The following is a 53,731-nucleotide window of genomic DNA, read 5'->3' as shown; positions in this document are numbered from 1 at the left end:
CTTGAAGGCCTCAAAGTAGGCCTCCAGGCCCTTGCGCAGCGCTTCGGTGAACACGGCGGCCAGCGGCAACAGCAGGAACAGAAAGATAAAGGCGAGTGCGGTGCCCACCAGGGTCCACTTCACCCAGGTGGGTTCGGTGGTACCGGCTTTGGCGCGGCGCACGGTGCGGGTGTTGCTCATGCGGAGGCTCCCGAGCGTTTGCGCTGCCAGGCTTGCAGCGCGTTGATGATCAGCAGCAGCACGAAGGAAATGACCAGCAGCACAGTGGCCACAGCGGTGGCACCGGCGTAGTCGTATTGCTCCAGCTTGCCGATGATGATCAGCGGCGTGATTTCCGACACCATGGGCATGTTGCCGGCGATGAAGATGACCGAACCGTACTCGCCGATGGCCCGGGCAAACGCCATGGCAAAACCGGTGAGCAGCGCAGGCGCGATGGTGGGGAAGATCACATGCCGAAAGGTCTGCAGGCGCGTGGCGCCCAGGCAGGTGGCGGCTTCTTCCAGTTCCTTCTCGGCGTCTTCCAACACGGGTTGCACCGTGCGCACCACAAAAGGCAGGCCGATGAAGATGAGGGCGATCACCACGCCATTGCGGTTGAACGCGAGCTGAATGCCATGCGGCTCCAGCAGGCTGCCAATCCAGCCATTGCTGGCCAGGAGCGCGGTCAGCGAGATACCCGCAACCGCGGTGGGCAGCGCAAAGGGCAGGTCCACCAGCGCGTCAATGATCTTCTTGCCGGGGAAGGTGTAGCGCACCAGCACCCAGGCCACCAGCAGGCCAAACACCGCGTTGACCAGCGCCGCGAGGAACGCAGCGCCAAAGGTCAGCCGGTACGAGGCCATGACGCGGGGGCTGGCCACCGCGGTGACGAACTGGTCCCAGCTCAGGGTGAAGGTTTTGAATATCAGCGCGGAGAGAGGAATCAACACAATCACGCTGAGGTAAAACAGCGTGAACCCCAGTGTGATGTTGAACCCGGGCAGAACCTTTTTGGCAGCACGCATTTATTTGACGGTGTAAAGCTTGTCGAACTGGCCACCGTCGTTGAAGTGCACTTTCTGCGCTTCGGCAAACGAACCAAAGTAGTCTTCCACGTGGAACAGGCTGATCGGCTTGAACACGTTGCTGTACTTCTTCAGGATGGCCTGGTTGGTGGGGCGGATGGCGTGCTTGGCGGCGATTTCCTGGCCTTCATCGGAGTACAGGAAGTTCAGGTAGGCCTTGGCTTGTTCAGCCGTGCCCTTCTTGGCCACGGTGCGTTCCACCACTGCGACGGGGTTTTCTGCCACCACCGAGCTGCTGGGGTGCACGGCGTCCACCTTGCCGGCGCCGAATTCGTTGTCCACGCTCACCACTTCCGATTCGAACGTGATCAGCACGTCGCCAATATTGCGTTGCAAGAAGATGGTGGTCGCATCACGGCCGCCCTTGGCCAGCACGGGCACGTTTTTGTAGAGTTTGCTCACATAGTCCAGGGCTTGGGCGTCGGTGCCGCCCTTCTTGCGCACCTGGCCCCAGGCGGCCAAGTAGGCCAGACGGCCGTTGCCGCCCGTCTTGGGGTTCACCACCACCACTTGCACGCCGGGCTTGATCAGGTCGTCCCAATCCTTGATGCCCTTGGGGTTGCCGTTGCGCACCAGGAACAGCATGGTGGAGCTGGTGGGGGATGCGTTGTTGGGGAATTTCTTGGTCCAGTCCTTGGCCACTACGCCGGTGCTGGCCAAAAAGTCCACGTCGGTGCTGGTGTTGAAGGTGACCACGTCGGCCTCCAGGCCGTCGTTCACCGCACGCGCCTGGGCGCTGGAGCCGCCGTGGGCTTGGTCAATCTTGATGTCCTTGCCCGTGGTTTTCTTGTAGTTGGCAATGAACGCGGTGTTGATGTCCTTGTAGAACTCACGCGCCACGTCGTAGGAGGCGTTCAGCAGCGTGGTCTGTGCTGCTACCAAATTGCTAGCTGTCAGCGCAATGGTGGCGAGGGCTAGCGTAGCTTTTTGCTTGAAATTCATGGCGGGACCCCAAAAAGGTGGTTTGCAACAAAGTGTGCAGAACCGCGATTCTGGGGATGCGGCGATAAAACCACAACGAATAGTTCGTTGTTTGTATATGCGGCAATCGGTCTAAGCCGGGCTAATTGGCGGCTTTGGTGGCAGAGCGGCTCAGCGTCCAGCGCAGGCCCAGCCCAACCGAGGTGCCGGTGGACTGCTGGTACAGCGGGCTGGCGGCGTTGGCCGAGCCCGCATAGCTCTCGGCCCGCAGGTAGGCGTACACCCGCACATCGGGCCCGAGGTCGCGCGCGGCATTGAGCGTCAGCCGCGTAGCAATCAGCCCGGCCTGGGCGGTGTAGGCGGGGCGCTGGGCCGTGGCCAGGTTGGCGGGCACGCCATAAAAGTACTGGTTGAGTGTGCTGTCGCCCAGCACCAGGCTGGCGCTACCGGACAGGCGCCAGCCTGCGCCCACGTCGCGCACTTCGTAGGTCAGCTCAGGCTCCAGCGCAAAACCCTGGTTGCGCACGCCGCTGTTGATCTCCAGCACCGTGCGCAGCGGCAGCTCGTAGCGCAGCTGGTGGCCTGGGCTGGGGCGTGCCAGCGTGCCTTTGAGCCGCGGGCCAAACTCGATCAGCGTGCCCAAGTCCGGCATGCCCTGACGGGCCGGGATGTCCTGCGAGCTGGCGGGCAGCGAGGCGGCAAAGCCGATGTCCAGCTCGGTGTCCTCGGTGCGCAGCAGGCGCGCCCCCACGCCGCCCCGGTCCGAGCGGAACACCTCGCCGCGGTAAATCAGCGTGGGCAGCACCAGCGCGCGCGTGCTGCGCTCGCTGGACGCGGGATAGGCCGGGGCCGACAGGCTGCCGGCAAACACACCGACCTCCCACAGGGGCAGGCCTTCGTCCTCCGCATATACGGGCAGTGCCAGGCCGCAGCCCAGCAGGGCCAGTGCAGCCCAGGCTGTACGCGCTGCCATCAGCGCAGCAGGCTCACGGCGGCGATGGCAAGCCAGCCCAGACAGAAGTTGGTGATCACCAACGTGTTGATTTGACCCGCTGCCTTGGCCGCCGCGGGCCATTCGCCGGCGGCTACGGCGCGTTGGTATTTCTTGAAGCCGGCGAAGTAGATGTGCCCAAAGATCAGAAACATCAGCACGCCCACGCCGGCCATCACGTCCCAGCCCAGGGGCACCACGCCCGCACCCATGACGGCCTTGGAGGCGCGGAAGGCGCTGGTGTACAGGTGGCCGCCCGTGGCCAGCAGGCCCACGATGGCAATGCACACCGCCAGAAAGAAGCGCCGCATCACCGCCACCATGAGCCGCGCGCGTGGTTGCGCCTCCAGCGTGGCCAGTGCAGCGGGGCGCAGCGCCAGCAGCATGAAGGCCATGCCGCCCATCCAGACGATGGCGCAGACGAGGTGGATGAAAACGAGGGCGTTGTACATGGGGAGTCCTTGGGGAGTGGCAGTCATTGTCAGCCAAACAGCTCGCCACGCGCCGCATTGGTGATGGCCACCACGCAGGGGTGGGTGATGCGCCGCTCTACCGACACCGCAAAAAACTCCTCCACCAGCTCGTCCGTGCGCCCAATGACCTCCACGCCAAACTGCTCGATGATGTCGGCCTCCATGACCGAGGGCGCCATGAAGACGCCGCGGCCCCTGCGGCCAAAGGCGTTCATCAGCGCGCCGTCGTCAAACTCGCCAATCGTGCGCGGATGGATCTGGTGGCGGCTCAGCCAGCCTTCCCACTGCTGGCGCACCGAGGCCTGGGCGCCCTGGATCAGCATGGGGGCGCCGTTCAGGCAGGCGGGGAAGGGGCCGGTGAGCTGGGCCCGCAGCTCGGGCGTGCAGAAAAAGCTCATGGCGGTACTGCCCAGCGGGTGGTTGAAGGCCTTGACGCTGATGCGTTTGGACATGGGCTCGTCGGCAATCACCAGGTCCAGCTGGTTCAGCGCCAGCTTGGCCAGCAGGTCGGGGAACTTGCCTTCGCTGCAGATCAGCCGCACCGGCTCTTCCACCGACAACGCGGGCTCCAGCAGCCGGTAGGCCAGCGACTTGGTCACCGAGTCGGCCACGCCCACCTTGAAGTCCAGCACCTTTTGCGCACCGGTGGACTGGCGCACCGCGTTTTCCAGCTCAGCGCCCAGCGTGAAGATCTGGTCCGCATAGCCCAGTGCCAGGCGGCCGTCCTCGGTCAGCTCCAGGTTGCGCCCGCTTTTCTGGAACAGTTTGCGGCCCAGCCAGTCCTCCAGCAGCTTGATCTGGCCCGACAGCGTTTGCGGCGTGGTGTGCAGCTGCTCACCCGCCCGCATCACCCCGCCGGCCTTGGCGGTAACCCAGAAATAGTGAAGGTGCTTGAAGTTCATGGGGCGCTCCGTCTGAAACAAACTGAAACACTGCGAAATAATCGAAGTAAAAAATTACAAAATACGAATTTACGCGAAGCATACAGCGGCCTACAGTTCAAGTCTTCCCGTCAATTACTCAAAGGAGTAAACCTATGCGACTCAGTACCCGAGGCCGTTTTGCCATTACCGCCATGATCGACCTGGCCCTGCGCGAGAGCGGCCAGCCCGTGCCCCTGCAGGACATCGCGCTGCGCCACCGCATTTCGCTGTCGTACCTGGAGCAGGTGTTTGCCAAGCTGCGCCAGCACGGTCTGGTGGAGAGCACACGTGGCCCCGGCGGCGGCTACACCCTGGGCTTTCGCGGAGACACCATCAGCGTGGCCGACATCATTGGCGCGATTGAAGACAGCGAAGACAACGCCGCACGCCGCGAACAGGGCGAAGACATGACCAAGGAGCTGTGGGCTGCGCTGCAGTCCACCATCGTGGCGCACATGAAGACCATCACGTTGCAAAGCCTGGCGGCCGAACAGCGCGCCAAGGGTTTTCAGGTGCAGGAGCGCAAGACGGCCAAGAAGGGCGTGTTGCAAAAGCTCAAGCCCCTGGCACCCGTGCGTACCAATGCGCCTAACTCGGTGTTTGCGCTGGGCCAGTCGCTGGCGCTGCGCGGCTGAACTTCAAGCCAAATGTGGCGCTAGCCCGCGTAGACGCTGCGCTGGCAGCTACTGAATTGATAGTGCTTCGGTGGTGGCGGGCAGCTGAAACGGCGCGCCTAGCAGTGACTGCAGCAGCGCCAGGCCCAGCGGCCACGGGCCAAAGCCGGCTTCCACGTTGATGTGACCGGCGTTTTGCAGCCGCACGAACTCGCTGCCCCAGGCCCGCGCATAGGCGCCTGCGGTGCGTACGGGGCAAAACGGGTCGTTGCTGCTGGCGACCAGCACGCTGCGGTAGGGCAGGGGCTGGTAGGGCACGGGCGCGAAGTCGGCCAGAATGCCGCGCCGCTCGGGGTCGGCCGGCGCCACCAGCAGCGCGCCCTGAATCTTGGCTGCCACCTCGGGTGGCAGGTGGGTGGTCGCAATGCAGCCCAGGCTGTGGGCGGCAATCACCACCGGGCCAGGCGCATCGAGGATGGTTTGCCCGATGGACGCCACCCAGGCCGTGCGCACCGGGGTAACCCAGTCGTCCTGGTGCACGCGCACCGCGCCGGGAATTTGCTCGGCCCACAGGGTTTGCCAGTGGCCGGGGCCGGAGTCGCGCCAGCCGGGAACGATGACAAGGGTGACCATGGGAGTTGCGCCAGAGCGCCAAATGCTGAACAGAGGGGCATTGTCAGAACCCCTTCTTAAAACCCAAACTACTTATTTCCCATTTGCATATAGCGAATTGAACCTTAGGGACTTTGCCAATGCGGGTCGGTTTGGCGGTCCGTCGCCACAAATGCGTCGTGCACGCTGCGGAACAAGCGGCCCTGCAGTCGCTGCCCCAACGCGGTCGGTTGCAGGCGGTCCATCACCGGGCCTTTGACTTCGGCCAGCTCCAGCCGGATGCCGCGCTGGCTCAGGCTTTGTTCCAGCTCGGTCAACATGCCCAGCGCGGTCGCGTCGATCTGGTTCACCGCGGAGCACACCAGGAGCAGGCGCCGGATGGAGGCATCCGCCTGCACCAGAGTCTCGATGTGTTCCTCCAGCGCAGTGGCGTTGGCAAAAAACAGGCTTTCGTCCACGCGCAGCGCCAGCAGGCCCGGCACGGTTTCTACCGCGTGGCGCTCCATGTTGCGGAAGTGCTCGGTGCCCGGCACGCGGCCCACCACGGCCATGTGCGGGTGGCTGCTGCGCCAGACCAGGGCCGCCAGCGACATCGCCACACCCAGCACAATGCCCGTTTCCACCCCCAGCACGATCACACCCAAGGCCGTGGCCAGTAGCGACAGCGCATCCGCCCGGTCATAGGCCCAGCTGGCCTGGAGGGTGGCCATGTCCACCAAAGAAAACACCGCCACGATGATGCCAGCGGCCAGAACACTCAGGGGGAGGTAATAGAACAGCGGCGTGAAGAAACTGATGATGACCACCATGAACGCGGCCGTGATGAGCGAAGCCAGCGGCGTTTGCGCACCCGCAGCAAAGTTGATGGCAGAACGCGACAGCCCGCCGTGCACCGGGTAGCTGCCGGTCAGGGCGCTGGCAATGTTGGCGGCCCCCATGCCCCACAGTTCGCGGTCCGGCGCAATGCGCTGTTGGCGCTGCGTGGCAAACGACTGCGCGACCGACACACTGCCCACAAACCCGACGAGCGAGATCAGTAGCGCGGGCAGCCACAGCTGGCCCAGCTCCGAGAGGCCGGGTAGCGACAGGTTCCACGCCGGCAACCCGGCGGGCACGCTGCCCACCACGGCCACCTGCCGCGTCACATCCCATTGGCCCCAGGCCACCAGACCGGTGCCCACGATGACGGTGGCAATGGGTGCCATGCGGGCCAGCAAGTCTGCCGCTTGGGCGCCCACGCCCGCGCGCAGCAGGGCGGGCGCCAGGGCGCGGCGGGCCAGCAGCAAAGCCACCATGCTGCCCAGGCCCAACGCGATGGTCGTGGGGTTGCTTTGCGGCAGCGCGCGCCACAGGCCTTGCAGCGTAGCCGCGCTGGAACTGCTGGGTGCCTCCACGCCTAGGATGTGCTTGAGCTGGCCCAAAGCGATCATGACCGCCGAGCCCGACACAAAGCCGCTGATGACCGGGCGGCTTAAAAAGTAGGCCAAAAACCCCAGCCGCAACGCACCAAAGGCCAGAAACATCAGCCCCGAGATGAGCGCCAGGTGCATGGCCAGTTGCACGTAGTCGGTGGTGCCCGCAATCGCCAACGGCTGCAGTGCGCTGGCCGTCATGAGTGCGGCAATGGCCACCGGGCCTACGGCCAGCGTCATGCTGGAGCCCACCAGCGCGTAGGCCACCACGGGCAGGATGCTGGCGTACAGCCCCATCTGCGGCGGCAGGCCGGCCAGCAGGGTGTAGGCCAGGCTTTGCGGAATCACCAGCACCGCGACGATGAGGCCGGCCGACACATCACCGCCCAGCCAGGCGCGCTGGTAGTGGCGCAGCCAGTGTGGCAGCCAGGAGAAGCGGGCGGGCACCATGGCGCGGGGCAGGCGCTTATTCGGCCTGGGTCAGTGCGTAGAGCTGGGCGGACCGCGCGCCCGAGCGACAAAACGCCAGCACGGGTTGCGGCGCGGTTTGCATCGCCTCGCGCATGGCTTGTACCTGCGCGGGGGTGATGGCACCCCCCACTACCGGCAGGTACACATAGTGCAGGCCAGCGGCGCGGGCCGCGGCCTCCACGCTGCTGCTCAGGGGCTGGTCGGGACCGCCTTCGCCATCGGGGCGGTTGTTCACCAGGGTCTTGAAGCCTTGGGCCACGGCGTCGGCCACCATGCTGGCGTCCATCTGGGCGGCCACGGCAAAGTGGGGGGCGAGGGCTTGGGTGCGAAGGGTCATGTCATGCGTCTCCTGTCAAAGTGCGCTCAGCAACTTGGGCGCGGCGTTCTGCCCACTCAAAAATTGCCATGCCGGCCACCATGGCCAGCACAAATACGGCAGCCTTGGATTGTCCCGCGCCCAGCGACACAATCGCCGGCCCCGGGCAAAAACCTGCAAGACCCCAGCCAGCCCCAAACAGCAGGCTGCCGACGATCAGGCGTTTGTCAATATGGCGGCTGGTCGGCAGCTGCATGGCGCCACCCAAAAAGCTGGTGGTGCGCTTTTTGGCCAGTGCAAACGCGCCCAGGCCGACCAGAATGGCGCCGCCCATGACAAAGGCCAGTGACGGGTCCCAGGCCCCGGCCAGGTCCAGAAAACCCAGCACCTTGCTCGGGTCGGTCATGCCCGCCACGATGAGGCCCAGGCCAAACAACAAGCCCACGGCAAATGCGGCAATGCGTTCTTTCATAGAAAGCTCCTTGGGTTCTGGGAATCAGGCCAGCGCGTGGCGCAGGACGAACACGGTGACAAAGCCCGCCGCCATAAAGACCAGCGTGGCCACCAGCGAGCGCGGTGACAGGCGCGAGAGCCCGCACACACCGTGGCCGCTGGTACAGCCCGCGCCATAGCGCGTGCCTACACCCACCAGCAGGCCAGCCAAGACGACCGTGCCCCAGCCCGCGTCAATGGTGGCGGGTACCGCAGCACCGGTCAGCAACAGGTACAGCGCGGGTGCCACCAGCATGCCCAGCACAAAGGCGATGCGCCAGCCGGTGTCACCCCGCGTGGGGCGCAGCAAGCCGCCCACGATGCCGCTGATACCCAGCACGCGGCCATTCAACAAAATAAATAGGGCCGAGGCCAGGCCCAGCACCAGGCCGCCAGCCAGTGCGGTCCAGGGGGTGAAGTGGTTCCAGTCGATTGTCATTCCATGCTCCTTGAGGGTGGTTGCTTGTGCAGCCACGGTCCTACCCGATGTGCGCCCTTCAGTTTGCGCATATGAATATCCGGTTTTCTTCCTTGGCCCGCTGGGGCCGCGCCCTTAGCCTAGCGCCCTATGTCCGCATTTGACTCTCCGGCGGCGCAGGACGCCCTGCGCCACGCCGATCTCTCCGCTTCGGTGGAATCGCTCTACGCCCAGCTGCGGGCTACCGCCATTGTCAGGGACCAGCAGGGGGGCCATGCGGCGGCAGAGCGCCAGGCCATCCGCGACAGCGGGCTGCTGAACCTCAGCATTCCCAAGGAGCACGGTGGCGCCGGGCTGCCGTGGAGCGATATTTACAAGGCCATACGCCGCCTGGCCGAGGCCGACAGCGCGTTGGCCCATGTCTTTGCCTTTCACCATTTGCAGGTGGCCAGCATCCAGCAGTTTGGTACTGCAGAGCAGCAGGCGCACCTGCTGAAGGCCACGGTGGAGCAGCATATTTTCTGGGGCAATGCCCTGAACCCGCTGGACAAGCGCGCCACCATTACCGAACGGAATGGGGAGCGCGACGGTGGTTTTGTGCTGCATGGCCCCAAGAGCTACTGCTCGGGCTCGGTGGGGTCGGACTACCTCTTGGCATCCGGCTGGCATGAGGCCAGCCAGAGCGCGGTTGTCGTCGTCGTGCCCAGTACCCGCCAGGGCGTGGCCATTGCGGCCGACTGGGATGCCTTTGGCCAGCGCCAAACCGACAGCGGCAGTGTGCAGTTTGACCAGGTGCAGATCCACCCCAACGAAGTGCTGCAAGGCCCCGGCGCCCCGCGCACGCCGTGGGCCACCCTGCGCACCCAGGTCTCGCAGCTGATCTTGACCAACTTGTACCTGGGCCTGGCCAAAGGCGCCTTTGATTCCGCCCGCGAGCAGATCCAGCACCACACGCGGCCCTCGTTTTTCTCGACCGCGGCCAGCGCCAGCCAGGACCCCTATATCCAGCACCGCATCGCAGAGCTGTGGTTGCTGATCCGCCCCGCCGTTTTGCTGGCTGATGATGCCGCCCGCCAGCTCGATGCAGCCTGGGCCGTGGGCCCCGCGCTCACCGCGCAGCAGCGGGGCGAAGTGGCCATTGCCGTGAACGAGGCCAAGGCCCTCGCGCACAAGGCCAGCCTGGAGGTGAGTTCGCAGTTCTTCGAACTCACCGGTGCACGTGCCAGTTCGCAAGCGCTGGGGCTGGACCGCTTCTGGCGCAACGCGCGCGTGCACACCCTGCACGACCCGATTGACTACAAGTACCGCGACCTGGGCCGCTACCTGCTGGACGGCCAGTTCCCTGACCCCACACCGTATTCCTGAATCTGCTTTCTGAAACCTGTTGCAAAGACCCCCATGACCCTCTCACGCCGCACCCTGCTACAAGCCGCCTCTGTCTCAAGTGCCAGCCTGGCATTGCCCTCCATTGCGCTGGCAGCCGAGCCCTTGAAAGAGCTGCGACTGGACTACGCGTACTACTCGCCCTCCAGCCTGGTACTGCGCCGCTTTGGCTGGCTGGAAGATGACTTCAAGAAAGACGGCGTGGCCATCAAGTGGGTGTTCAGCGCCGGTAGCAACCGCGCGCTGGAGTACCTCAATGCCAGCAGCCTGGACATTGGTTCGTCGGCCGGTCTAGCGGCCCTGCTGTCCAAGGCCAATGGCAACCCCATCACCGCGCCCTACATCTTCTCGCGCCCCGAGTGGACCGCGCTGGTGGTGACCAAGGATTCGCCCATCCAGTCGCTCAAGGACCTCAAAGGCAAGAAGATCGCGGCCACCAAGGGCACGGATCCCTACCTGTTTTTGCTGCGCGCATTGAAGACCGCGGGCCTCAAGCGCAGCGACATCGAGCATGTGTCGCTGCAGCATGCCGACGGGCGCGTGGCGCTGGAGCAAGGCCGGGTGGATGCCTGGGCCGGCCTGGACCCCATCATGGCCGCCAGCGAGCTGGACTCGGGCGCTCGCCTGATCTACCGCAACGTGGCTTTCAACACCTATGGTTTCCTGAATGTGCGCGAAGAGTTCTTGGCCAACCACCCTGCCGAAGTGGCCCGCGTGATCACCGCCTATGAGCGCGCTCGCAAATGGATTCTGGCCAACACCACTGAGGCCGCCAAGATCGTGGCCGAAGAGGCCAAGGTCAGCCTGCAGGTGGCCTTGCTGCAAGTGAAGCTGCGCACCGACTTCAGCAACCCCCTGCCTTCGCAAGAGCACATCAAGGCCCTGCAGGCCGCGGCGCCCATTCTGGTGGATGAGGCTTTAGTCAAACCCGATGCGGACCTGAACAAGGCGATTGCCAGCTTGGTGAACACCAAGTTCTCTGTACCCCTGATCCAGCGCACTTGAGTCCCTGCACAGATCCCATGTCCGTCAACCCCGAAGTTCTGTTCATCCAGTCGACACCGGCCGCAGAAGCTGCGCCGGTGGGGCGTGCAGAAGTGCGTGAAAGCGCGGCGCCGCTGCGACCCTGGTGGGGGCTGGTGCTGCCAGCGCTCGTGCTGCTGGGCGGGGAGTTGGCGGTGCGCCTGGGCTGGATCAGTGCCCACCTGTTGCCCGCGCCCAGCGATGTGGCGCGCACGCTGGTGGGGCTGGGTGCCGAGGGACTGACGGCCCATGTGCTGGCCAGCACGCTGCGCGTGGCCGCCGGCTTTGCGCTGGGCGCCAGCACTGCGCTGCTCATTGGTGCCTGGGTAGGCCTGTCCCGCAAGGCCGAGGCCGTGCTGGACCCCAGCTTCCAGGCGCTGCGCGCCATCCCCTCGCTGGCCTGGGTGCCACTCTTGCTGCTCTGGCTGGGGATTGATGAGGCGTCCAAGATCGTGCTGATCGCCATCGGCGCGTTCTTCCCGGTCTACATGGGTGTGTCCTCCGGCTTTCGCGATGTGGACCGCAAGCTGGTGGAAGTGGCGCAGATGGTGGGGCTGGGCCCCGTGGCCATGGTGCGGCGCGTGCTGTTTCCGGCGGCGCTGCCGCCCGTGCTGACGGGGCTGCGCAACGGCCTGAGCCTGGCCTGGATGTTCATGGTGGCGGCCGAGCTGATTGCCGCGACCAAGGGCCTTGGCTATTTGCTCACCGATGGCCGCGAAACCAGCCGTGCCGACATCGTGCTGGCCGCTATCGTGCTGCTGGCCATCCTGGGCCAGCTCAGCGACACCGTGATGCAGCAGCTGGAAACCCGTCTGCTGCGCTGGCGCGACACCCACGACAACCGCGCCTGAGGACCCCCATGAGCGCCGTTCTTGAAGCCCGCATCCAGGCCAAGCACTTTGGCAGCAAGCATGTGCTTGCGCCCATCCAGCTGCAGATCGCGGCGGGCGAAGTGGTGAGCCTGGTGGGTGCCAGTGGCTCGGGCAAAAGCACGCTCTTGCGCATCGTCGCGGGGCTGGAGCGCGCCTTCATCGGTGAGGTCAGCCTGGACGGCCAGCGCCTGGCAGGGCGCAGCCCCGACATTGGTTTCATCTTCCAGGAGCCCCGCCTGTTCCCCTGGCTCAGCGTGGCCGACAACGTGGCCTTTGCAGAGCCCTCGCCGACGGCCGCTACGCGCGCCCGGGTGTCCGCGCTGCTGGCCGAAGTGGGGCTGGCCGGCTACGAGACTGCGCTGCCCAAGGAACTGTCCGGTGGCCAGGCGCAGCGCGTGGCCATCGCACGCGGCCTGTTCACCCAACCCCGCGTGCTGTTGCTGGACGAACCCTTCTCCGCTGTGGATGCGTTCACGCGCATGAAGCTGCAGGACCTGCTGACCCGCATTGCGCGCCACCATGGCATCACGCTGCTGGTCACCCACGACATTGACGAAGCCGTGTACCTGAGCGACCGTGTGCTGGTGCTGGAGGCCAACCCCGGCACGGTGCGCGAATCCATTGCGCTGGACCTCCCCCAGCCGCGTGAGCGTACCGACCCCGCGCTGGCCCAGGCCCGCGTGTGGGTGCTGGCGGCCTTGCAGCGCGTGCACGCCATCTAGCTCTTTTTGTTCCCCCTGCCGCCCTCGGTGGCAGTACCTCCCGTTTGCCATGCCATCCCCAAAACACATTCTGCTCAACGCCTTCAACATGAACTGCGTGGGCCATATCAGCCACGGCCTGTGGACGCACCCGCACGATCAGTCCCACCGCTACACCACCATCCCCTACTGGACCGACCTGGCGCGCACGCTGGAGCGTGGGTTGTTCGATGGCCTGTTCCTGGCCGACATCGTGGGCACCTACGACGTGTACCAGCGCAACGTAGACATCACGCTGCGTGAGTCCATCCAGTTGCCGGTGAACGACCCCACGCTGTTGGTCTCGGCCATGGCGGCGGTCACGCAGCACCTGGGCTTTGGCGTGACCGTGAATCTGAGCTACGAGCAGCCCTATCTACTTGCACGTCGCTTCTCTACGCTGGACCACCTGACCCAGGGCCGCATCGGCTGGAACATCGTGACGGGCTACTTGGACAGCGCGGCGCGCGCCATGGGCCTGAGCGAACAGCTGGCGCACGACGCCCGCTACGACAAGGCCGATGAGTTTCTGGACGTGCTCTACCAGCTGTGGGAAGGCAGCTGGGAAGACGGCGCCGTGCTGCGCGACAAGGTGGCGCGCGTGTTTTCCGACCCGCGCAAGGTGCACCGCGTGCAACACCAAGGCACGCACTACCAAGTGGACGGCTACCACCTGTCCGAGCCCTCGCCGCAGCGCACGCCGGTGCTGTTCCAGGCTGGCAGCTCGGGCCGCGGCCAGCGCTTTGCCGCGCGCCATGCGGAGTGCGTGTTCATCTCACCGCCCAGCAAGGAGGCGGCACGCGCCTCCGTTCAAGCACTGCGCGAACAGCTGGTGGCCGCCGGGCGCCGGCCCGACGATGTGAAGGTCTTCATGGGCGCGGCCGTTGTGCCGGGCCGCACGGAAGCTGAGGCGAAAGAAAAATACGCCGACTACAAACAGTACGCCAGCCGCGAGGCAGGCCTGGCCCATTTTTCCGCCAGCACTGGCATCGACTACGGCCAGTACGACCTGGACGAGCCCATTGCCTACGGCAAATCCAACGCCATCGAGTCCGCCACCAAGGCCGCGCAGGAGCGGGGCTGGACGCGGCGTTCCCTGCTGGAGTTGTTTGAACTGGGCGGGCGCTACCCGGCCATCGTGGGCGATGCCAGCCAGGTGGCGGACACGCTACAGGGCTGGATCCGCGACACCGGTATCGACGGCTTCAACCTGAGCCGCACCGTGGTGCCCGAGAGCTACGAAGACTTTGTCGACATCGTCACGCCCGAGCTGCAGAACCGGGGCGTGTTCAAAACCGCCTATGAGGAAGGCAGCCTGCGCCACAAGGTGTTTGGCCAGGGTGGCTCGCTGCCCGCGCGCCACGCCGCCGCCAGCTTCCGCCGGACGCCTGCGCAGGGAGTTTAAGTACGAAGTTGGCCTCTAGCCACCGTGGAATATGCGCAAGCAGCTACGGTATTCATAGCAAGAAAAACTCCCTGGCCCGCAGGCCAGGGAGTCAGCGCCCCGCTTAGTTGGGGGCGTTCTTGATCCAGGACGCCGTGGCCACGGTGCTTTGGCCGAAGGCCGGTAGCTTGGCGCTGAGCTCTTCCACGGTTTTCACGCCGGCGTCGCGCAGCTGCTTTTGGGTCAGCAGGCTGGGCTCCACCACCACGCGGCGGCCGGGGTCCTTGCCGGCAATGGACAGGGCCACAGCGCGCACAGACACGGCGCCGACGACGGCAGGGTTGGTCGCCACGGTGGCGACCCATGGGCTGTCGGCTTCGGTGATTTCCTGGATGTCAGCGGTGGACACGTCGGCGGAGTAGATCTTCAGCTTCTTGGAGATGCCCAGCTCTTGTGCCGCCAGCTTCACGCCGCGGGCAAATTCGTCATAAGGGGCAAACACCACGGTCACATCGGGGTTGGCGCGCAGTGCGGCCTTGGCCTGGTCGGCCACGGAGGCGGCGGTGGTGGCGTTCACCACGCCAAAGCGCACCTTCTCGGTCACGCCTTTGTTGGCGGTCTTGAATTCGGTCCACACCTCGTTGCGGCGATCCAGCGGCGCAAAACCTGCCACATAGACATAGCCAGCCTTGAAGGCCTTGCCGTTCTCCTTGGCGGCCTGCTCCAGCGCATGGCGGGCCAGCGCGTGGTCGCTCTGCTCGATCTGGGGCACCTTGGCGTTGTCCAGGTTCACGTCAAACGCCACGACCTTGATGCCGGCGTCGACTGCCTTTTGCACCACATCCTTCAGGGACTCGGGCAGGCCGTGGTCCACGATGATGCCGTGCACCTTTTGGTTGATGGCCTGTTCGATCTGGTTGCGCTGTTCGGCAGCGTCCTGGCGGCCGGGGTAGACGCGTAGGTCAATGCCCAGGGCCTTGGCCTGTTGCTGGGCACCGGCCTGGTAGGCCTGGTAGAAGTCGCCGGCCGACAGGTAGGCCACCAGGGCCACCTTCACGCCGCCCTTGTCGAACGGAGCCGGTGCGCCGGCAATCTGTGCGCTAACGCCAAAGGCGCTGGCCAGCGCGAGTGCGCTGACGATGGTTTTGAGTGTGTGCTTGACCATGAAAATCCTCCTGAGAGTGTTGAAGAAAACGAAATGGAAAAAGGGAGAGAGGGTTCAGTCGCGCCGGCTCAGGCCGTAGGTCATGGCCAGCGCGCCCACCAGCACGGCGCCCTTGACGAAGTCCTGCGTGTAGTAGGGGGCGTTGAGCATGGTCAGCCCGTTGAGCAGCACGCCCACAAAAATGGCGCCCACCACGGTGCCCGCCACATTGGGGCGGCGCGCGTCCAGCACGGCGTAGCCAATGAGTGACGCGGCCACCGCATCCATCAGCAGCGAAGAACCCGAGGACACATCGCCGCGCCCCACACGCGCCGCTACCAGCGCGCCGCCCAGCGCGGCCAAGCTGGCGCTGATCACATAGGCCAGCACTTTGAGCCGCGCTGTGGGCGCACCGGCCAGCCGCGCGGCCAGCTCGTTGCCGCCGGTGGCGAACAGCAGGCGGCCAATGCGCGTGTGCTCGGTCAGCAGATAAAACACCACGGCCAGCACCGCGAGGATGACTACCGGTAGCGGCACTACGCCGCCCAGCGTTGCGCGGCCCAGTGCCAGAAAGTCGGGGCTGAAGCTGCCCGTGGCCGAGCTGCCGTCGGGCAAGATCATGCCGCTGGAGATGGAGCGGCCCGCGGTGGGAATGAGCTGCAGGCCACCCAGCAGAAACATGATGGCCAATGTGGCCAGCAGGTCGGGCACCTTGAGCTTGACGATGAGCAGCGCGTTGGCCAGGCCCACGGCCACGCCCAACACCAGTACGGCCACCACACTGGCCAGTGCGCCGTTCTGCCAGACCACCATGCTGTAGCCCGCCACCATCACGCTGGAGGCTGCCGTGGCACCAATCGACAAATCAAAACCCGCCACTGCCATGGTGACGGTTACACCCACGCCGAGGATGGCGACGACCGACACCGCTTGCAACACGCTCATGGCGTTACCCACCGACCAGAAGGCGGGCTCGGCCAGGCCGAAGCCGACGAGCATGGCCAGCAGCAAACCGAAGATGGCATAGCGCCGCACCTGGGCAGCGATGGTGGCCAGCGAAAGCGGCGGGGTGGCCGTGGTCAGGCCGGGGGAGGAAGGGGTGGACACAGTGGTGGCAGGCATGGGGACGCGGGGATGGGCGAAAAAGGGTTCCATGGCTCAGACCAGCACCGCAGCGTTGCCGTGCTCGGGCGCAGGCTGCAGGTCGTGGTGCTGGATGACATAGATGCGGTCTGCCACTTCCAGCGCCTCTTCGGGGTCGCTGGTGGCAATGAGGGTGGCGGTCTGCGTGTCGGCGCGCAGGGCGGCAATGATGTCGGCGCGTGCGCCCACGTCCATGCCTTGAAAGGGTTCGTCCAGCAACAGCAGGTGCTGGGGCTCGGACTGCCAGCGCGCCAGCACCACCTTTTGCTGGTTGCCGCCAGACAGCGTTTCCATGGGTGCGTCGGGCCCGCGGGTGCGGATGCCCAGGCGCGTGATGGCGGATTGCGCCACCTTGCGTTCGACCGAGGGGCGCAGCCAGCCGCGTGGGAACCAGCGGTGCAGGTGCGGCAGCGAGATGGTGCCCGCCACCGTGGCGCCAGGCCAGCCGGCGGGCAGCAGCGAGCTGCGGTGCCGGTCTTCGCCAGCCAAGCCCACGCCAGATGCAATGGCTTCTTGCGCGCTGCGGGGGGCATAGGGTTGGCCCTGCAGCTCCACGCTGCCAGCTGCCAGACGCTCCAGGCCAAACAGCGCGCGCAGCAGCCGGCTTTTGCCCGCGCCCAGGTGGCCGGTGATTGCGACCACTTCGCCGCGGCGCACCTGCAGGTCAAAGGCCGGGCTGTGCGCCAGCAGGCGCACGCCACGCAGGTCTAGCACCACGCGCTCGGCCACGGCCCGAGCCGCCACGCGTGCACTCGCCAAAGGGCGGCCAATCATGGCTTCCACCGCGGCATCAAATGGCACGGGGCGTACAAAGTCTGCAGCCACCACACCACCGCGCAGCACCACCACGCGGTCGGCAATGGCCTGCAGGTCCGCCATGCGGTGCGAGATGTAGAGGATGGCAATGCCGCGTGCCTTCAAGTCGCGCAGCACGGCAAACAGGCGCTCGGCTTCCGCCTGCGACAGGCTGGCCGTGGGCTCATCGAGAATCAACACCTTGGCCTGCGCGGCCACTGCGCGCGCAATCGCCACCAGTTGCCGGTCGGCTGCGCCCAGGTCGCCAAAGTCGGCATCCACATCCAGCGCAAAGCCGGTGTGCGCCAAAACTTCCAAGGCCTGCTTGCGGATGCTGCGGCGCGAGACGAAGAGCGGCGTATCGCCCGATGCAAAGTGGTCCAGCAGCAGCACGTCAGCCACGCGCTGGCCAGCGGCGCCCACGCGGTCGGTGGACTGGTGCACGGTGACCACCCCGCGGCGCGCGGCGTCACGTGGTGACGCGGGCGCGTAGGCCTGGCCTGCCAGCTCTAGCGTGCCCGCGTCGGCCTGCAGGGCGCCCGAGAGAATGTTGACGAGGGTGGACTTGCCGGCCCCGTTGGCGCCCATCAGGGCCAGCACTTCGCCGGTTGCAATGTCTAGCGCCAGACCGTCGAGTGCGCGGGTGGCCGCGAAGTGCTTTTTCAAGCCGCGAATGCGAACCAGCGGAGTGACAGAAGAGGACAAAGAAAGGCCAACGAATGTAATAAGAGGGATGGATGCTATCGGCCGCGCTGCACGCCGCCAATGAAGAAAAAACTGCTTAGATATGCGGTTTCTGCGCGGGTGTTGTCAGGTCACGCAGCGTGTGCAGCGCATGCGGCTCCAGCACACCCCGTTCGGTCACAAACGAGGTCACCAGGCGCGCCGGTGTCACGTCAAACGCGGGGTTGGCCGCAGGGCTGCCCGGAGCTGCCACGCGCACGGAGCGCAGCGTGTTCTGTGCATCCAGACCCTGCACGGTCAACACCTCATCACCGCTGCGTTCCTCGATAGGAATCTCGCGCAGGCCATCTGCCATGCGCCAGTCGATGGTCGGGCTGGGCAACGCCACGTGAAAGCCCACGCCGTTGTCGAAGGCCGCCAACGCCTTGAGGTAAGTGCCGATCTTGTTGGCCGTGTCGCCGCGCGTGGTCACGCGGTCGGCACCCACCAGGCACAGGTCCACATCGCCACGCTGCATGAGGTGGCCGCCCGCGTTGTCGGCCACCACGGTGTGGGGCACACCATGCCAGCCCAGTTCCAGCGCGGTCAGCAGCGCGCCCTGGTTGCGTGGCCGGGTCTCGTCCACCCACACATGCACCGGTATGCCCTGGTCGTGCGCGGCGTAAATCGGCGCCAGCGCCGTGCCCCAGTCCACCGTGGCCAGCCAGCCCGCATTGCAGTGGGTGAGGATGTTGACGCGTTCGCGCGTGCCGCGGTTGGCCCAGGCGGCTTCGATGAGCGGCAAGCCGTATTGGCCAATTGCGTGGCACAGCGCCACGTCTTCATCGGCCAGCTGCGCGGCAACCTCCAGCGCGGCAGCAGGGCGCTGCGCGGGGCTTAGCGGGCGCAAATGTGCCAGTGCCGCCTCGATGGCGTAGCGCAGGTTCACTGCCGTGGGCCGCGTGGCCAGCAAGTCCAGTGCGGTCTGTTCCAGCGCAGGGTCGGAAGCATCGGTGCGCAGTGCCAACGCCAGGCCATAGGCGGCAGTGATGCCGATGAGGGGTGCGCCGCGCACAGTCATCGTGCGGATGGCGTGGGCGGCTTCGGCGGCGTTGCGAATCAGCACCGTATCAAAGGCAAAGGGCAGTGCCACCTGGTTGATGACGCGCACGCCATCGGCTGCCGCATCCCACCAAATGGAGCGGTAATGGGTTCCGTGGATCTTCATGGGAGGCGCTGGACCTGCAGTTCGGCAAAACTCTGCACACCGGCAAAGCGCGCGTCGGGCGCTGTGTCTTCGCGCACCACATGCACCACCTGGAGGCCGGCGGTCTGTGCGGCTTGTAGTTCGGCCACACTGTCGGAGGCGAAGAGAACGTGTGCGGGCGCATGGCCCAATGCCTGTGCAATGCGCAGGTAGGACGCAGCTTCCACCTTGGCGCCAATGTCAGTGTCAAAGTGGGCGATGAACCAGGGGCGCAGATTGCCGGCCACGCTGTGCGCGAAGTAGAGGTGCTGGGCCTGCACCGAGCCAGACGAGTAGATGGCCTGTGGCAGACCTTGTGCATGCCAGTGCTGCAGCGCGGCTACCGCGTCGGCGTACAAATGGCCCTGGAAGTCGCCACCCTCAAAGCCCTTTTGCCAGACCAGGCCCTGCAGCTTTTTCAGCGGTGGCGCCTTGCGGTCTTCCGCGATCCACTGCAGCAACGTGTCTGCCGGGTCTACGTTTTGCGTGCCGGCCAGTGTCACCGTGTCCTGCAGGGCCTGGGCCACGGCAGGCAGGTCTGCGTGCTGTGCAAGGTAGCTGCGCAGGTGTGCGCGTGCATAGGGCGCGAGCACCTGGGTGAGGAAGGTCTTGGAGCCTATGGTGCCTTCGATGTCGAGTAGCACCACGGCCGCCTGGAATTGCAAGGACATAACGGGCGCTCAGAAGGTGTCGAAAACCGGCACGGCGGCGACTAGCGCCTGCACGTCCGCATAGCGCGCGGGGTGCAGTAGCAGGTCGCGCGCCAGCGCAATCGCGGCGGCCTGCTGGCGCGCGCGCAGGTCCACATCGGCAATGGCGCCGAAGTCGGCGATCTGCGAGAAGCCGATGGTGCGGCGGATGATCTCGATGGCGGCAAAGCCCAAGGTATCGGCCCACACGTCGTGCAGAAACGCGGCCTGCACGGTTGGCAGTGCGGTGGCGTCAAAGTGGCTGTCCGGGTAGCTATCGCCCTGGCCGCCATGGGTGTTCCAGTGGGCCAGAAACTGCGCGTGAAACCGCTGCCAGAAGACTGCAACCTGCTCCAGTATCCAGGCGCGGTAGCCCGCGGTGTCACCGCCGTGCCCCGCCTTGGCGTACCAGGCCATGAGCAAATTGGCGATGAACATGCCGGTGTCAAAGCCGATGGGCCCCACCCAGGCGAATTCGCCGTCGATCACGCGCGTGTCGTCCTGCGTCACCATAACCGACCCCGAGTGCAGATCGCCATGCAGCAGCGCCTGGGGCTTGGCCAGATAGTGGTTGCGCAAGCGCGCCACGGCAGCCTTCAGCACCGCGTCTTCGCGCAATGACTGCGCTACGGCGTCCAGCTGCGGCGAGGCATAGCGGTTGCGCGCATGCACCTGGTAGGGGTCGATGAACACCAGGTCCACGGTGATGCGCTGGAGGTCGTGGTTTTGTGAGAACAGCGCCACGTCCTGAAACTTGCGCTCGAACGGGGTGCTGATGTCCGAGGTGTGGAACAGTGACGCTGCGGCAAAGTCGGCTACGGCGCGCGCCGCATCGGCATGGCGCACGCCTTCGATGAGGGACTTGCGCAGAATGGTGTGCGGCTGCAGGCGCTCCATCACGATCACGCGCAGCGTGGCGTCGAAGTGCAAAAACTGCGGCACCAGCCCGGGCACAAAGGGCTCGGTGCGCTGCATGTATTCGCTCTCGAAATACGCACGCTCTACCGAGAGTGGCCAGTCGTCCTTGGCCACGCGCACATAGGGCAGGGACTGCTTGACGCAGACGCCATCCAGCGGGCCTTCCACCAGGTAGACGGCGTTCAGGTTGCCATCGGCCACGTCCTGCACGGTCCACTGGGCGGGCTCGCCGCCCAGGCGCGCGGCTACGGCAGGCCATTGCGCCAGCAGTGGGGCAATCTCTTCGCGTTGCAGTACGCGGTAGTTCAGCGCGGGGTCACGGTCGCTCATACGCACCTCAGGCCGCTACGGTGTCCAGGCGCGGAATCACGTTGGACAGCGGGTCCCCCGTGAAGTGGCCCACCCAGCCATCGGGCGACACAAAGAGGCGAATGGCCGTGAAGCGTGGCGCTGGTCCCATGTCAAACCAGTGGCGTGTGCCGGCGGGTACCGAAATCAAATCACCGGCCTCGCAGAGCACCTGCAGCACGGTATCGCCCAAGTGCAGGTAGAACGCGCCCGCACCCTCCACAAAGAAGCGAACCTCGTCATCGGCGTGCGTGTGTTCCTCGATGAACTTCTGGCGCATGGCCGTGCGGTCCGGGTGCTCGGGCGTGATGCGTGCCACGTCCACCGTGGTGTAGCCCTTGCTGGCCTTGAGTCGTTCGATCTCGGGTGCGTAGGCGCTCAACACGGCGGCGGTGTCAGCATCTACAGGCAGGGCGCGCACGGCCCAGCGTTCAAACTGAATGCCGACCTGGGCCAGCGTGTGGGCAATGACGGGGTCTTCGCGCGTCTGCAGCACCACTTGGCTGGGTGCGGAGACATGGTAGGTGGTGAGGGTGGTCATGGTGCTATCCAAAAAGAGAAGGTTCAGGCGCGCAGTGCCAACACCTGTGCCAGCAGAAAGTCCAGCGCCTCCAGGTGGCGCCAGGCTTGTTGGGCGCTATCGCCCCACGCGTACAGGCCGTGGCCGGCAATCACATAGCCCGGTGCGAACACGGCGTCGGCGGGTGCCTGGGCGAGGTGCGCGGCAACCTGATCGGCCAGCGCCGCAATGTCTTGGGTGTTGGCAAACACGGGCAGGTGCACGCGGGTCTCGTGGGTGCGCACGCCCTGCAGGGCCTTTTGCAGCTCCCAACCTTCCAGCACGATGCGGCCCTGGCCCTGGTGCACGCGGCCCAGCACCGAGGCGGCGAGGTTGTGGGTGTGGAACACGGCGCCAATGGCGGGATGGTCGGCATAGAGCCGCAGGTGCAGTTCGGCTTCGGCAGAGGAGCCTGGCAACAAGGCTTTTCCGGCGGGTTGGCGCAGGATGTCTGTCAGCGCCATGGCGCCCTTGTCGACACCTGACCGTGTGATGGCGATCTGACCATCCGCAGCGCGTACCGAGAAATTGCCCGCAGTGGCCGGCACCCAGCCACGCAGGGCGGCTTGTCGGCCCGTCTCAATCACGGCCTGTGCCGCGGTGTTCCAGTCAGGCCACGCGCTGCTTGCGGTGGCGGAGGTTGCTGTCGATGGCTGGCTCATATTCCGGGGCACTTTTCAAACCCCTGATGCTAGGGAGCCGCATAAGACTCGCCAAGGATTGTTTGCGCATATGCATGCGCGTTTTTCGGTGGCTGCACATCGGCATAGAAGCGCGCCGTGACTTCGGGGTGCGAGCGCAAACGCCCTTTGAGCAGGTTGCGCCCGGTGTGGGCGATCAGGGGGTTCTGCGGGTCGGTGTCCACACCGAGTGCTTGCGCTTGCAGGTCAGCGGGCAATGCGATGGGCTGCAGCTCGGCCTCCAGTCGCGGGCTGATGAAGAAGGCCACCGACAGTCGGCTGCTGGCCCCGATGGGGCTGACCACGCGGTGCGTGGTAGCGCGCAGGTAGCCCTGGGTCAGTATTTCCAGAACCTCGCCCAGGTTGATGACCACGGTGCCCGCGATGGGGGGCACGTCGATCCAGCGATTGCTTGCACCGCCTTCGCGTTCCAGCACCTGCAGCCCTGCCTGAGTGTCCTGCAGCAGCAGCGTGAGGCAGCCCGAGTCCTTGTGCGCCCCCACGCCCTGGCGCGATGTTTGCGCCTCCCGCACGGGGTAGCGAATGATCTTGAGGTGTTGCACCGGCGTGTCGGCAAAGGCGTCGTCAAAGTGCTGTTCGGGCTGGCCCAGTGCCAGCGCCAGTGCGCGCAGCAATTGCTGGGCGGCTTGCGTCAGCGTGGCCTGCCAGCCCAGCAGCAGCGGCTGCAGCGAGGGCATGCTGGCTGGCCATTGGTTGGGGCCCTGCAGGCGCTTCCAGGCCTCGTGCGCGGGGGCTTCGGCAAAGGGTTCACGCTCCGCGCCCACATCCAGCTGCTCCCGCCAGTCGCGCTCGCTGCGCGTGATCTCATCGCCCGCCGCCGTGTAGCCGCGAAAGTGCGATGAGTTCGCCATGTGCAGGGCTTGCTTGCGGGCTTCGGGCAACGCAAAGAACACTCGGGCCGCCTGCAGCACGGCCTGGGCCTGGGTGGCGCTGGCGCCAAAGCCGCTCAGGTAGAAGAAGCCGGTGTGGTGGGCGGTCTCGCGCAGCTGGGCGACAAAGGCCGCACGTTGCGCCGCGTCGCCCGCGGTGAACTCCCGCAGGTCCAGGATGGGCAGGGTGGCACTACTGCTCATGCCAGCACCTCGTCGGTCAGTTGCGGGAAGACCTTGGACACCTTGTTGAGCAGGTAGTCGCCATAGCTGCCCTGAAAGGCGTGCACATTGGCTTGGTCCCAGCGGGTGACGCTGTCGTCCACCACGGGCTGTGCGTGCAACAACCCGTCGATGCGGTGCACGCGGGCAAAGAAATTGGGGTCAAAGAACAGCGGAAACGACAGCCGGTCGCGCCCCGACGCATTGCGCACCACGCGGTGGGGTGTGGACTTGTAGAGGCCACCCGTCATGCGGTCCAGCATGTCACCGATATTGCAGACCAGCGTGCCTGCCACAGGCGGCGCCTCCACCCAGCCCTGCGGCGTGCGCACCTGCAGGCCACCCACCGTGTCCTGGTGCAGCAGGGTCAGCAGGCCGTAGTCGGTGTGCTCACCTACGCCCCAGATGCTGTCTGCCGCGCCAACCAAATCTTGTGGCAGCGGCTGGCTGGGGTAGTTGAAGATGCGGAACAGCACCAGCGGGTCGTGGGTGTAGCGGTCTGAAAAGTAGGCAGCCTCCAGCCCCAGGCTGAGGGCAATGCCCCGCAGCACGGCGTGCGCGGCCTGCGTCACCTGCTCCATATAGGCCCGCACGGCTTCGCGCAACTCAGGCACCACTGTGTCGGGGAACTGGTTCGGTCCATGCAAGGGGGTGCCCGCCAGCACGCGCGCATCGTCCGGTGGCAACTCGGTGCCAAAGTAGATGCCTTCTTTCCAGTCGGGCCGGCCCGATGTCAACTCGCCAGCCAGCGGAAAGAAACCACGCCAGGCGCGCCCGCTCAGGGCCATGCGCCACTGCAACTTGTCGTGGGTGGGTAGCGCAAAGAAGCGGTGGCTCAGGTCTTCCAGCCGCTGCACCAGGTCCGGGTCCACGCCATGGCCGCGCACGTAGAAGAATCCATGGGCGCGGCAGGCCTTGGCCATCTGCGCTACGGCCTCGTGCGCCGCGACGGGGTCGCCACCCTGCTCGCGCAGGGCCGCAATGTCGATGATGGGCAGACCGACTGCACTCATGCGGTCACCGCAAACGGAGAGCGGATGTCAGACAGAAACTGCCGCGCGCGCGGGTGTTCGGGGCGGTTGAAGAACTGCTCCGGCGTGGCACGTTCCAGCACGCGACCGGCATCCATGAAGAGCACGCGGTCGGCCACGTCGCGGGCAAAGCCCATTTCGTGCGTCACTACCAGCATGGTCAGGCCGTCACGGGCCAGGTCTTTCATGACCGCCAGCACTTCGCCCACCATTTCGGGGTCCAGTGCCGAGGTGGGTTCGTCAAACAGCAGCACCGGGGGCTTCATGGCCAGCGCGCGGGCGATGGCCACGCGCTGCTGCTGCCCACCCGACAGTTCGGAGGCAAAGGCATGGGCTTTGTGCACCAGGCCCACGCGCTCCAGCAGGGCCAGGGCTTCTTCCTTGGCCTGGGTCGCACTCAGGCCACGCAGGCGGCGCGGGGCCAGCGTGCAGTTGTCCAGCGCGCTGAGGTGGGGGAACAGGTTGAACTGCTGGAACACAAAGCCGATGCCGGCACGGAAGGCGTTCACGTCCAGCCCGCGCGCGTGGATGTCCTGGCCATTCAGCGTGATGCGGCCGGAGTGGATGGGTTCGAGCCGGTTCAGCGTGCGGATCAGCGTGGACTTGCCCGAGCCCGAAGGGCCGCAGACCACGACGATCTCGCCGCGGGCCACGGTCTCGTTGATGTCGCTGAGGGCCTGGTACTCGCCGTACCACTTGTTGACTTGGTGAAACTCGATCATGCGGGAACTTCTTGCGCGGGGTGGCGCTGGTCGGTGAGGAGGACAGTGCGGCGCTTGGGTCGGCGTGTGGAGAGGCGTTTTTCCAGCCCATAGGCCACGCGCGACAGCCCGAAACACAGCACAAAGTAGGTGAAGGCCAGGATCAGGTAGACCTGCGTGGGCATGGTGAAGACCTGGGTGTTGATCTGGCTGGCGATGAACGAGACCTCGGACAGGCCAATGATGTAACCGAGCGAGGTCTCCTTGATGGTGGAGACGAACTGGTTGATCAGCGAAGGCAGCATGTGCCGCACGGCCTGGGGCAGCAGCACCTGGCGCAGTGTGGCGATGTAGGACAGGCCCAGTGCGCGGGCTGCCTCGGTCTGCCCCTTGGGCAAAGCCTGGATGCCGGCGCGCACGATCTCCGCCAGGTAAGCGGCATCAAACAGCACCAGCGCCATCAGCATGGTGGGGAACTGGCCCGTCTTGACGCCGGTGATGCTGGGCAAAAAAAAGTAGGCCCAGAACACCACCATGAGCAGGGGTGTACCACGCACCACAAACACCAGCGCGGTGACCGGCCAGCGGATGGCACGCCAGGGGCTGACCCGGCAGACGCCGAGTAACGCCCCCAGGGGCAATGCCAGCATCAGTGCCGCGCTGGCCAGCAGGAGTGTCAGGCTCAGGCCGCCCAGCGGGCCATTGGGGTACTGGCCGATGAGGAAGAACACCCAGTAGGTGTCCAGCATTTCCAGAAAATTCATGCGGCCGCCCTCACAGGGTAGGCGTGCTGGTACCAGGCACCCAGGCCGGTGATTAGCAGCGACAGCGAGAGGTAGCTCACGGTGGCAAACACGAAGGGCTCAAAGCTGCGGAAGGTGGCGGTTTCCACCTTGGCGGCTTGGTACATGAGTTCGGCCGTACCGATGACGGTGGCAATGCTGGTGTTCTTCCAGAGGTTCAGCGTTTGCGACACCAGCGGCGGCACGGTCACGCGCAGCGCCTGCGGCAAGACGACCAGGCGCATGGTGGTCAGAAAACCAAAGCCCAGCGCGCGGCCGGCTTCCAGCTGCACCGAAGGCACGGCGCGTATGCCACTGCGGATGTCTTCGGACATGAAGGCCGCGGTGTAGAGCGTGAGCGCGCACAGCGCGGCAATGGCTTCGAAGTTGTGGCCATAGAGCCACTCGCGCGTGGCTTCGGGCAGAAGCTCGGGCGCGCCGAAATACCAGAACAGCATGTGCGCCAGCAGCGGCACATTGCGGATGGCTTCCACATAGCACCAGGCCATCGCATTGAGGATGCGTGAGGGGGACAAGCGCAACAGCGCAATCAACAAGGCCAACGGCAATGCCAGCACCAGGGTGATGCCCAACAGCGAGAGAGAAAGCGACAGGCCCTGCACCAGCAAATCGTGGTGGGGGCCCGTCAGAACGAGAGAGAGATCAAACACAGTCATACAGAGTCACCATGCCAAACCAGCCTTTGAAGAAACTCCACCGTGCGGTGCAGTCCTCCAAAGGCTGGTGTTGGGGGGTGCGGCCGATTAGCCGTCGATCTTGTCGGAGTCGATCTTGAAGGTGCGCTTGGGGAACTTCAGGCTGGTGTTAGGGCCATACCATTGCAGGAAGGTCTTCTCGGCAGCGCCGCTCTTTTCCAGACCGCGCAGGGTGTCATCCACAGCCGCCTTCAAAGTGGCTTCGCCCTTCTTGATGCCGAAGGCCAAAGGCTCCACGCTCAGGTTTTGCGGCAGGATCACATAGTCCTTGGCCTTGTCGCCCAGCTTGGCGTGTTCGGCAATCAGGCTGGCTTCGTCGTTCACAAACGCCACGCCCTTGCCTTGTTGCAGGGCCTGGAAGGCTTGCTGGGTGTTCTCAAACGTCACCACTTCAGCGGTTGGCACGGCTTTCTTGGTATTGGGTTCCTGCGTGCCGCCCTTCACGGTCACCACCTTCTTGCCAGCCAGATCCGGCACGTCCTTGATGCCGCTGGATTTTTTGACCAGGGCCTTTTGGCCAGTCACCACGGTGGTCAGGGAGAAGTCCACCTGGGCTTCACGTTCCTTGTTGTGGGTCAGCGAAGCAGCCAGCAGGTCCACACCACCTTGTTGCAGTTCGGGGATGCGAGCAGCCACGGCGATCTGCTTGAAGACAGGTTTGACGCCGATCTTGGCGGCGATGGCCTTGGCCAAGTCGATCTCATAGCCGATGAATTCGCGGGTCTTGGGGTCGATGAAGCTGTTGGGTTCGTCGATGCCGAGGACGCCAATGACGATCTCGCCTTTTTTCTTGATATCGCTGAGTTGGTCGGCGTGGGCAGCCAGGCTCGCAACAGCGAGCAAGGTGGCAGAGACGGCTTTGAGGATGAAAGGTACGCGCATGGTTTTTTCCCTAATGAATCAGCGTTGAACAATGGTCCTGCTTCGTTGCAGAGCCTGTGTGCAGGTTATTCAGATGCGCTGGTAATGAGAACGAATGAAATCAGATATCGATGGAATGATTCATCGCAAGCGTTGCACCGTGCCGCTCATAGCTGGTGCACGCCCAACGCTGCGGCCTGTTTTTCCATCGCGCGGCAGACGGCATAGTCTTCGGGCGTGGTCGTCACAAAACCAGCGATGTGCAGCGGTGCCCGTACGGCCGCGTACTGTGCTGCAGTGGCCACCGTCTGCAGGGCACTCTGCAAATGGGTAACCACCTCGGCTGGGGTGTGCGCAGCGGTGATCAAGGGCAGGCCCGGGTAGGGCGCGGTCTCCGTCCACGCGGTCAGGGCGTGTGCCCATTGCGGTTCTGCTTCCAGCGCCAAGGCCCAGGTCACCGCGTCGATGGCGGCAATGTCCGCCCGGCCATCCAGCACTGCGCGGATGGACTGCAGGTGGGCCCCTGTTTCCAACGCGTCGCTAAAGAAGCGGCCCTGCTCCGCCAAGGGGGCGATCAGCGCGCGCAGTGCGTTGTACCCGGACTGGGAGTCGCGGCCGTTATAGGCCACCGTGCTGCCGCGAAAGGCTGGCAGCGTATCGCGCGTGTCGTCACGGCGCCGAATGATCTGGCTGCGGCAATGGATGCCCTGTGCCCCCGGCACTGCGTAGACAAACGTGCCCAGCAACTGCACCTTGCCCTGCAGTGCGTGGGTGAGCGGATAACCGCAGGACTGGCTCAACAACAGCTCGGGCGAAAGCCAATGGGCCAGGTAGTCGCCGGGCCATTCCAGAGCCAACGGTACACGTGCAGCCCACGCCGTGGGCAGACGGTTGTGCAGTTCAGCACGCAACGCTTCTGCAAAACCTTGCACCGCATTCCCCGAGGGGACGTACATCGGCAGAGCGAATGTCATGGGGCCGAGCTTAGCCCTTGATCAGGCCCTTGGCCTTCAGGTAATCCGAGGCCACCTTCTTGGCGTCCTGGCCTTCCAGTGCAATCTTGGCGTTCAGCGATTGCAGGGTGGGGCCGTCCAGGGTCTTGAACACGGGGGCCAGTGCGTCGCGGATCTTGGGGTTCTTGGCCAATACCGATTCGCGGACGATGGGTGCAGGCGCATAGACGGGCTGGATGCCCTTGGGGTCTTCCAGGATGACCAGGCCCAGGGCGGCCACGGGGCCGTCAGTGCCATAGGCCATGGCCGCGTTCACACCAGAGGTGCTCTCTGCCGCCGCCTTGATGGTGATGGAGGTATCACCACCGGCCAGCGTCAGCAGCTGGTCCTGGCTCAGCTTGAAGCCATAGGCCGTCTGGAAGGCGGGCAATGCGTCCGAGCGTTCAATGAACTCGGCCGAGGCCGCCAGCTTGAACTTGCCGCCACCGGACACCCAGCGGCCCAGGTCGTCCAGCGTCTTGAGTTTGTTGGCTGTGGCGACATCTTTGCGAATAGCAATGGCCCACGTGTTGTTGGCCGGTGCGGCGTCCAGCCAGGTGATCTTGTTGGCGGAAGAGTCCAGCTTGTTCACCAGCTCGGCACCGGCCTTGGCATTTTTCCAGGCGGGATTCTTTTCATCGGAGAAGAAGAAGGCGCCGTTGCCGGTGTACTCGGGGTAGATGTCGATCTCACCGGCCACGATGGCGCTGCGCACGATCTTGGTGTTGCCCAGGCGCACCTTGTTTTCGGTCTTGATGCCATTGGCTTCCAGCACCTGAACAATGATGTTGCCTAAGAGCGCGCCTTCGGTGTCGATCTTGGAGCCTACGCGCACCGGGGTGCTTTGGGCCCAGGCAGCAGGGGCTGCGAATGCCGCAGCCAGGGTTGCCAATGCCAGGGTGCGGCGTGTGAATTGCAGAGTCATGGGGTTTCCTTGGGTGAGTAAAAAGGGGAATCGATGGGCCGCCACGCGTGCTGGCGCAGCAACCAGACATAGCCCGGCAGCAGGAAGCTTCCATTGCGCGCCAGGTAGCCCGCGCGGTCAGCGCGGTAGTGGCCGGGAATGCGGTACCAGGGCAGGCCCGGGTGGGTGTGGTGCACCGCGTGGTAGTTGTTGTTGAGGTAGAGCAGGCGCCAGGGCAATGCCGCTTCGTTGATGACGATGCGGTGCGCGGGCAGCGCCGCAGGGCGGTGTTCGTAGAGGGAGCGAAGCATGCCCAGGCCCATGCCGAAGTAGCTGGCGGCGGCGTATTCCCATGCAGACACTGCAGTGGCGTACTCCGCGGCCACCAGCAACGCACTGGCAAGCGCCAGGTGCTGCGCCCAGACCCAAAGCCGCCGGGTGTCCGCACGGCGAATGGCCCGCGCCACATCGGCAGCCAGATGCACCACGGTCAGGGCAGGGCCCAGCAGCAGCCGGCCTGCCACGGTGCGCTGGCTGGTCACCAGAGCTAGTTTCCAGCGTGATTGCAAACCCGCGGGGTAGCGGTAGTTGCTTTCCGGGTCCACGCCGGGTTCGGTCAGGTGCTGGTCCTGGTGGTGTGCCAGGTGGTGGGCCTTGTACAGGTCGAAGGGGTACCACAGGGCGATGGGCAGCAGGCCCAGCAGGCGGTTCACCCAGTCCAGCCGTGTGGGGTGGCCGTGCAGCAGCTCATGCTGCAGGCTCATGTACCAAGTTACCAGAACCGTGAGCGCCGCAAAGTGGAGCCACACCGGCACATGGCGTGCGGTAGCCAGCACCAGCACCCAGCTGCCAACGACAACCAGCCATAACGCCATGGTGGGCCACTCCTCAGTGGCGTCGCGCACCTGGGTGCCGGTGTGCCGCCGCGAGGTGCTGGAGGGGGAATGGGCGTGCAGGCGATGGTGGGGCATAGGACATCGCGCAGAGACGATGCCCAAAATTTATCGAATAAGCCGGGCGTTGAAATCTAAGGAAAACAGATATGGATATGCGCGCTACGGAGTGCGAATCTGTGCTTGCGGTGGCACAACGGTCTGGAGTGAAGTTGGCGATAGGCAAGGTGCTGGGATTGGCCAACGACCGGTATGGAAAGGTCAATTGACGCCCGACTACGCTAGAGCATTGGAAGTGTTTTAAATCAGGCGAAGTGTTTCTTCAGTAAAACTTCGCCACAGCGGTTTCCCGCTCACCTAAGCGTTGTTGCCTGAATAGTCATCACGCCTATCCCACCAAGGCAAACTGCTTGCCAACTCGGCGCAGCTCTGTAGTACTCAGGTAGCGGTACGACTGTGGTGGTCGGAAGTCTTTGAATAGCGATTTCGGTGAAATAGGCTTGGGAGGGAGCTTCACATTTCCTAACAAGACTCCGTATGCCTCATCCTTTCCTACGAAGTACTCCATGAGCTCTTTTCGTTGGAGGCCCGGACCGAGAGGAAGGCACTTGGTCCAAACCTTGGATGGTGATGCTGAAAACGTGCCGTTGACGTCAACGATTCCGACGATCTGTTGGACTGGCGAACTCGAATAGATTACAGCCAGGCCTACGGGTTGCGCGGCCCATACCCGACGGAATTCGACTTTCTTGGCGCCCGACAGAATCAGTTGGGCAAAGCGTGGCTTCACCGACAGCAAGATCGCTCTAGGACCCTCCGGCTGCAAGCACTCTTGAAAATTTGTCATCAGAAATATTGGTGATTGATTGAATGGGGCCAGTGACGACGCCATCATGCTGAAGTTGTCGGTAGGACACGGACTTGGTCAGATGTTTGACTAGTCTGAAGAGAATGACCTTTGTAGGCCGGGAAGCCATGCTCTCGATTTCTTTGATGCTGTAGACGGTACGTCGGCTGACTAGGGCCGCTATCTTACTGGCGTCATCAAGCACAGCGAACTGATCCACGACTCCGAGCGAGGTGACAGCCTGCTCGTCCTCGGTCCTGTAAAAAAGGAGTACATCCCCCGGACGAATCTTCATCGACGCCGCATGGCAAAGGTATGCCAGTTTGATGGCGTTGCCCACGCTTCCGCCGGCTACGAACAGGAGCGATTGGACCGCTTCATAGTCAGGAAAGAGGATTCGATGGTAGCCCTGCTGTATGGGCACCAAAAACTTCTGTACGCGAGTACCGGCTTGGTAATGCGGATAAAAGCGTTGGATGTACTCAAGCGGTGGCATCCCCGTATCGTCAGGAGCGGTGATCGGGTGCTGCTTCACAAAAACTCGGTCTGAGCCGTAAGCACCACTGTCTTCGAATCCAAAATCAATAAGTAGGTTCACCAGGTAGTTGTGCTTATCCACATCAGCGTGGATGAAGATGTGCTCACAAGCGTTTTCTGTCCCATAGCGGAAGGCCGCCTTCAAAAAGAGCTCACCAATCTTTCGACCTCGGACGCCTTGACTCACCTTGAATGTGCACAACTTCAGAGCCTTACCGTCAAGTTTTTTACTGTTGTCCGTGACCTTCTCGTCTGTCTGAACAGCGTAAATGCATAGCGCACCCAGAACTCCCATCTCATCGCGATAGACCCATGCCTTCCTGTGCTCTCTCGCCTTCTTGCGAAACCAGTCGTTAAACCCAGCGTAGCCCTCACGTAGGCTGTCGAAGAACACCTCGGATAGCTCCGGAGATAAGTTGTGTAGCGGTACGTCATCGATATTCGGCAGAGATACGTCATGTGGCTCGTGAAGCCGTCGTAGCCAGTCCTCTGCCGTCTGGATGTTGTATGTGCGATTGCCAAGACCACGTACTCTGGCCTTGGTTAGGAGCCCTTTGTCCTCCGTGATCAGCGCATGAGCGGCATCACATTCCAGTGCATACAGAATCTCGTTATCGCATGCATCATTTGGACTTGTTGTTGGCGTGTTCCACGGACACTTGGCAAGTTGATCTAAGGCAGGGTATCGGCGGATGTGCTGAAGGTTTCTCGCACGTCGGTTGAGGTCAGGGTCTCGCTCGAAGTCAGCGACGCTTGCTGGGTGGTAACGCAATTGATGCCCACCGACTACCGCAAGCCGGTGAAAGCTAGCCAGATTTTCGCTAAGGACTGCGTACGAATCCTGAAGCGGAATCAGGACATTGGTGTCGAGTAGAAGCGTAAGTTGCTTTGCCAATGTTCTCCTCCCTGGAGTGCTGCGCGTTGTCAGGTGCTTAGATCTGGCCTTGAAGTCTTCCCGCACGCGCTTTGTGCTGCGTGTCGTGATCATAGCTATCGTCAGATGGAATCACGACCCATTGGGCATTCTGGAAGTCTTGAGAGTGCGCTGCGAACGGGATTTCGTTTGCAGTTACAGCAGAGCGCAGAGTGATTGCTTTGCCGCCGTATGGCGATCTGCAACTTCCAGCCAACGCGCTTAAGCTGTGACCGCAGGCCGATAGCTCCACTTGGGCGTAAGCACCAACACCAGCAACGACAGCAGCGCCAATCCACCGGTGTTTCTCTGGCGCCTGGCACTGGCTTCAAGGCAACCAGCGCCGCCAACAGGCTGACCACCATGGTCACATACAACGCCAGGGCCTGTTGGCGCTGGTTGATGCGCGCATTGACCTCCTGGTAGGCCGCAATGAAGCGGTAGTTCGCGTCGACGACGGACGTGTGGGACATCGATTTCACTCCCGGTTGGCATCAGCAAAAAAGGGCGGTGTCATCAGCAGTGCATGCACACCGCTTTTTTGACACCGCCCGCAGGACCTTGATCGTCAGTGCGCCCGCGCCGAGCTCAACTTCCGCACCACCGCCACCAGGCGGTCAATCTCGTCAAAAGTGTTGTAGAACGCCAGTGACGGCCGCACCGTGGTCTCCACGCCAAAGCGGCGCAGGATGGGCTGCGCGCAGTGGTGGCCGGTTCGCACCGCAATGCCTTCGTCGTTCAATGCCTTGCCCACTTCTTCCGTGGTGTAGCCATTCAACACAAAGGACATCACGCTGGCCTTGTCAGCCGCCGTGCCGATCAAGCGCACGCCCGGAATGGCGCCCAGAGCTTGCATGCCGTAGACCAACAACTCGTGTTCGTAGCGGGCAATGTTTTCAATGCCCACCTTGTTCACGTAGTCGATGGCGGCACCCAAGCCCACGGCGTCAGCGATGTTGCCAGTGCCCGCCTCAAACTTGTTCGGGATGGGCTGGAACACGGTCTTCTCGAAGGTCACGTCGGCAATCATGTTGCCGCCACCCTGCCAGGGTGGCATGTCTTCGAGCACCTCTCGTTTACCCCAGACCACACCGATACCGGTAGGGCCGAACACCTTGTGGCCGGAGAACACAAAGAAGTCGGCGCCAATGTCCTGCACGTCCACCCGCATGTGCGAGATGGATTGCGCGCCGTCGACCAGTGCTTTCGCACCGGCTCGGTGGGCCATGGCCACGATTTCCTTGACGGGTGTCACCGTACCCAGCGCGTTCGACACTTGCGTGACAGACACGATCTTGGTGCGGTCGTTCAGCAGCTTCTGGTATTCGTCCAGCAGCACCTGGCCGCTGTCGTCCACCGGGATCACGCGCAGCTTGGCACCCTTGGCGGCAGCGAGCTGCTGCCAGGGCACGATGTTGGCGTGGTGCTCCAGGTTGCTGACGATGATTTCGTCACCCGGGCCAATGTGCTGGCCGCCCCAGCTCTTGGCCACCAGGTTGATGGCCTCGGTGGTGCCGCGCACAAAGATCACCTCGTTCACATCCGGCGCGTTGATGAAGTTCTTCACCCGCTGGCGGGCGCCTTCGTACGCGTCGGTCGCGCGGGCCGCAAGCTCATGCGCCGCGCGGTGGATGTTCGAGTTCTCGTGTTCGTAGAAGTGCGCGATGCGGTCGATCACGCTTTGCGGCTTGTGCGTGGTGGCTGCGTTGTCAAACCACACCAGCTGCTTGCCGTTCACCCGCTCCTGCAAGATGGGGAAATCGCGGCGTATGGCCTGCACGTCAAACGGCGGGCGTTGACCGCTGCCGACATTGGGCGCGCTACCGTTAGGTGCAGCTTTGGCGGGCGTGACATAGCCACTGGGCAACACCACCGAGTCTACAAAGTAGTACTTGGGCTCGGCAGACGGTGTGGTGACCGGTGCACCGGCTGCGGACGGGCTGACGTCCGAACCGAGGCTGGGCGACGACGGAGCTGAAGGCGCCGAAGGTGTGCGTGGCACAGCAGATGCTGCACCCGATGCGGGGTGGCCGTACTGCTCGTTCAAGAAGTAGAACGGCGACGCACCACCAGGGCTGGGCTGCGCACGCTGGTTGGCCACCGGTGCCACGGCCGCGCTGGCCTCGGGCACGCCGAGTACTGCGCTACCAAAGCGTGGCTCGTAGGCCGGTGCCTGGCTGAACAGGGTGTCGGGCACGCCGTTGCCGGCGACTGCATGTGGCTGCAATGCGGGAATGCGATTGGCCAATGACAGCACCGGTGTGGGTGAGGCTGGAATCAGGTTGGCGCCGGGCGCCAAGCCTTGTGGAATCGGGGTGCCAGGTACGCTAGGGCCCAGGCCCGCGGGGCTGGCCAGCGGGGAACCGGCCGGGGCCAGGTTCACCGGGGCCTGCACGCCGGGGGCGCCAGAGCTCAGTGCGGACAGCCCCGATACGCCGGACGGACCGCTGGCAAACAGCGCATTGGCCATTTGCGCGATCAGCGCCGGGTCAATCGGAGGTGCTGCAGCGGGTGCAGCAGGAATGCCTGAAGTAGTCACGTCGGATGATGGCTAGTGACTACTTGTAGGTATCTGGGTAGTCGTGGTACTTGTTGACTTCCACGTCGTCCAGCACGGCCACGGCGTCGGGTGTCAGCACGGCCAGCGAGCAGTACAAGGAAATCAGGTAGCTGGAAATGGCTTGGTCGTTGATGCCCATGAAGCGCACCGACAGACCTGGGCTTTGTTCGCCAGGCAGACCAGGCTGGAACAGGCCAACCACGCCTTGGCGCTTGTCACCCACGCGGATCAACAAAATCTTGCTCTTGCCATCGGCCACGGGGATCTTGTCTGAAGGAATCAGGGGGATGCCGCGCCAGGTGATGAACTGCGAGCCAAACAGGCTGATGGTGGGTGGCGGTGTACCGCGGCGTGTGGCTTCGCGGCCAAAGGCGGCGATGGTGACGGGGTGGGCCAGGAAGAAGGCGGGCTCTTTCCAAACCTTGGTCAGCAGCTCGTCCAGGTCGTCGGGTGTGGGCGCACCGGTCAGCGGGAAGATGCGTTGTTCATCGGTGACTTGCGACAACAGGCCGTAGTCGGGGTTGTTGATGAGTTCGCTTTCCTGGTTTTCCTTGATGGTCTCAATGGTCAGGCGCAGTTGCTCTTTGATCTGGTCGTGCGGGCTGCTGTACAGGTCGGACACGCGGGTGTGCACATCGAGGATGGTGCTGACGGCGTTCAGGAAGAACTCGCGCGGTGCGGCGTCGTAGTCGACAAAGGTGCGGGGCAGCTGGTTCTCGGTCTGGCGCGCGGTGCAGGTGACCTTGATGGACTCAGGGTTCTTGACGGTGTTCAGGCGAAAGATGCCGGCCTCCACAGGTACCCACTGCAGCAGGTGTGTGAGCCAGCGTGGCGAGATGGTGGAGAGTTGCGCCGTGGTTTTGGTGGCGTTGGCGAGTTGCCGTGCGGCGTTGTCGCCCAACGTGGTCAGGGCGGCGGGGGTGCTGGTCATGGAAGTCCTCGGTGTGTGACAGGGAAGGGAAAAACGTCTGCGGCAGTATCCAAATTGCGCGCCCTGCGCTCAACAGGCTATAGCCGTCAATTTGATGCGCTGCACAAAACGGCTATTGGCCGTGGCTTCGCACTCTTGCAGCAGGCCAGACGCCGAAATGTCCAGCGCGGTGGAGAGTTTCTGGATGGTGACCAGAGACGACACGACTTGGCCGCGTTCGATCTCGCCCACGTAGGAGCGGTTCAGGTCCGAGCGTTCGGCCAGCTGCTCTTGCGAGAGGCCGCGCGTGGCACGCATGCGGCGCACCGCGATGCCAAAGTTTTCCAGTAGTTGTTCGCTCATGCAGCCACCGGTTCTGCGTGGGTGTCGTGGCGGTGCACGGCCTGGGTGATGTGGCTGCCGGGTGCCACGCTGTGCGTGAGCCAGACATTGCCGCCAATGGTGGCGCCCTTGCCGATGGTGATGCGGCCCAGCACGGTGGCGCCGGCGTAGATCACCACGTCGTCTTCCACGATGGGGTGGCGCGCCAAGCCCTTGTGCAGCGTGCCATCGGCATCGGCAGAAAAACGTTTGGCGCCGAGCGTCACCGCCTGGTACAGGCGCACGCGCTGGCCGATGACGGCGGTCTCGCCAATCACCACGCCCGTGCCATGGTCGATAAAGAATCCCGGCCCGATATGGGCGCCGGGGTGGATGTCGATACCGGTCTGGCTGTGCGACAGCTCGGCAATGATGCGGGCCAGCAGCGGCAGGCCCAGGAGGTACAGCTTGTGTGCCAGGCGGTGGTGGATGATGGCCAGCACGCCGGGGTAGCACAGCAGCACCTCGTCCACACTGCGGGCGGCCGGATCGCCTTGGTAGGCGGCCAGCACATCGCTGTCCAGCAGGGTGCGGATGCGCGGCAGCTCGGCGGCCAGTGTGCGGGTCACCTGCAGGGCCTGGGCCTCTACATCGGCGTCCTGGCCAGTTTGCTGGCGGGCCACGTATTTCAGCTCCAACCGCACCTGGTCCAGCAGGCCGTGCAGCGCCGTCTCCAGTGTGGTGCCCACGTAGAAGTCTTCACCTTCGGGGTACAGGTCGGGGGGGCCCAGGCGCAAGGGGAACAGCGCGCCCTTGAGGTTTTCCACAATTTGGCTCAGCGCCTCGCGCGAGGGGAACTCGCGCCCGCCGGGCTCCAGCGCCCGCTTTTGCGATTCGCGCCACTGCTGGCGCACGGCGCGCAGGGACGCCACGATCTCGGGGGTGTCAAACATGGCCATGGTGTGTGTCAGTCCTGAATCCAGGGCAGTTGGTGGAAGCGCCAGCCGTCTTCGGTGCCGCGGTGGTTGTGGGCATCGATCTCGCCTTCAAAGCCTTCGAGCACATTGAAGACCTGCGTGAACCCGGCCTTGGTAGCGGCTTCGGCCGCCAGGGCCGAGCGCTTGCCGCTGCGGCACAGCAGCAGCACGGGCGTGTCTTTGCCAGTTTTGGCTTCGAGTTCGCGCACAAAGCGCGGGTTGCGCGTCAGGGCCGTGCCTGTGGCCCATGGCACGTGCAGGCTGCCGGGCACGTGGCCGACAAACTTGCGTTCTTCGCCGCTGCGCACATCGACCAGCACGGCCTGCTCTTGCGAGAACAGCTGCCAGGCCAGGGGCGGTGTTACGCCACCGGCGTAGGGCAGGCCGGTGGCCAGGGCCACGGCGCGGGCGGCTTCCAGGGCCTGGGGCAGTGCGGATGTTTCAGACGGGGCTGACATGGTGGGTTTCCTCTCGTTCCTCTAGGTGTCTATCGCCAGCAAACTGCGGTTTGCGGTGGCCATGGGCGCACTCTAAAGAGCAAGGCTTAGATAACAAACGAATACTTTTTTGCTTGTTAACAACTTAAACATCTGAGGTGACTGTGTAGGTCGCCGTCAGAACGGTGCATCACCCAGGATGGTGGCGCGGTGCATCACGCGGCGGTGGGGCAGATAGTCGGCCGTGGCGTAGTGCTGGGTCAGGCGGTTGTCCCAGAAAGCCAGGTCGTGCTGCTTCCAGCGCCAGCGCACGGTGAACTCCGGCTTGGCCAGGTGGGCGCGCAAAAACGCCAGCACCGCATCGCTCTCGGCCTTGGTCAGCTCCACGATGCGGCTGGTGAAGCCCTCGTTGACGAACAGGCCGCGCTTGCCACTGACCGGGTGCGTTCGCACCACGGGGTGCACCACCTCGGGCGACTTGGCCACGGCGGCTTCCCACACCTTGCGTTCCTCGGGCGTGCGCGCATAGCGCCAGGCCGGGAAGGACTGCACAAAGCTGTGCTCGGCGTGCAGCGGGTCCAGAAAGCTGCGCAGTGGCTCGGACAGCGCTTCGTACGCCGCGATGCCACTGGCCCACAGCGTGTCGCCCCCGTGCGGAGGCAGCACGCGTGCCGACAGGATGGCCCCCAGCGGCGGCGTGGTGATGAAGGTCACATCGGTGTGCCAGTTGTCGTTGTCGGGCGGGTTGTCGTTGTGCGTGTCCAGCACGATGATCTCGGCCGCCTCGGGGTGCTGGGGGTAGACCGGGTGGATGTGCAGCTCGCCAAAGGCGCGCGCCAGGTCGCGCTGCTGCACCGGGGTGACGGGTTGGTTTTCAAAGAACAGCACATGGTGCTGCAGCAGAGCGCTGTGCAAGGTGTCGCGGTCGCTGGTGCGCAGCGGCTCAGTCAGGTCAATGTTGCTAACCAGGGCGCCAATGGCCGGGCCCAGCGGGCGGATGTCGAGAGTCATGGGGGCGGGGGTAGAGAGAAACAGATGCGACCAAGCCTAAAGCGCAGGGCGCATTTCGCTTGCGCGTTATTCGCATTAGCTATGTCAAATTCATTCGACGACACAAACCAGGCATATCAATAAGCTCGATTCCAAGCCCCAAAACCCTCAGAACGGGGTGCTCTCTTTGTCACACGTCACCAAGGAATCGAACCATGCAATTCACCAAAAGACTCTTCACCGCCGCCATCGGCGTCACCCTGCTGGCCGGTGCCAGTCTGGGCTTTGCCGCCGACAAGAAGGTCGTGATCGGCTACCAGACCGACGCGCTGCCCTCGTCTGTGGCCATTGCCAACGGCGACTTCGCCAAGGCCACGGGCTTCCAGATCGACTTCCGCAAGTTCAACTCGGGTGCCGATGTGTTCGCCGCCATTGCCTCCGGGGACGTGCAAATTGGCTATGTTGGCTCCAGCCCCTACGCCGCTGCCACCTCCCGCGGTCTGGACGTGAAAGCCTTCTACCTGGCCTCCATCTCCGGCACCGACGAAGCTCTGGTGGTGCGCAATGGCTCTGGCATCAACAGCCTGGGCGACCTCAAGGGCAAGAAGCTGGCCGCCGCGCCCGTGTCTACCGACCACTACCAGCTGCTGGCCTTGCTGAAGAGCCAAGGCCTGACCGAAAAAGACGTGCAGGTGTTTGCCATTCCCCAGCCTGAGATCGTGGCAGCCTACAACCGCGGTGACCTGGACGGCGGCTTTGTCTGGGACCCCGCGCTGACCGAGCTGAAGAAGACCGGCAAGGTGCTGATCACTTCCAAAGAAGTGGCTGAAAAGGGTGCGCCCACGTTCAGCGCCTGGGTCGCCACCGGCGCCTTTGCCAAAGAGAACCCCGAGTTCCTGAAGGCCTACGCGGGTGTGATCGAGAAGTACTCCAATTCGTTTGTGAAGGACAAAGCCGCCTGGGGACCTGAGAGCGAGAACGCCAAGATCTTGGCCAAGCTGCTGGGCGGCACACCCGCCGACTTTTCCGCCGCGCTGAAGAACCTGAACCTGGTGCCGCTGCACGTGCAAGCGTCCGACGCCTGGCTCGGTGGTGGCGAGAAATCGGGCGTGGCCCGCATCCTGAAAGAAACGGCCAGCTTCCTGAAGGAGCAAAAGAAGATCTCTGACGTGCTGCCAAGCTACGCGGCGTTTGTGACCACCTCGGCGATTGCCGGTGCCGTGGTCGCACAGAAGTAACGTCTCATGCTCAGTGTCAAGAACGCCAGCGTCTACTTTGCCGGGCGCAACGGCCACCCGGTGCAAGCCCTGGACCGTGTCTCGCTCGACATTCCGGACCGCGGCTTTGTCGTGGCACTGGGTACCTCGGGCTGCGGCAAGTCCACCTTGCTCAATGCCATGGCGGGCTTCTTGCCGCTGTCCGAGGGCAGCATCACGCTGAACGGCCGTCCTATCGAGAAGCCCGGTGCCGACCGCGGCGTGGTGTTCCAGAAGGACAGCTTGCTGCCCTGGAAAACCGTGGCCGAGAACGTGGCACTGGGCCTGAAGTTTGCTGGTGCCAGCCGCGCCGAGCAGCGCGACCGGGCATTGGAGCTGCTGCACCTGGTGGGCTTGCAAGACTTTGCCAATGCCGCGCCGTATGAGCTGTCCGGTGGTATGCGCCAGCGCGTGGGCCTGGCCCGCGCCCTGGCGCCGGACCCAGACATCCTGCTGATGGACGAGCCCTTTGGCGCGCTGGACAGCATGACGCGTGAGCAGATGCAGGAGCTGCTGGTCTCGGTCTGGTACCGCACCGGCAAGCAGGTGTTTTTCATCACCCACTCCATCGAAGAAGCGTTGTTCCTCGGCACCCAGCTCATCGTCATGTCACCGCGGCCCGGCCGTATCGTGGCGCGCTTTGACCTGGACTTTGTCAACACCTTTGCCCGCGACGGCGATGCGCGTGCCATCAAGACCGCACCGAAGTTTGCCCACCTGCGCGAAGAGATTCGCGCCATCGTCCACCAGAACGAACACCAAGAGGTCACCGCATGAGCGACCTAGCCATCAAAGCCGCTGCTGCCGGTTTGCACACTGAGGAACCACGCACCCGCCGCTTGGAGCCCCGCATCGTGAAGATGCGCAATTTCGGCATTGGCGAAAAATCCACAGTCACCATCAGCGTGGCCACCGGCGCCGCCCTGTTGCTGCTGTGGTGGGCCATCACCCAGGCAGGGCTGGTGCCCAAGCTGTTTTTGCCGACACCGGCTGAAGTGCTGTCGTTGGGTGTCGAAATCTTCCGCGAAGGTTATGCCAACGCCACCCTGTGGGAACACGTGTCCGCCAGCCTGGGCCGCATTCTGTCGGCCGCGGTGATTGCCGTGGCCCTGGGGATTCCCGTGGGCTTGCTCATGGGCCTGAGCCGCTGGGCCAAGGGCGTGTTTTCCACGCCCATCGAGTTCTACTGGCCGCTGCCGCCGCTGGCCTACCTGCCGCTCATGATCATCTGGCTGGGCATTGGTGAGACCTCCAAGATCGTGCTGCTGGCCCTGGCCATGTTTGCGCCCGTGGTGCTGTCGGCCCAGGCCGGCGTGCGCTCGCTGCCGCAGGAGCGTGTCAACGCGGCGCTGTCGCTGGGCGCCTCGCGCTGGCAGCTGTTCAAGGACATCGTGCTGCCCTCGGCCCTGCCCGAGATCCTGACCGGCATCCGCATTGCGCTGGGTGTGGGCTGGAGCACGTTGGTGGCGGCCGAACTGATTGCGGCCACGCGCGGCATCGGCTACATGATCATGTCGGCCTCCCACTTCTTGGCCACCGATGCGGTGTTTGTCGGCATCGCGGTGATTGCGCTGTGCGCCTTTGCGTTCTCGTTCAGCATGCGCCTGCTGGAAAGCTGGCTGGTGCCCTGGAAGGGCAAGCAGTGATGGTTGGCCTTTTGCGTTACAGCGCGCGTGAAGCCCGCTCGGGCCGGTAGCGGTCGGCCTGGATGTCGGGTGTTACCCCGTGGGTGAAGACCTCGTCCGTGATGGGCAGGAATTGCGCATTCCATTGTTCCCACTGCGCCTTCAGCCGATCAAACACGTGGGTGTGCTTGTCGCGCAGGTTGGCGCGTTCACGCTTGTCGTCTTCCAGGTTGAAGAGGAACTCGTTCTCGTTGATCTTCAGGTACTTCCAGGCGCCGTCGCGCACGGCACGCTGCTCCTGGGCCTTGTAGCGCCAGAACAGGGTGCGCACATACGGTTGCACCTCGCCTAGCAGCACCGGCAGGATGTTCAGGCCATCGGGCGGGTAGTCCGGGTCGGCTGCCACGCCGGCAGCAGCCAGCAGCGTGGGCAGCCAGTCCATGCTGATGGTGACCTGGTGGCTCACGTGGTGTTTCAGGCGTGCCGGCCAGCGCATGATGGTGGGCACGCGCAAACCGCCTTCGAGCAACTCGGTCTTCTGCCCCGTGAAGGGCCAGGTTTTGGAGAAACGCTCACCGCCGTTGTCGCTGCTGAACACCACGATGGTGTTGTCCGCCAGACCCTGGTCTTTCAGCGCCTTCACCACCTGGCCCACGGCCGCGTCCAGCGACTGCACGATCTTGCCGTAGGTCTCCAGGCTGCCCCCGTCGTAATGGAACAGGTCTTTCAGCCCGCGCGACACATGCTCGTCCTCGGGCCCCACCCAGGGCCAGTGCGGCGCCGTGAAATGCAGGGACAAGAAGAAAGGTTTGTCGGCGGTTTGTGACTGCACATACTGCACGGCTTCCTGGGCCAGCAGCTCGGTGTAGTAGCCCACGCGGTCTACGGGCACTTCGCCCTCGTACAGGTCGCGCGGCACCTGGTCGCCCACGCCGGGTTTGTGGGTGAAGTAGTCAATCGCGCCGCCGTAGTTGCCAAAGAACTTGTCGTAGCCGCTTTTGAGCGGGCCAAAGTGCGGCAGATTGCCCAGGTGCCATTTGCCAATGAGTGCGGTGTTGTAGCCCGCCTGTTTGAGCAACGAGGGCAAGGTGGCGTGGTCTGGCGGCAGGCCATGCAGGTGGGCGGTGCGCACCAAGGGTTCTTCCAGCCCACCGCGCAGGCGGTGTTGGTAGCGCCCGGTGATCAAGGCAAAGCGGGTGGCCGAGCACACCGCCGAGTTGGCATAGGCCTGGGTGAAGCGCACACCCTCCGCGGCCAGCCGGTCCAGATGCAGGGTGCGGTAGTCGGCCTGGCCATAGACGCTCAGGTCGGCCCAGCCCAGGTCGTCGGCCAGGATGAAAACAATATTGGGGGGAGAGTTGGGTGCGCTCACGATGGGGTCTGCGATCACCACGCCCACAGCAACGCGGTCTGCGTGGGACGGAGGATGGAATAGGGGCGGCGCAGGGTATGGATGGGTGTGCGCGATGCCAGGCGACGACCGGTGCGGCTGCGGTGCAGCAGCTCCCAGGAGCCAGAGGTCACGGCCAAGACGCGCAGCAGGTTGCGCTGGATGTCATCGGCGCTGGAGAAGTTGGATGAGGGCATGGGGCCTCCTGCGCTCACACCACCTGCACAGGCAACAGCAGCAGTTGCACGGCTACCGTCGCCACGGCGACCCACAGCAGGGCACTGCCCAGAGACAGCAGCAGCTCGCGCGGGCTGAACGGGCCCTCGTGCTGCAGGTTGGCGAAATCATGGTCTTGCATCACACACCTCCTGGAAGAATGTTGTTATTGGTTCAGTCATTCTGGTGCGGGGGGCGCCAGAAGGGAACGAATAAAACGGCACTACCAAGTGACGAAAACGCGTAAGGCCCCGCCGCGCGGGCGGGGCTTCAGGGTCATGCCGTTTCGGGTTCCAGCTGGGCCAGTGCCTGGGTCACGGCAGCGCGGGTCAGCGTGGGCACAAAGGTCTCGATGAAGCTATACGCATAGCCCCGCAACCAGGCGCCGCGGCGTAGCCCCAGCCGTGTCACGTTCACCTGGAACAGGTGGCCCGCATCCAGGATGCGCAGGTTGCGGTCGCGGTCGGCGTCCAGCGCCACCGAGGCCACGATGCCCACGCCCATGCCCAGTTCCACATAGGTTTTGATGACATCGGCGTCCATGGCGGTCAGCACCACATCGGGCTGCAGGTGGGCCGCGGCAAAGGCGTCGTCAATGTGGGAGCGCCCGGTGTAGCCGGCCTGGTAGGTGATGATGGGGTACTGCGCCAGCTGCTGCAGCGTGACCGGACCTTCCTGCTCCAGCAAAGGGTGGCCCGGGGGTACCACCACGCTGTGGGTCCATCGGTAGCAGGGCAGGGTGACCAACTGGCTGTAGTCAGCCAGCGCCTCGGTGGCCACACCAATGTCGGCCTCGCCGGAAATCAGCATGGCGGCCACCTGCTTGGGCGAACCCTGGTGCAGGTGCAGCGTGACCTTGGGGAACTTGTCGCGAAAGTCTTTCACCACATGCGGCAACGCATAGCGCGCCTGCGAGTGGGTGGCTGCCACGGACAGTTGCCCCTCCATCTGCGCGCTGTAGTCTTGCCCGGCGCGCTTGAGGTTTTCGGCGTCCAGCAGCAGGCGCTCCACGATGGGCAGCAGGTCCTTGCCCGGTGGCGTCAGGCCCGTCAGGCGCTTGCCAGCGCGGCCAAAGATGTCCACGCCCAGCTCTTCTTCCAGCTCACGGATCTGGCGGCTCACCCCGGGCTGCGAGGTGTGCAGCATGTTGGCCACTTCCGTGAGGTTGTAGCCGCAGCGCACGGCCTCGCGCACCGATCTCAGTTGTTGGAAATTCATGCGCGTTCAGACCACCTGCGTGGCTTGCTCAAAAGTCAGGCGCGGGCCACGGGCAAAGGTGCCCGAGTGGTCGGCATAGCCCAGGTTGACCAGGAAATTGGCGCGATAACGGCCGTCGGGGAAGAAGGCCTGGTTGACCTTGGTCACGTCAAAACCCGATTGCGCGCCGCTGTCGATGCCCAATGCGCGCGCCGCAATGATCAGATAGGCACCTTGCAGGGCGCTGTTGCGCTCCGCGGTGGCCTGGGTCAGTCCGGCATTGTTGTCAAACAGGGGCTTGGCGTCGTAGACCGGAAACTGCGTGGGCAGATGCTCCTGGAACTGGCTGTCGTAGGCCACGATGACGGTGACCGCAGAGGCCAGGGTTTGGGCCACGTTGCCGCCCGAGAGGGCGGGCTTGAGCTTTTCCTTGGCCTCGGCCGAACGCACAAACACAAAGCGCGCAGGCTGGGCGTTGAAGGCCGTGGGGCCCCACTTCAGCAGGTCGTACAGTTTGTGCAGGGTGTCGTCGGAGATGGGCTCGGGCTTGAAGGCGTGCACCGTGCGTGCCTCGCGGAACAGCTGGTCCAGCGCGGCGTCGTTCAAAGCTTGGGACATGGGGATTTCCTCGTGATACTTAAACGGCAGCCTGGGCCTGGTCCAGATCGGCCAGCAGGTCGTCAATGTGCTCAATGCCGACCGACAGGCGCACGGCGTCGACCGGCACACCGGCCTTGGCCAGTTCTTCCGGCGACAGTTGGCGGTGAGTGGTGGAAGCCGGGTGCGTGGCGAGCGACTTGGCGTCGCCAATGTTCACCAGGCGGGTGAAGAGCTGTAGCGCATCCAGAAAGCGCGCACCGGCTTCACGGCCCTGGCCCTCGGGGGCTTTCACGCCGAAGGTCAAGAGACCGGAGGCCTTGCCGCCCAGGTACTTCTGGGCCAGCTCATGGTCAGGGTGGCCGGGCAGTGCGGCAAAGTTGACCCACGCCACCTTGGCGTGCTTTTGCAGGTGCTGCGCGACCTTGAGTGCGTTGTCGGTAATGCGCTCCAGGCGCAGCGCCAGTGTTTCAATGCCTTGCAAAATCAGGAAAGCGTTGAACGGCGAGATGGCGGCGCCGGTATTGCGCAGCGGCACAACGCGGGCACGGCCAATGTAGGCGGCAGGGCCCAGGGCTTCGGTGTAGACCACACCGTGGTAGCTGGGGTCGGGTTCGTTCAGGCGCTTGAAGCGCGCCTTGTGATCGGCCCACGGGAACTTGCCGCTGTCCACAATCGCGCCGCCAATGGTGGTGCCGTGGCCGCCCAGGTACTTGGTGAGCGAATGCACCACGATGTCGGCGCCGTGTTCGATGGGGCGCAGCAGGTAGGGCGTGGCCACGGTGTTGTCCACGATGAGCGGGATGCCGTGCGCATGCGCAATGTCGGCAATGCGGCGAATGTCGGTCACATTGCCTTGGGGGTTGCCCAGCGACTCGACAAAGATGGCCTTGGTGCGCTCGTCAATCAGCGGCGCAAAGCTGTCGGGGTTCTTGTGGTCGGCAAAACGCGTGGTGATGCCGTACTGCGGCAGCGTATGGGCAAACAGGTTGTAGGTGCCGCCGTAGAGCGCGGTGCTGCTGATGATGTTGTCGCCGGCCTCGGCAATGGTCTGGATCGCGTAGGTCACCGCGGCCTGGCCCGATGCCAGGGCAAGTGCGGCCAGGCCGCCCTCCAGTGCCGCGACGCGCTTTTCCAGCACGTCCTGCGTGGGGTTCATGATGCGGGTGTAGATATTGCCCGGCACCTTCAGGTCGAACAAATCGGCGCCGTGCTGGGCGCTGTCAAAAGCGTAGGCCGCCGTTTGGTAGATGGGCACGGCCACGGCCTTGGTGGTGGGGTCCGGGCTGTAACCGGCGTGGACGGATTGGGTCTCGAATTTCCAGTGGTCTGACATGGGGGCCTCTCCTGATGGCGGGTGGTGGTGTGACTTGCTATGGTTTTGGCAGCTGGTCGCGCATATTCCACGAGGGCTAGAGGCCTATTTTTCTTATAAACAGGCGGTTCCAGACCGCGAAACCTGCGAAAAAAGCCGCTGGTGCCTTGCACTCTAAAGGCGGCTCCTCAAAACTCAAACGAATAAAAAGTTGATTCTTTAGATCAAAAACATCGTTGGACGGGTGCGCTCGCGCAAGGCGCGCCAGCCCAGCCACCAGAAAACGGGCACAAACAACAGGAACACGGTCTGCAGCCCTACCACCGTGCCCAGCGTGCCGCCCAGCAGCCCGCCGACAAAGCCGCCGCAGGGGCCGGCCAGTGCGCTCAGTCCCGACACGCGTCCCCGCCCCAGGCGTGCGCCGACGTGGGCAAACTGGGTGAGCGTGTGCATTTGCAGTAGCCCCAGTCCGGCGCCCAGCACCACACCACCCACCCACAGCCAGGCCGTGGTGGTGGCCCAGGCCAGCAGCAGTGCCGCCACCGTGACCGCAGCCACCGAGGCCAACACGGTACGCAGTGGCCCCAGCCAGGTCAGCAAGGGGCCCAGAAAAATCAGCGTGGCGACAAAGGCGCTGCCCTGCACCGCCACCAGCGAGCCGGCGCCTAGCGCAGGCAGGCCCAGCTCCTGCACGGCGATCACCACCATATAGAAGGCGTAGTACATGTGGATGGCCTGGATGGCGCACTCCTGCATGGCCAGCGCACGGATCTCAGGCTCGCGCCACAGGGCCTGCACCGACTGGCGCATGGACAGCCGCACCGCACCCGCGCGCGGCGGTGTGTGGGTGTGCTGGCTCAATACCGACGATGACAGCGTGGCCGTGAGCAGGAACATGGCGGCAATCAACCAGTAGCTGCCCGCATAGCCCAGCAGCGCCACCACACCGGCGGCGAGCATGGGCCCCAGCAGAAACATGCCCGCCATGTGCGCGCCGCGCTGCCAGCCGGCCCGCGCGTGGCCAATGCGCTCCAGCGCCGCCATGAACACGGTGTTCAGCGAGACAAAGCGCAGCGGCATGACAAAGCTGATGAGCGCGGTCAGCGCCACCAAAAACAGGGTCTGGGGCAACAGCGGGATGGCGGCATACAAAGCCCCAATCACTAGGCTGCCGCCAATGAACAGCCGCGTGGGCCCCAGGCGTTCCACCCAGAAGCCCACCGGAATGCTCATGAACAAAATGCCCACCGACTGCGCTCCGGCAATGGCCGCCAGCCAGCCGCCCTGCGCGCCCAGGTGCAGGGCGTACAGGGTGGTGGTGAACTTGGCCAGCCCCACGCTGATGCCCATGAAGGAGGACAACAGCGCGAAGCGCAGCAGAAAGGCGTTGCGTTGGAAGAACCCGCGCATCAGGCGGCCTGGGCCGCAGAGTTGGCAGCCTGGCCGACCGCAAAGCTGCGTTGGCCTTGCACCGACACCGGCACCTCGCCGCGGATCGTGACGCGGCGCACCACGCGGTGCTGGTCACCGTAGTCGTTGATGGCGTAGTGCTGTGTGGCGCGGTTGTCCCAGATGGCCACATCGCCCTCGGCCCAGTGCCAGCGCACGGTGTTTTCCAGGCGCGTGATGTGGTGCTGGATGATTTCGAACAGGTGCTGCGAGTCATGCGTGTTGTAGCCCACAAAGCGCTTGAGAAAGTGGCCGGCCACCAGCGTGCGCTCGCCGGTTTCGGGGTGTACGCGCACCAGCGGGTGCTGGGCTTCGATCAGGCGCGAACGGAACACCGCGCGGTAGTGCTGGGCACCGGCGTCGTCCGGTTCCACACGCGTGGCGGCGTAGTCGTAGTCGTTGCTGTGCACGGCCCACAGGCGCTCGGCCAGCGCCTTGAACTCATCCGACAGCTCGTTGTAGGCCGCCGCGGTGTTGGCCCACACGGTGTCGCCGCCGTGGTCGGGAATGGTCAGCGAGCGCAGCACCGACACCTTGGGGTAGTCGGCATCAAAGGTCACGTCGGTGTGCCAGGAGTTGGCGCGCCCACCGTGGTTGGAGTCCAGCTCCAGGATGTCGGTGCCATTGCGCGAAGGCACGGTGGGGTGGGGTACCACACTGCCCCAGCGGCCGGCAAAGGCCTGGTGTTCGGCATCGTCCAGATGCTGCTGGCCGCGGAAGAACAACACCTTGTGCTTGAGCAGCGCCTGGTGGATGGCGGCAAAGGTTTCTGGCGCCAGCTGGCCCGACAGGCGCAGGCCTTGCACGCGTGCGCCAATGCGCCCACCCAGAGGCTGGATGTCCAGTGCGGGTGCGACGGCGGTGAGGGGGTGGTTGAGTACAGCAGACATGCAGGGTTCCTTTGGTGTGACAGGGTTTGGGATGAAAGGCGCACCCATCGTAGGAAGCGCAGCCTGCAAAGCGAAGCTCGAAATCCGCATGTGAATCTGTGCCGCGTAGATGCGCATAACCATGTGCGATTTCCTTCGTTGGTGCTGGGGCCGTGTCGACCTACGCTGCGTTCCAAGATCAACTTCTGAGGTAATTGCATGCGACCCGTTTTCAAACTCATCACCGCCGTGGCCGTCGCCTTGGGGCTCTCGGGCCAGGCCTTGTCCCAGTCCCAAGAGGCCCTGGAGGTCACCGACATCCGCTACCAGGGCTGGGCGGGCCAGGTCGTCTGGATTGAACTGGCGGAGAGCCTGGGCTACCTGGCCCCGCTCAAGGCCAAGTGGGTGGGCAACACCATCAGTGGCCCGCAAGACATCCAGTCCGTGGTCACCGGCGATGTGGACTTTGGCGGTGCCTTCAACGGTGCCGTGGTCAAACTGCTGGCCAAGAAAGCACCCATCAAGGCAGTGCTGGGCTACTACGGCGTGGACGACAACAACTACACCGGCTACTTCGTCAAATCTGACAGCCCGATCAAAACCGCCCGTGACCTGATCGGCAAGAAAGTGGCCGTCAACACCCTGGGTGCCCACCACGAATTCATGGTGCGCGAGTACTTGGAGCGCAACAAGTTGACGGACGCCGAAGCCAAGCAAGTCACGCTGGTGGTGACGCCGCCCGTGACCGGCGAACAGGCGCTGCGTCAGAACCATGTGGACGTGACGGCACTGGGCGGCGTGCTGCGTGACAAGGCGCTGGAGCGCGGTGGCATTCGCCCCTTGTTCACCGATCAGGATCTGTACGGCAGTTTCACGGCCGGCAGCATCGTGCTGCACAACAAATTTCTGGAGCAAAACCCCAAGGCTTCCAAGCACTTGGTGAGTGCGTTGGCCCGTTCCATTGAATGGACGCGCAAGACACCGGCTGCCGAGGTGCGCGCGCAGTACGAAAAAATCATCAAGGCCCGCGGCCGTTCCGAGAGCGCCGACACCATCCAGTACTGGAAGAGCAATGGCGTGCCTTCCGTGGGTGGCGTGATTCTGGAGAAAGACCTGCAAGTCTGGATCGACTGGCTGGTGAAGGATGACGTGATCAAGGCCGGTCAGGTCAAACCGTCTGATCTCTACACCAACGCATTGAACCCCTACGCCACGGGCGCCAAGGTGGCTGCCAAATGAGCACGCCCAAGATCCGCTTTGAACACGTCAGCAAGGAGTTCACGGTCCGCGCCGAAGACGGCGGTCCGGACAAGCGCTTCACGGCTTTGCAGGATGTGACGCTGGACATCCGCGCCGGTGAATTCCTCGTGCTGGTGGGCCCCAGCGGTTGCGGCAAGTCCACCTTGCTGGACCTGCTGGCCGGGTTGACCTTGCCCAGCAGCGGGCGGGTTCTGATTGATGGCAAGCCCATCACCGGCCCGGCACGGGACCGTGGCGTGGTGTTCCAGCAGTACGCGCTGTTCCCCTGGCTCAGCGCGCTGGACAACGTGGCCTTTGGGCTGGAGATTGCGGGCCTGGGCAAGAAGGAGCGCCGCGAAAAGGCCGCGCAGTACCTGGAGCTGGTGGGCCTCACGGATTTCCGCAACCACTACCCGCACGAAATGTCGGGCGGCATGAAGCAACGCGTAGCCATCGCGCGCAGCCTGGCGTATGAGCCCCAGGTACTGCTGATGGACGAGCCCTTTGCGGCGCTGGACGCGCAAACCCGCGAGACCTTGCAGGAAGAGCTGGTGGAGATCTGGCACCGCACCGGCAAGACCATTGTGTTCATCACCCACGGTATCGACGAGGCCGTGGTGCTGGGCCAGCGCGTGGCGGTGATGACCACACGTCCGGGCCGTATCAAGGAGATCGTGGACATCCCCGAGTCCCTGCGCACCGGCGCCGCGGATGTGCGCTCACTGCCCCTGTTTGGCGAACTGCGCCACCAAATCTGGAGCCTCTTGCACGACGAAGTGGCCTCCGCCCGCAAAGAACGCCGTGCGCGCATCGCCGCGCAGGTAGAGAACAAGGAGACCTCCCATGTCTGACATTGCATTGAACCCCGGTGTACCCGCGCTGAGCCTGACCGCGGCCCCCATCTGGCGGCGCTGGCTTCGCGTGCTCAACGAAGTCGCATGGCGCTCAGGCCTCATCGTCGCGCTGGCCGTGCTGTGGGAAATAGCGCCGCGGCTGGGTTTTACAGACCCCACCTTTTTGCCACCCCTGAGTGAGGTGCTACAGGCGGGCTGGGTGCTCGCGCTCAAAGGCCAGCTGTGGGAGCACACGTCCTACAGCCTGGCCCGCGCGCTGGGCGGCCTGTTTCTGGCGCTGCTCTATGCCATCCCCTTGGGGCTGGCGATTGGCTGGTACGAGCGCCTGGGCCACGCGCTGAACCCGCTGATCGAACTGCTGCGCAACACCGCACCGCTGGCCTTGCTGCCCGTGTTCCTGTTGCTGTTGGGCATTGGCGAGGTGTCCAAGGTGGCCATCGTGGTCTATGCCTGCTCCTGGCCGCTGTTGCTTAACACCATCGTGGCCGTGCGCCAGGTGGACCCCCTGCTGGTCAAGTCGGCCCGCACCATGGGTGCGACGCCGCGCCAGCTGTTCCTCAAGGTCATCCTGCCCTCGTCGGTGCCCACCATCTTTGTGGGTATCCGCCTGGCCAGTGCTACCGCCATTCTGGTGTTGTTGGCCGCCGAGATGGTGGGTGCCAAGGCAGGCCTGGGCTTTCTCATCATCTACGCCCAGTACAGCTTTTTGATTGGCGATATGTACTTCGGAATCATCGCCATCACCTTCATCGGGGTCGCGCTGAACTTTGTGCTGCAGACCCTGGAGCGTCGCCTCACCGCGTGGAAACCTGCCGCAGTGCGCACCTAAGCATTTATAAAAAATTGGAGAGAACACATGTCTGACCGCAAACTGCGCCTGGGCGCCTTCATCATGGCCACGGGCCACCACATTGCCGCGTGGCGCCACCCCGGCTCGCAAATCGATTCGGGTACTAACATCGACCACTACATCGAAGTGGCCAAGACCGCCGAGCGCGGACTGTTCGACCAAGTGTTTGTGGCCGACAGCCCGGGCCTGTGGTTTGAGGGCAGCGACGAAGCCTTCAGCCGCCAGGGCCGCGTCTCGCACTTCGAGCCCGTCACGCTGTGGGCCGCGCTGGCCGCGGTCACCAAGCATGTGGGCTTTGTGGCCACGGCCTCCACCACCTACGAAGACCCGTATTTGTTGGCGCGCAAGTTTGCGTCGCTGGACCACATCAGCAAGGGCCGTGCGGCCTGGAATGTGGTGACCACGGGGGCCGAGACTTTGTACGGCAACTTCGGCTTGGACAAGCACCCCGACCCCGAAACCCGCTATGAAAAAGCCCACGAGTTCGTTGATGTGGTGAAGGGCCTGTGGGACAGCTTTGAGGACGATGCCTTCAGCCGCGACCCGGCCAGCGGCGTGTACTTTGACCCCGCCAAGCTGCACACGCTGAACCACGTGGGCAAACATCTGAAGGTGAAAGGCCCGCTGAACCTGGAGCGTTCGCCCCAGGGTTACCCGGTCATCGTGCAGGCCGGCTCGTCCGAGCCTGGCAAGGAACTGGCGGCCGCCACGGCGGAAGCCATCTTCACCGCCTGGACCAGCCTGGCCGAGGCGCAGGCGTTTTACGCCGACGTCAAAGGCCGCCTGGCGAAGTACGGTCGCCGCCCTGAGCAGCTGCTGGTGCTGCCCGGCATTTCGCCCGTGGTGGGCCGCACGCAGGAAGAGGCCGACGCCAAATGGGCGGAACTGCAAAAGCTCATCCATCCCTCGGTGGGCCTGAGCACCATTGCGCCCTTCTGGCCCGGTGAAGACCTGACGAAGTGGGACCTGGACGCACCACCGCCGTATATCCCGCAGCCGCCGATCGGCCGCAACAGCCGCGCCCATGTGGTGCTGGAGCTGGCGCGCCGCGACAAACTCACCGTGCGCCAGCTCTACGAGTACCTGGCCGGTGCCCGTGGCCACTGGGTGGTGGTGGGGACACCCGAAAAGATTGCCGATGAGATCCAGACTTGGTTTGAAAACGGCGCGGCCGATGGCTTCAACGTGATGCCACCCGTGCTGCCCGAATCGCTGGACGACTTTGTGGACCTGGTGATCCCCGAGTTGCAACGCCGTGGCCTGTTCCGCACGGAATATGAAGGCACCACGCTGCGCGAGAACCTGGGGCTGGAGCGGCCAGTGAACCAGTTCACCGTGCGCAAGCAGAAGGCCGCGTAATGGGTGCGCCCGATTTCCAGGCACTGGCCTCTGCCAACGCCTCGCTGCAGCTCGATGCCGATGTGCTGGTCATCGGTGGCGGCCCCGCGGGCACCTGGGCCGCCATCAGCGCGGCCGCGCAGGGTGCGCGCGTGGTGTTGGCGGACAAGGGCTTCTGCGGCACCTCAGGGGCCACGGCACCGTCGGGCACCGGCGTTTGGTATGTGGAGCCAGACGCGGCATTGCGTGGCGAAGCCAAGGCCAAACGCTACGAATGGGGCGGCCAACTCGCCGAGCAGGCCTGGATGGACCGCGTGCTGGAGCAGACCTACGCGAACGTGCAGCAGCTGGCCGACTGGGGCTACCCCTTCCCGGTGGACATCGACGGCGTGCAGCGTCGTAACTCCCTGCAAGGACCCGAGTACATGCGGCTGATGCGCAAGCAGGCCAAGGCCAGTGGCGTGCGCATTCTGGACCACAGCCCGGCGCTGGAACTCTTGGTCGATGCCGAGGGGGTGGTCGCCGGGGCCACCGGCATCGCGCGGCAGACGCTGGACACCTGGGTGGTGCGCGCCGGCGCGGTGGTCATGGCCACCGGGGGCTGCGCCTTTTTGAGCCGCGCTCTGGGTTGCAACGTACTCACGGGTGACGGTCACCTCATGGCGGCCGAAGTGGGCGCCGAGTTCTCCGGCATGGAGTTTTCCAACGCCTATGGCCTGGGTGCGGCGTTTGGTTCGGTCACCAAGTCGCTGTTC

Annotated in this window: 58 protein-coding genes (2 of these 58 only partly in view); 14 read left to right on the top strand and 44 right to left on the bottom strand. The window is 64.3% G+C overall.

The window, feature by feature from the left end; genetic code table 11:
• From cysW to nhaR, 6 genes are all read right to left on the bottom strand, one after another.
• Window positions 1-180, bottom strand: the beginning of a protein-coding gene (gene cysW, locus AC097R_RS01300; RefSeq protein ID WP_479595792.1) for a sulfate ABC transporter permease subunit CysW. Its footprint begins 720 nt before the window's first position; the window shows 180 of its 900 coding nt (coding positions 1-180); its start codon is at window positions 178-180; its stop codon lies off the left edge, out of view.
• A complete protein-coding gene (cysT, locus tag AC097R_RS01295) occupies window positions 177-1,007 on the bottom strand; it encodes a sulfate ABC transporter permease subunit CysT (protein WP_479595791.1) in 831 nt (276 codons plus the stop codon). Before cysT ends, cysW begins: the two co-directional genes overlap by 4 nt.
• Complete coding sequence (locus AC097R_RS01290; protein WP_479595790.1) at window positions 1,008-2,009, bottom strand: sulfate ABC transporter substrate-binding protein; 1,002 nt, start codon at window positions 2,007-2,009, stop codon at window positions 1,008-1,010. It lies immediately after the preceding gene.
• 121 nt (window positions 2,010-2,130) lie between these two features.
• Window positions 2,131-2,961 carry a MipA/OmpV family protein gene (locus AC097R_RS01285; RefSeq protein WP_479595789.1) on the bottom strand — a complete coding sequence of 277 codons (831 nt, stop codon included), beginning with the start codon at window positions 2,959-2,961 and terminating at the stop codon, window positions 2,131-2,133.
• Window positions 2,961-3,431 (bottom strand): hypothetical protein, encoded by a 471-nt coding sequence (locus AC097R_RS01280; RefSeq protein WP_479595788.1) that lies wholly within the window; start codon window positions 3,429-3,431, stop codon window positions 2,961-2,963. Before AC097R_RS01280 ends, AC097R_RS01285 begins: the two co-directional genes overlap by 1 nt.
• Window positions 3,432-3,460: 29 nt before the next feature.
• Window positions 3,461-4,354 carry a transcriptional activator NhaR gene (nhaR, locus tag AC097R_RS01275; RefSeq protein WP_479595787.1) on the bottom strand — a complete coding sequence of 298 codons (894 nt, stop codon included), beginning with the start codon at window positions 4,352-4,354 and terminating at the stop codon, window positions 3,461-3,463.
• 134 nt (window positions 4,355-4,488) lie between these two features.
• Between nhaR and AC097R_RS01270 the strand changes: the two genes are divergently transcribed.
• Entirely contained in the window at window positions 4,489-5,010 is a 522-nt protein-coding gene (locus tag AC097R_RS01270; RefSeq protein ID WP_479595786.1) for an Rrf2 family transcriptional regulator, read from the top strand.
• Window positions 5,011-5,058: 48 nt separating this feature from the next.
• Here AC097R_RS01270 and AC097R_RS01265 read toward each other — a convergent pair whose 3' ends face one another.
• The 5 genes from AC097R_RS01265 to AC097R_RS01245 all read right to left on the bottom strand — a co-directional run bounded on the left by AC097R_RS01265 (window position 5,059) and on the right by AC097R_RS01245 (window position 8,731).
• On the bottom strand, window positions 5,059-5,622 hold the full coding sequence (locus AC097R_RS01265; RefSeq protein WP_479595785.1) for an RBBP9/YdeN family alpha/beta hydrolase: 564 nt from the start codon (window positions 5,620-5,622) through the stop codon (window positions 5,059-5,061).
• Window positions 5,623-5,726: 104 nt separating this feature from the next.
• Window positions 5,727-7,463 carry a SulP family inorganic anion transporter gene (locus tag AC097R_RS01260; protein ID WP_479595784.1) on the bottom strand — a complete coding sequence of 579 codons (1,737 nt, stop codon included), beginning with the start codon at window positions 7,461-7,463 and terminating at the stop codon, window positions 5,727-5,729.
• Between the two features lie 16 nt (window positions 7,464-7,479).
• Window positions 7,480-7,821 (bottom strand): protein tyrosine phosphatase family protein, encoded by a 342-nt coding sequence (locus tag AC097R_RS01255; RefSeq protein WP_479595783.1) that lies wholly within the window; start codon window positions 7,819-7,821, stop codon window positions 7,480-7,482.
• Window position 7,822: 1 nt separating this feature from the next.
• Window positions 7,823-8,272: a DUF6691 family protein gene (locus AC097R_RS01250; RefSeq protein ID WP_479595782.1), complete on the bottom strand. Its 450-nt coding sequence runs from the start codon at window positions 8,270-8,272 to the stop codon at window positions 7,823-7,825.
• Between the two features lie 24 nt (window positions 8,273-8,296).
• Window positions 8,297-8,731, bottom strand: a complete 435-nt coding sequence (locus AC097R_RS01245) for a YeeE/YedE family protein (protein ID WP_479595781.1) — start codon at window positions 8,729-8,731, stop codon at window positions 8,297-8,299.
• 129 nt (window positions 8,732-8,860) lie between these two features.
• Between AC097R_RS01245 and AC097R_RS01240 the strand changes: the two genes are divergently transcribed.
• From AC097R_RS01240 to AC097R_RS01220, 5 genes are read left to right on the top strand one after another with little or no spacing between them, the layout of a single operon-like run.
• Window positions 8,861-10,075, top strand: coding sequence for an acyl-CoA dehydrogenase family protein (locus tag AC097R_RS01240; RefSeq protein ID WP_479595780.1), 1,215 nt, complete (start codon window positions 8,861-8,863; stop codon window positions 10,073-10,075).
• 33 nt (window positions 10,076-10,108) lie between these two features.
• The gene (locus tag AC097R_RS01235) at window positions 10,109-11,098 is read left to right on the top strand and encodes an aliphatic sulfonate ABC transporter substrate-binding protein (protein ID WP_479595779.1); all 990 of its coding nucleotides are present in this window, start codon (window positions 10,109-10,111) and stop codon (window positions 11,096-11,098) included.
• 17 nt (window positions 11,099-11,115) lie between these two features.
• Window positions 11,116-11,967, top strand: a complete 852-nt coding sequence (locus AC097R_RS01230) for an ABC transporter permease (RefSeq protein ID WP_479595778.1) — start codon at window positions 11,116-11,118, stop codon at window positions 11,965-11,967.
• Window positions 11,968-11,975: 8 nt separating this feature from the next.
• Window positions 11,976-12,710, top strand: a complete 735-nt coding sequence (locus AC097R_RS01225) for an ABC transporter ATP-binding protein (RefSeq protein ID WP_479595777.1) — start codon at window positions 11,976-11,978, stop codon at window positions 12,708-12,710.
• A 49-nt stretch (window positions 12,711-12,759) separates the two neighbouring features.
• The gene (locus tag AC097R_RS01220) at window positions 12,760-14,133 is read left to right on the top strand and encodes an LLM class flavin-dependent oxidoreductase (protein ID WP_479595776.1); all 1,374 of its coding nucleotides are present in this window, start codon (window positions 12,760-12,762) and stop codon (window positions 14,131-14,133) included.
• Window positions 14,134-14,236: 103 nt separating this feature from the next.
• On the opposite strand, the gene AC097R_RS01215 is transcribed toward AC097R_RS01220, so the two are convergent.
• The 25 genes from AC097R_RS01215 to tauD form a co-directional block, all read right to left on the bottom strand.
• On the bottom strand, window positions 14,237-15,277 hold the full coding sequence (locus tag AC097R_RS01215; RefSeq protein ID WP_479595775.1) for a substrate-binding domain-containing protein: 1,041 nt from the start codon (window positions 15,275-15,277) through the stop codon (window positions 14,237-14,239).
• A gap of 54 nt (window positions 15,278-15,331) precedes the next feature.
• Entirely contained in the window at window positions 15,332-16,378 is a 1,047-nt protein-coding gene (locus tag AC097R_RS01210) for an ABC transporter permease (RefSeq protein WP_479595774.1), read from the bottom strand.
• A 36-nt stretch (window positions 16,379-16,414) separates the two neighbouring features.
• Window positions 16,415-17,899 (bottom strand): sugar ABC transporter ATP-binding protein, encoded by a 1,485-nt coding sequence (locus tag AC097R_RS01205; RefSeq protein WP_479595773.1) that lies wholly within the window; start codon window positions 17,897-17,899, stop codon window positions 16,415-16,417.
• Window positions 17,900-17,975: 76 nt separating this feature from the next.
• Entirely contained in the window at window positions 17,976-19,085 is a 1,110-nt protein-coding gene (mtnA, locus tag AC097R_RS01200; protein ID WP_479595772.1) for an S-methyl-5-thioribose-1-phosphate isomerase, read from the bottom strand.
• On the bottom strand, window positions 19,082-19,774 hold the full coding sequence (gene mtnC / locus AC097R_RS01195; RefSeq protein ID WP_479595771.1) for an acireductone synthase: 693 nt from the start codon (window positions 19,772-19,774) through the stop codon (window positions 19,082-19,084). The genes mtnA and mtnC overlap by 4 nt, the downstream gene beginning before the upstream one ends.
• Window positions 19,775-19,783: 9 nt before the next feature.
• Window positions 19,784-21,040 carry an S-methyl-5-thioribose kinase gene (gene mtnK / locus AC097R_RS01190; protein ID WP_479595770.1) on the bottom strand — a complete coding sequence of 419 codons (1,257 nt, stop codon included), beginning with the start codon at window positions 21,038-21,040 and terminating at the stop codon, window positions 19,784-19,786.
• Between the two features lie 7 nt (window positions 21,041-21,047).
• On the bottom strand, window positions 21,048-21,599 hold the full coding sequence (locus AC097R_RS01185) for a 1,2-dihydroxy-3-keto-5-methylthiopentene dioxygenase (RefSeq protein ID WP_479595769.1): 552 nt from the start codon (window positions 21,597-21,599) through the stop codon (window positions 21,048-21,050).
• Window positions 21,600-21,622: 23 nt separating this feature from the next.
• Window positions 21,623-22,279: a methylthioribulose 1-phosphate dehydratase gene (gene mtnB / locus AC097R_RS01180; protein WP_479595768.1), complete on the bottom strand. Its 657-nt coding sequence runs from the start codon at window positions 22,277-22,279 to the stop codon at window positions 21,623-21,625.
• A 29-nt stretch (window positions 22,280-22,308) separates the two neighbouring features.
• Window positions 22,309-23,391, bottom strand: coding sequence for an isopenicillin N synthase family dioxygenase (locus tag AC097R_RS01175; RefSeq protein WP_479595767.1), 1,083 nt, complete (start codon window positions 23,389-23,391; stop codon window positions 22,309-22,311).
• The gene (locus AC097R_RS01170) at window positions 23,388-24,422 is read right to left on the bottom strand and encodes an isopenicillin N synthase family dioxygenase (protein ID WP_479595766.1); all 1,035 of its coding nucleotides are present in this window, start codon (window positions 24,420-24,422) and stop codon (window positions 23,388-23,390) included. Before AC097R_RS01170 ends, AC097R_RS01175 begins: the two co-directional genes overlap by 4 nt.
• A complete protein-coding gene (locus AC097R_RS01165) occupies window positions 24,419-25,162 on the bottom strand; it encodes an amino acid ABC transporter ATP-binding protein (protein WP_479595765.1) in 744 nt (247 codons plus the stop codon). The genes AC097R_RS01170 and AC097R_RS01165 overlap by 4 nt, the downstream gene beginning before the upstream one ends.
• Window positions 25,159-25,905, bottom strand: a complete 747-nt coding sequence (locus AC097R_RS01160; protein ID WP_479595764.1) for an amino acid ABC transporter permease — start codon at window positions 25,903-25,905, stop codon at window positions 25,159-25,161. Before AC097R_RS01160 ends, AC097R_RS01165 begins: the two co-directional genes overlap by 4 nt.
• A complete protein-coding gene (locus AC097R_RS01155) occupies window positions 25,902-26,600 on the bottom strand; it encodes an amino acid ABC transporter permease (protein WP_479595763.1) in 699 nt (232 codons plus the stop codon). The genes AC097R_RS01160 and AC097R_RS01155 overlap by 4 nt, the downstream gene beginning before the upstream one ends.
• 87 nt (window positions 26,601-26,687) lie before the next feature.
• Window positions 26,688-27,521 carry a transporter substrate-binding domain-containing protein gene (locus AC097R_RS01150; RefSeq protein ID WP_479595762.1) on the bottom strand — a complete coding sequence of 278 codons (834 nt, stop codon included), beginning with the start codon at window positions 27,519-27,521 and terminating at the stop codon, window positions 26,688-26,690.
• 146 nt (window positions 27,522-27,667) lie between these two features.
• A complete protein-coding gene (locus AC097R_RS01145; protein WP_479595761.1) occupies window positions 27,668-28,474 on the bottom strand; it encodes a phosphate/phosphite/phosphonate ABC transporter substrate-binding protein in 807 nt (268 codons plus the stop codon).
• A gap of 10 nt (window positions 28,475-28,484) precedes the next feature.
• Complete coding sequence (gene osmF / locus AC097R_RS01140) at window positions 28,485-29,417, bottom strand: glycine betaine ABC transporter substrate-binding protein OsmF (protein WP_479595760.1); 933 nt, start codon at window positions 29,415-29,417, stop codon at window positions 28,485-28,487.
• On the bottom strand, window positions 29,414-30,367 hold the full coding sequence (locus AC097R_RS01135; protein WP_479595759.1) for a fatty acid desaturase: 954 nt from the start codon (window positions 30,365-30,367) through the stop codon (window positions 29,414-29,416). The genes osmF and AC097R_RS01135 overlap by 4 nt, the downstream gene beginning before the upstream one ends.
• Before the next feature lie 728 nt (window positions 30,368-31,095).
• Complete coding sequence (locus AC097R_RS01130) at window positions 31,096-32,568, bottom strand: GNAT family N-acetyltransferase (protein ID WP_479595758.1); 1,473 nt, start codon at window positions 32,566-32,568, stop codon at window positions 31,096-31,098.
• Between the two features lie 101 nt (window positions 32,569-32,669).
• A complete protein-coding gene (locus AC097R_RS01125) occupies window positions 32,670-33,059 on the bottom strand; it encodes a hypothetical protein (RefSeq protein WP_479595757.1) in 390 nt (129 codons plus the stop codon).
• 95 nt (window positions 33,060-33,154) lie between these two features.
• A complete protein-coding gene (locus tag AC097R_RS01120) occupies window positions 33,155-35,056 on the bottom strand; it encodes a family 2A encapsulin nanocompartment cargo protein cysteine desulfurase (protein WP_479598078.1) in 1,902 nt (633 codons plus the stop codon).
• An 88-nt stretch (window positions 35,057-35,144) separates the two neighbouring features.
• Window positions 35,145-36,077 carry a family 2A encapsulin nanocompartment shell protein gene (locus tag AC097R_RS01115; RefSeq protein WP_479595756.1) on the bottom strand — a complete coding sequence of 311 codons (933 nt, stop codon included), beginning with the start codon at window positions 36,075-36,077 and terminating at the stop codon, window positions 35,145-35,147.
• Window positions 36,078-36,146: 69 nt separating this feature from the next.
• Window positions 36,147-36,419 carry a helix-turn-helix domain-containing protein gene (locus tag AC097R_RS01110; protein WP_105261889.1) on the bottom strand — a complete coding sequence of 91 codons (273 nt, stop codon included), beginning with the start codon at window positions 36,417-36,419 and terminating at the stop codon, window positions 36,147-36,149.
• Window positions 36,416-37,336 carry a serine O-acetyltransferase EpsC gene (epsC, locus tag AC097R_RS01105; protein ID WP_479595755.1) on the bottom strand — a complete coding sequence of 307 codons (921 nt, stop codon included), beginning with the start codon at window positions 37,334-37,336 and terminating at the stop codon, window positions 36,416-36,418. The genes AC097R_RS01110 and epsC overlap by 4 nt, the downstream gene beginning before the upstream one ends.
• Before the next feature lie 8 nt (window positions 37,337-37,344).
• Window positions 37,345-37,812, bottom strand: a complete 468-nt coding sequence (locus tag AC097R_RS01100) for a rhodanese-like domain-containing protein (RefSeq protein WP_479595754.1) — start codon at window positions 37,810-37,812, stop codon at window positions 37,345-37,347.
• Between the two features lie 156 nt (window positions 37,813-37,968).
• Window positions 37,969-38,802 (bottom strand): taurine dioxygenase, encoded by an 834-nt coding sequence (gene tauD / locus AC097R_RS01095; RefSeq protein WP_479595753.1) that lies wholly within the window; start codon window positions 38,800-38,802, stop codon window positions 37,969-37,971.
• A 194-nt stretch (window positions 38,803-38,996) separates the two neighbouring features.
• Here tauD and tauA point away from each other — a divergent pair, with 194 nt between their 5' ends.
• From tauA to AC097R_RS01080, 3 genes are read left to right on the top strand one after another with little or no spacing between them, the layout of a single operon-like run.
• Entirely contained in the window at window positions 38,997-40,019 is a 1,023-nt protein-coding gene (tauA, locus tag AC097R_RS01090) for a taurine ABC transporter substrate-binding protein (RefSeq protein WP_479595752.1), read from the top strand.
• A 6-nt stretch (window positions 40,020-40,025) separates the two neighbouring features.
• The gene (locus AC097R_RS01085) at window positions 40,026-40,814 is read left to right on the top strand and encodes a taurine ABC transporter ATP-binding protein (protein ID WP_479595751.1); all 789 of its coding nucleotides are present in this window, start codon (window positions 40,026-40,028) and stop codon (window positions 40,812-40,814) included.
• The gene (locus AC097R_RS01080; RefSeq protein ID WP_479595750.1) at window positions 40,811-41,683 is read left to right on the top strand and encodes an ABC transporter permease subunit; all 873 of its coding nucleotides are present in this window, start codon (window positions 40,811-40,813) and stop codon (window positions 41,681-41,683) included. The genes AC097R_RS01085 and AC097R_RS01080 overlap by 4 nt, the downstream gene beginning before the upstream one ends.
• A 16-nt stretch (window positions 41,684-41,699) precedes the next feature.
• Here the strand turns inward: AC097R_RS01080 and AC097R_RS01075 are convergent, their stop codons facing one another.
• The 8 genes from AC097R_RS01075 to AC097R_RS01040 all read right to left on the bottom strand — a co-directional run bounded on the left by AC097R_RS01075 (window position 41,700) and on the right by AC097R_RS01040 (window position 48,716).
• Complete coding sequence (locus AC097R_RS01075; protein WP_479595749.1) at window positions 41,700-43,055, bottom strand: sulfatase family protein; 1,356 nt, start codon at window positions 43,053-43,055, stop codon at window positions 41,700-41,702.
• Window positions 43,049-43,249 carry a hypothetical protein gene (locus AC097R_RS01070; protein WP_479595748.1) on the bottom strand — a complete coding sequence of 67 codons (201 nt, stop codon included), beginning with the start codon at window positions 43,247-43,249 and terminating at the stop codon, window positions 43,049-43,051. Before AC097R_RS01070 ends, AC097R_RS01075 begins: the two co-directional genes overlap by 7 nt.
• A gap of 14 nt (window positions 43,250-43,263) precedes the next feature.
• Window positions 43,264-43,410, bottom strand: a complete 147-nt coding sequence (locus tag AC097R_RS01065) for a hypothetical protein (protein ID WP_479595747.1) — start codon at window positions 43,408-43,410, stop codon at window positions 43,264-43,266.
• Window positions 43,411-43,544: 134 nt separating this feature from the next.
• Entirely contained in the window at window positions 43,545-44,486 is a 942-nt protein-coding gene (locus AC097R_RS01060) for a CysB family HTH-type transcriptional regulator (RefSeq protein WP_479595746.1), read from the bottom strand.
• Between the two features lie 6 nt (window positions 44,487-44,492).
• Window positions 44,493-45,083 (bottom strand): malonic semialdehyde reductase, encoded by a 591-nt coding sequence (locus tag AC097R_RS01055; protein WP_479595745.1) that lies wholly within the window; start codon window positions 45,081-45,083, stop codon window positions 44,493-44,495.
• Window positions 45,084-45,102: 19 nt separating this feature from the next.
• A complete protein-coding gene (locus AC097R_RS01050) occupies window positions 45,103-46,398 on the bottom strand; it encodes an O-acetylhomoserine aminocarboxypropyltransferase/cysteine synthase family protein (protein ID WP_479595744.1) in 1,296 nt (431 codons plus the stop codon).
• 198 nt (window positions 46,399-46,596) lie between these two features.
• Window positions 46,597-47,787 (bottom strand): MFS transporter, encoded by a 1,191-nt coding sequence (locus tag AC097R_RS01045; RefSeq protein WP_479595743.1) that lies wholly within the window; start codon window positions 47,785-47,787, stop codon window positions 46,597-46,599.
• Window positions 47,787-48,716, bottom strand: coding sequence for a TauD/TfdA dioxygenase family protein (locus AC097R_RS01040; RefSeq protein ID WP_479595742.1), 930 nt, complete (start codon window positions 48,714-48,716; stop codon window positions 47,787-47,789). The genes AC097R_RS01045 and AC097R_RS01040 overlap by 1 nt, the downstream gene beginning before the upstream one ends.
• A 198-nt stretch (window positions 48,717-48,914) precedes the next feature.
• Between AC097R_RS01040 and AC097R_RS01035 the strand changes: the two genes are divergently transcribed.
• The 5 genes in view from AC097R_RS01035 to AC097R_RS01015 are tightly spaced (at most 27 nt apart) and all read left to right on the top strand, a layout consistent with a single transcriptional unit that may run on beyond the window.
• On the top strand, window positions 48,915-49,934 hold the full coding sequence (locus AC097R_RS01035) for an ABC transporter substrate-binding protein (protein WP_479595741.1): 1,020 nt from the start codon (window positions 48,915-48,917) through the stop codon (window positions 49,932-49,934).
• On the top strand, window positions 49,931-50,785 hold the full coding sequence (locus AC097R_RS01030; protein WP_479595740.1) for an ABC transporter ATP-binding protein: 855 nt from the start codon (window positions 49,931-49,933) through the stop codon (window positions 50,783-50,785). Before AC097R_RS01035 ends, AC097R_RS01030 begins: the two co-directional genes overlap by 4 nt.
• On the top strand, window positions 50,778-51,617 hold the full coding sequence (locus tag AC097R_RS01025; protein WP_479595739.1) for an ABC transporter permease: 840 nt from the start codon (window positions 50,778-50,780) through the stop codon (window positions 51,615-51,617). Before AC097R_RS01030 ends, AC097R_RS01025 begins: the two co-directional genes overlap by 8 nt.
• A gap of 27 nt (window positions 51,618-51,644) precedes the next feature.
• Window positions 51,645-52,997 carry an LLM class flavin-dependent oxidoreductase gene (locus AC097R_RS01020; RefSeq protein WP_479595738.1) on the top strand — a complete coding sequence of 451 codons (1,353 nt, stop codon included), beginning with the start codon at window positions 51,645-51,647 and terminating at the stop codon, window positions 52,995-52,997.
• Window positions 52,997-53,731: the 5' end (the start) of an FAD-binding protein gene (locus tag AC097R_RS01015; protein ID WP_479595737.1), read on the top strand. 861 nt of this gene lie beyond the right edge of the window; the window shows 735 of its 1,596 coding nt (coding positions 1-735); the start codon lies at window positions 52,997-52,999; the stop codon falls past the right edge of the window. The genes AC097R_RS01020 and AC097R_RS01015 overlap by 1 nt, the downstream gene beginning before the upstream one ends.

It is taken from the genome of Rhodoferax sp. ZS1R25, assembly GCF_056521335.1.
The sequence above is the reverse complement of the archived record's forward strand: the minus strand, read 5'-3'. Positions and strand labels throughout refer to the sequence as shown.

Excerpts from the sequence above, each read along its gene's own strand:
- cysT (WP_479595791.1), bottom strand. The coding sequence starts at position 1,007 with ATGCGTGCTGCCAAAAAGGTTCTGCCCGGGTTCAACATCACACTGGGG.
- AC097R_RS01290 (WP_479595790.1), bottom strand. The coding sequence starts at position 2,009 with ATGAATTTCAAGCAAAAAGCTACGCTAGCCCTCGCCACCATTGCGCTG.
- AC097R_RS01285 (WP_479595789.1), bottom strand. The coding sequence starts at position 2,961 with ATGGCAGCGCGTACAGCCTGGGCTGCACTGGCCCTGCTGGGCTGCGGC.
- AC097R_RS01280 (WP_479595788.1), bottom strand. The coding sequence starts at position 3,431 with ATGTACAACGCCCTCGTTTTCATCCACCTCGTCTGCGCCATCGTCTGG.
- nhaR (WP_479595787.1), bottom strand. The coding sequence starts at position 4,354 with ATGAACTTCAAGCACCTTCACTATTTCTGGGTTACCGCCAAGGCCGGC.
- AC097R_RS01270 (WP_479595786.1), top strand. The coding sequence starts at position 4,489 with ATGCGACTCAGTACCCGAGGCCGTTTTGCCATTACCGCCATGATCGAC.
- AC097R_RS01265 (WP_479595785.1), bottom strand. The coding sequence starts at position 5,622 with ATGGTCACCCTTGTCATCGTTCCCGGCTGGCGCGACTCCGGCCCCGGC.
- AC097R_RS01260 (WP_479595784.1), bottom strand. The coding sequence starts at position 7,463 with ATGGTGCCCGCCCGCTTCTCCTGGCTGCCACACTGGCTGCGCCACTAC.
- AC097R_RS01255 (WP_479595783.1), bottom strand. The coding sequence starts at position 7,821 with ATGACCCTTCGCACCCAAGCCCTCGCCCCCCACTTTGCCGTGGCCGCC.
- AC097R_RS01250 (WP_479595782.1), bottom strand. The coding sequence starts at position 8,272 with ATGAAAGAACGCATTGCCGCATTTGCCGTGGGCTTGTTGTTTGGCCTG.
- AC097R_RS01245 (WP_479595781.1), bottom strand. The coding sequence starts at position 8,731 with ATGACAATCGACTGGAACCACTTCACCCCCTGGACCGCACTGGCTGGC.
- AC097R_RS01240 (WP_479595780.1), top strand. The coding sequence starts at position 8,861 with ATGTCCGCATTTGACTCTCCGGCGGCGCAGGACGCCCTGCGCCACGCC.
- AC097R_RS01235 (WP_479595779.1), top strand. The coding sequence starts at position 10,109 with ATGACCCTCTCACGCCGCACCCTGCTACAAGCCGCCTCTGTCTCAAGT.
- AC097R_RS01230 (WP_479595778.1), top strand. The coding sequence starts at position 11,116 with ATGTCCGTCAACCCCGAAGTTCTGTTCATCCAGTCGACACCGGCCGCA.
- AC097R_RS01225 (WP_479595777.1), top strand. The coding sequence starts at position 11,976 with ATGAGCGCCGTTCTTGAAGCCCGCATCCAGGCCAAGCACTTTGGCAGC.
- AC097R_RS01220 (WP_479595776.1), top strand. The coding sequence starts at position 12,760 with ATGCCATCCCCAAAACACATTCTGCTCAACGCCTTCAACATGAACTGC.
- AC097R_RS01215 (WP_479595775.1), bottom strand. The coding sequence starts at position 15,277 with ATGGTCAAGCACACACTCAAAACCATCGTCAGCGCACTCGCGCTGGCC.
- AC097R_RS01210 (WP_479595774.1), bottom strand. The coding sequence starts at position 16,378 with ATGCCTGCCACCACTGTGTCCACCCCTTCCTCCCCCGGCCTGACCACG.
- mtnA (WP_479595772.1), bottom strand. The coding sequence starts at position 19,085 with ATGAAGATCCACGGAACCCATTACCGCTCCATTTGGTGGGATGCGGCA.
- mtnC (WP_479595771.1), bottom strand. The coding sequence starts at position 19,774 with ATGTCCTTGCAATTCCAGGCGGCCGTGGTGCTACTCGACATCGAAGGC.
- mtnK (WP_479595770.1), bottom strand. The coding sequence starts at position 21,040 with ATGAGCGACCGTGACCCCGCGCTGAACTACCGCGTACTGCAACGCGAA.
- AC097R_RS01185 (WP_479595769.1), bottom strand. The coding sequence starts at position 21,599 with ATGACCACCCTCACCACCTACCATGTCTCCGCACCCAGCCAAGTGGTG.
- mtnB (WP_479595768.1), bottom strand. The coding sequence starts at position 22,279 with ATGAGCCAGCCATCGACAGCAACCTCCGCCACCGCAAGCAGCGCGTGG.
- AC097R_RS01175 (WP_479595767.1), bottom strand. The coding sequence starts at position 23,391 with ATGAGCAGTAGTGCCACCCTGCCCATCCTGGACCTGCGGGAGTTCACC.
- AC097R_RS01170 (WP_479595766.1), bottom strand. The coding sequence starts at position 24,422 with ATGAGTGCAGTCGGTCTGCCCATCATCGACATTGCGGCCCTGCGCGAG.
- AC097R_RS01165 (WP_479595765.1), bottom strand. The coding sequence starts at position 25,162 with ATGATCGAGTTTCACCAAGTCAACAAGTGGTACGGCGAGTACCAGGCC.
- AC097R_RS01160 (WP_479595764.1), bottom strand. The coding sequence starts at position 25,905 with ATGAATTTTCTGGAAATGCTGGACACCTACTGGGTGTTCTTCCTCATC.
- AC097R_RS01155 (WP_479595763.1), bottom strand. The coding sequence starts at position 26,600 with ATGACTGTGTTTGATCTCTCTCTCGTTCTGACGGGCCCCCACCACGAT.
- AC097R_RS01150 (WP_479595762.1), bottom strand. The coding sequence starts at position 27,521 with ATGCGCGTACCTTTCATCCTCAAAGCCGTCTCTGCCACCTTGCTCGCT.
- AC097R_RS01145 (WP_479595761.1), bottom strand. The coding sequence starts at position 28,474 with ATGACATTCGCTCTGCCGATGTACGTCCCCTCGGGGAATGCGGTGCAA.
- osmF (WP_479595760.1), bottom strand. The coding sequence starts at position 29,417 with ATGACTCTGCAATTCACACGCCGCACCCTGGCATTGGCAACCCTGGCT.
- AC097R_RS01135 (WP_479595759.1), bottom strand. The coding sequence starts at position 30,367 with ATGCCCCACCATCGCCTGCACGCCCATTCCCCCTCCAGCACCTCGCGG.
- AC097R_RS01125 (WP_479595757.1), bottom strand. The coding sequence starts at position 33,059 with ATGTCCCACACGTCCGTCGTCGACGCGAACTACCGCTTCATTGCGGCC.
- AC097R_RS01120 (WP_479598078.1), bottom strand. The coding sequence starts at position 35,056 with ATGGCCAATGCGCTGTTTGCCAGCGGTCCGTCCGGCGTATCGGGGCTG.
- AC097R_RS01115 (WP_479595756.1), bottom strand. The coding sequence starts at position 36,077 with ATGACCAGCACCCCCGCCGCCCTGACCACGTTGGGCGACAACGCCGCA.
- AC097R_RS01110 (WP_105261889.1), bottom strand. The coding sequence starts at position 36,419 with ATGAGCGAACAACTACTGGAAAACTTTGGCATCGCGGTGCGCCGCATG.
- epsC (WP_479595755.1), bottom strand. The coding sequence starts at position 37,336 with ATGGCCATGTTTGACACCCCCGAGATCGTGGCGTCCCTGCGCGCCGTG.
- AC097R_RS01100 (WP_479595754.1), bottom strand. The coding sequence starts at position 37,812 with ATGTCAGCCCCGTCTGAAACATCCGCACTGCCCCAGGCCCTGGAAGCC.
- tauD (WP_479595753.1), bottom strand. The coding sequence starts at position 38,802 with ATGACTCTCGACATCCGCCCGCTGGGCCCGGCCATTGGCGCCCTGGTT.
- tauA (WP_479595752.1), top strand. The coding sequence starts at position 38,997 with ATGCAATTCACCAAAAGACTCTTCACCGCCGCCATCGGCGTCACCCTG.
- AC097R_RS01085 (WP_479595751.1), top strand. The coding sequence starts at position 40,026 with ATGCTCAGTGTCAAGAACGCCAGCGTCTACTTTGCCGGGCGCAACGGC.
- AC097R_RS01080 (WP_479595750.1), top strand. The coding sequence starts at position 40,811 with ATGAGCGACCTAGCCATCAAAGCCGCTGCTGCCGGTTTGCACACTGAG.
- AC097R_RS01070 (WP_479595748.1), bottom strand. The coding sequence starts at position 43,249 with ATGCCCTCATCCAACTTCTCCAGCGCCGATGACATCCAGCGCAACCTG.
- AC097R_RS01065 (WP_479595747.1), bottom strand. The coding sequence starts at position 43,410 with ATGCAAGACCATGATTTCGCCAACCTGCAGCACGAGGGCCCGTTCAGC.
- AC097R_RS01060 (WP_479595746.1), bottom strand. The coding sequence starts at position 44,486 with ATGAATTTCCAACAACTGAGATCGGTGCGCGAGGCCGTGCGCTGCGGC.
- AC097R_RS01055 (WP_479595745.1), bottom strand. The coding sequence starts at position 45,083 with ATGTCCCAAGCTTTGAACGACGCCGCGCTGGACCAGCTGTTCCGCGAG.
- AC097R_RS01050 (WP_479595744.1), bottom strand. The coding sequence starts at position 46,398 with ATGTCAGACCACTGGAAATTCGAGACCCAATCCGTCCACGCCGGTTAC.
- AC097R_RS01045 (WP_479595743.1), bottom strand. The coding sequence starts at position 47,787 with ATGCGCGGGTTCTTCCAACGCAACGCCTTTCTGCTGCGCTTCGCGCTG.
- AC097R_RS01040 (WP_479595742.1), bottom strand. The coding sequence starts at position 48,716 with ATGTCTGCTGTACTCAACCACCCCCTCACCGCCGTCGCACCCGCACTG.
- AC097R_RS01035 (WP_479595741.1), top strand. The coding sequence starts at position 48,915 with ATGCGACCCGTTTTCAAACTCATCACCGCCGTGGCCGTCGCCTTGGGG.
- AC097R_RS01030 (WP_479595740.1), top strand. The coding sequence starts at position 49,931 with ATGAGCACGCCCAAGATCCGCTTTGAACACGTCAGCAAGGAGTTCACG.
- AC097R_RS01025 (WP_479595739.1), top strand. The coding sequence starts at position 50,778 with ATGTCTGACATTGCATTGAACCCCGGTGTACCCGCGCTGAGCCTGACC.
- AC097R_RS01020 (WP_479595738.1), top strand. The coding sequence starts at position 51,645 with ATGTCTGACCGCAAACTGCGCCTGGGCGCCTTCATCATGGCCACGGGC.